This window comes from Sphingopyxis sp. (genome assembly GCF_016793825.1).
Lineage (GTDB): Bacteria > Pseudomonadota > Alphaproteobacteria > Sphingomonadales > Sphingomonadaceae > Sphingopyxis.
The window spans coordinates 113,527-170,487 of the sequence record NZ_JAEULM010000052.1 but is presented as its reverse complement, the minus strand read 5'-3'; the positions used below and the strand labels follow the sequence as shown (position 1 = coordinate 170,487).

Annotated in this window: 51 protein-coding genes and 3 pseudogenes (1 of these 54 only partly in view); 23 read left to right on the top strand and 31 right to left on the bottom strand. The window is 65.3% G+C overall.

The window, feature by feature from the left end:
• The first annotated feature begins 131 nt into the window (after positions 1–131).
• A complete protein-coding gene (tadA, locus tag JNM03_RS18895; protein ID WP_294039050.1) occupies positions 132–587 on the top strand; it encodes a tRNA adenosine(34) deaminase TadA in 456 nt (151 codons plus the stop codon).
• Between the two features lie 10 nt (positions 588–597).
• Here tadA and JNM03_RS18890 read toward each other — a convergent pair whose 3' ends face one another.
• Positions 598–1,305: an NAD-dependent deacylase gene (locus tag JNM03_RS18890; RefSeq protein WP_294039048.1), complete on the bottom strand. Its 708-nt coding sequence runs from the start codon at positions 1,303–1,305 to the stop codon at positions 598–600.
• A 194-nt stretch (positions 1,306–1,499) separates the two neighbouring features.
• Here JNM03_RS18890 and dapB point away from each other — a divergent pair, with 194 nt between their 5' ends.
• From dapB to JNM03_RS18865, 5 genes are all read left to right on the top strand, one after another.
• Positions 1,500–2,225: a 4-hydroxy-tetrahydrodipicolinate reductase gene (dapB, locus tag JNM03_RS18885; protein ID WP_294039046.1), complete on the top strand. Its 726-nt coding sequence runs from the start codon at positions 1,500–1,502 to the stop codon at positions 2,223–2,225.
• A 61-nt stretch (positions 2,226–2,286) separates the two neighbouring features.
• The gene (locus JNM03_RS18880) at positions 2,287–3,465 is read left to right on the top strand and encodes a M48 family metallopeptidase (protein ID WP_294039044.1); all 1,179 of its coding nucleotides are present in this window, start codon (positions 2,287–2,289) and stop codon (positions 3,463–3,465) included.
• Positions 3,462–4,121 carry an endonuclease III gene (gene nth, locus JNM03_RS18875; protein ID WP_294039042.1) on the top strand — a complete coding sequence of 220 codons (660 nt, stop codon included), beginning with the start codon at positions 3,462–3,464 and terminating at the stop codon, positions 4,119–4,121. The genes JNM03_RS18880 and nth overlap by 4 nt, the downstream gene beginning before the upstream one ends.
• Positions 4,122–4,241: 120 nt before the next feature.
• On the top strand, positions 4,242–5,612 hold the full coding sequence (locus tag JNM03_RS18870; RefSeq protein WP_294039040.1) for a M20/M25/M40 family metallo-hydrolase: 1,371 nt from the start codon (positions 4,242–4,244) through the stop codon (positions 5,610–5,612).
• Between the two features lie 73 nt (positions 5,613–5,685).
• Positions 5,686–6,069 (top strand): cupin domain-containing protein, encoded by a 384-nt coding sequence (locus tag JNM03_RS18865; RefSeq protein ID WP_294039038.1) that lies wholly within the window; start codon positions 5,686–5,688, stop codon positions 6,067–6,069.
• Here the strand turns inward: JNM03_RS18865 and JNM03_RS18860 are convergent.
• Positions 6,066–6,662, bottom strand: coding sequence for a TetR family transcriptional regulator C-terminal domain-containing protein (locus JNM03_RS18860; protein WP_294039036.1), 597 nt, complete (start codon positions 6,660–6,662; stop codon positions 6,066–6,068). The genes JNM03_RS18865 and JNM03_RS18860 overlap by 4 nt on opposite strands.
• Positions 6,663–6,695: 33 nt before the next feature.
• Between JNM03_RS18860 and JNM03_RS18855 the strand changes: the two genes are divergently transcribed.
• From JNM03_RS18855 to JNM03_RS18845, 3 genes are all read left to right on the top strand, one after another.
• Entirely contained in the window at positions 6,696–7,859 is a 1,164-nt protein-coding gene (locus tag JNM03_RS18855) for an aromatic ring-hydroxylating dioxygenase subunit alpha (RefSeq protein WP_294039034.1), read from the top strand.
• Positions 7,860–7,965: 106 nt separating this feature from the next.
• Positions 7,966–9,186: an FAD-dependent oxidoreductase gene (locus tag JNM03_RS18850; protein ID WP_294039032.1), complete on the top strand. Its 1,221-nt coding sequence runs from the start codon at positions 7,966–7,968 to the stop codon at positions 9,184–9,186.
• The gene (locus JNM03_RS18845) at positions 9,183–10,787 is read left to right on the top strand and encodes an NAD(P)/FAD-dependent oxidoreductase (protein ID WP_294039030.1); all 1,605 of its coding nucleotides are present in this window, start codon (positions 9,183–9,185) and stop codon (positions 10,785–10,787) included. The genes JNM03_RS18850 and JNM03_RS18845 overlap by 4 nt, the downstream gene beginning before the upstream one ends.
• Here JNM03_RS18845 and JNM03_RS18840 read toward each other — a convergent pair.
• The 6 genes from JNM03_RS18840 to JNM03_RS18815 all read right to left on the bottom strand — a co-directional run bounded on the left by JNM03_RS18840 (position 10,749) and on the right by JNM03_RS18815 (position 22,145).
• On the bottom strand, positions 10,749–12,095 hold the full coding sequence (locus tag JNM03_RS18840) for an APC family permease (protein WP_294039028.1): 1,347 nt from the start codon (positions 12,093–12,095) through the stop codon (positions 10,749–10,751). The genes JNM03_RS18845 and JNM03_RS18840 overlap by 39 nt on opposite strands.
• Before the next feature lie 4 nt (positions 12,096–12,099).
• The gene (locus tag JNM03_RS18835; RefSeq protein ID WP_294039026.1) at positions 12,100–14,610 is read right to left on the bottom strand and encodes a TonB-dependent receptor; all 2,511 of its coding nucleotides are present in this window, start codon (positions 14,608–14,610) and stop codon (positions 12,100–12,102) included.
• A gap of 148 nt (positions 14,611–14,758) precedes the next feature.
• A complete protein-coding gene (locus JNM03_RS18830) occupies positions 14,759–16,354 on the bottom strand; it encodes a tetratricopeptide repeat-containing sulfotransferase family protein (protein ID WP_294039024.1) in 1,596 nt (531 codons plus the stop codon).
• 2 nt (positions 16,355–16,356) lie between these two features.
• A complete protein-coding gene (locus JNM03_RS18825) occupies positions 16,357–17,958 on the bottom strand; it encodes a thioredoxin domain-containing protein (protein ID WP_294039023.1) in 1,602 nt (533 codons plus the stop codon).
• 56 nt (positions 17,959–18,014) lie between these two features.
• Positions 18,015–19,418: a M48 family metalloprotease gene (locus JNM03_RS18820; protein ID WP_294039081.1), complete on the bottom strand. Its 1,404-nt coding sequence runs from the start codon at positions 19,416–19,418 to the stop codon at positions 18,015–18,017.
• A 117-nt stretch (positions 19,419–19,535) separates the two neighbouring features.
• On the bottom strand, positions 19,536–22,145 hold the full coding sequence (locus JNM03_RS18815; RefSeq protein WP_294039021.1) for a ribonuclease E/G: 2,610 nt from the start codon (positions 22,143–22,145) through the stop codon (positions 19,536–19,538).
• On the opposite strand from JNM03_RS18815, the gene JNM03_RS18810 reads away from it, so the two are divergent.
• From JNM03_RS18810 to JNM03_RS18780, 7 genes and pseudogenes are all read left to right on the top strand, one after another.
• Complete coding sequence (locus JNM03_RS18810) at positions 22,132–22,449, top strand: hypothetical protein (protein WP_294039019.1); 318 nt, start codon at positions 22,132–22,134, stop codon at positions 22,447–22,449. The two genes, JNM03_RS18815 and JNM03_RS18810, sit on opposite strands and share 14 nt — an antisense overlap.
• Positions 22,450–22,953: 504 nt before the next feature.
• Positions 22,954–23,757, top strand: a pseudogene (locus tag JNM03_RS18805) (N-acetylmuramoyl-L-alanine amidase); the annotation flags it as partial.
• 45 nt (positions 23,758–23,802) lie between these two features.
• Entirely contained in the window at positions 23,803–25,056 is a 1,254-nt protein-coding gene (locus tag JNM03_RS18800) for a D-arabinono-1,4-lactone oxidase (RefSeq protein ID WP_294039014.1), read from the top strand.
• Positions 25,053–26,198, top strand: a complete 1,146-nt coding sequence (locus JNM03_RS18795; protein ID WP_294039012.1) for a DSD1 family PLP-dependent enzyme — start codon at positions 25,053–25,055, stop codon at positions 26,196–26,198. The genes JNM03_RS18800 and JNM03_RS18795 overlap by 4 nt, the downstream gene beginning before the upstream one ends.
• An 88-nt stretch (positions 26,199–26,286) precedes the next feature.
• A complete protein-coding gene (locus JNM03_RS18790; protein ID WP_294039010.1) occupies positions 26,287–28,803 on the top strand; it encodes a transglycosylase domain-containing protein in 2,517 nt (838 codons plus the stop codon).
• 77 nt (positions 28,804–28,880) lie between these two features.
• Complete coding sequence (gene prfB, locus JNM03_RS18785) at positions 28,881–30,008, top strand: peptide chain release factor 2 (RefSeq protein ID WP_294039008.1); 1,128 nt, start codon at positions 28,881–28,883, stop codon at positions 30,006–30,008.
• On the top strand, positions 30,008–30,730 hold the full coding sequence (locus JNM03_RS18780) for a class I SAM-dependent methyltransferase (protein WP_294039006.1): 723 nt from the start codon (positions 30,008–30,010) through the stop codon (positions 30,728–30,730). The genes prfB and JNM03_RS18780 overlap by 1 nt, the downstream gene beginning before the upstream one ends.
• Here JNM03_RS18780 and JNM03_RS18775 read toward each other — a convergent pair.
• The 8 genes and pseudogenes from JNM03_RS18775 to JNM03_RS18740 form a co-directional block, all read right to left on the bottom strand.
• Positions 30,727–31,092 carry a DsrE family protein gene (locus JNM03_RS18775; protein ID WP_294039080.1) on the bottom strand — a complete coding sequence of 122 codons (366 nt, stop codon included), beginning with the start codon at positions 31,090–31,092 and terminating at the stop codon, positions 30,727–30,729. The two genes, JNM03_RS18780 and JNM03_RS18775, sit on opposite strands and share 4 nt — an antisense overlap.
• Complete coding sequence (locus tag JNM03_RS18770; protein WP_294039005.1) at positions 31,080–31,829, bottom strand: molybdopterin-synthase adenylyltransferase MoeB; 750 nt, start codon at positions 31,827–31,829, stop codon at positions 31,080–31,082. The genes JNM03_RS18775 and JNM03_RS18770 overlap by 13 nt, the downstream gene beginning before the upstream one ends.
• A gap of 99 nt (positions 31,830–31,928) precedes the next feature.
• Positions 31,929–32,390, bottom strand: a pseudogene (dut, locus tag JNM03_RS18765) (dUTP diphosphatase); the annotation flags it as partial.
• Positions 32,353–33,615 carry a bifunctional phosphopantothenoylcysteine decarboxylase/phosphopantothenate--cysteine ligase CoaBC gene (gene coaBC / locus JNM03_RS18760; protein ID WP_294039004.1) on the bottom strand — a complete coding sequence of 421 codons (1,263 nt, stop codon included), beginning with the start codon at positions 33,613–33,615 and terminating at the stop codon, positions 32,353–32,355. The gene coaBC and the pseudogene dut, both read right to left, overlap by 38 nt.
• A gap of 51 nt (positions 33,616–33,666) precedes the next feature.
• Complete coding sequence (locus tag JNM03_RS18755) at positions 33,667–34,785, bottom strand: hypothetical protein (RefSeq protein WP_294039003.1); 1,119 nt, start codon at positions 34,783–34,785, stop codon at positions 33,667–33,669.
• Entirely contained in the window at positions 34,782–35,909 is a 1,128-nt protein-coding gene (locus JNM03_RS18750; protein ID WP_294039001.1) for a glycosyltransferase family 2 protein, read from the bottom strand. Before JNM03_RS18750 ends, JNM03_RS18755 begins: the two co-directional genes overlap by 4 nt.
• Positions 35,910–36,010: 101 nt before the next feature.
• Entirely contained in the window at positions 36,011–37,555 is a 1,545-nt protein-coding gene (gene ubiB / locus JNM03_RS18745) for a 2-polyprenylphenol 6-hydroxylase (protein WP_294038999.1), read from the bottom strand.
• Positions 37,552–38,289, bottom strand: a complete 738-nt coding sequence (locus JNM03_RS18740) for a class I SAM-dependent methyltransferase (protein ID WP_294038998.1) — start codon at positions 38,287–38,289, stop codon at positions 37,552–37,554. Before JNM03_RS18740 ends, ubiB begins: the two co-directional genes overlap by 4 nt.
• A 93-nt stretch (positions 38,290–38,382) precedes the next feature.
• Between JNM03_RS18740 and mutM the strand changes: the two genes are divergently transcribed.
• The 3 genes from mutM (at position 38,383) to dnaA (ending at position 41,512) form a co-directional block, all read left to right on the top strand.
• Positions 38,383–39,195 (top strand): bifunctional DNA-formamidopyrimidine glycosylase/DNA-(apurinic or apyrimidinic site) lyase, encoded by an 813-nt coding sequence (gene mutM, locus JNM03_RS18735; protein WP_294039079.1) that lies wholly within the window; start codon positions 38,383–38,385, stop codon positions 39,193–39,195.
• 188 nt (positions 39,196–39,383) lie between these two features.
• On the top strand, positions 39,384–39,647 hold the full coding sequence (gene rpsT / locus JNM03_RS18730) for a 30S ribosomal protein S20 (protein WP_237839084.1): 264 nt from the start codon (positions 39,384–39,386) through the stop codon (positions 39,645–39,647).
• A gap of 506 nt (positions 39,648–40,153) precedes the next feature.
• Positions 40,154–41,512 carry a chromosomal replication initiator protein DnaA gene (dnaA, locus tag JNM03_RS18725; protein WP_294038996.1) on the top strand — a complete coding sequence of 453 codons (1,359 nt, stop codon included), beginning with the start codon at positions 40,154–40,156 and terminating at the stop codon, positions 41,510–41,512.
• Between the two features lie 375 nt (positions 41,513–41,887).
• On the opposite strand, the gene JNM03_RS18720 is transcribed toward dnaA, so the two are convergent.
• The 4 genes from JNM03_RS18720 to secB form a co-directional block, all read right to left on the bottom strand.
• The gene (locus JNM03_RS18720; protein ID WP_294038995.1) at positions 41,888–42,577 is read right to left on the bottom strand and encodes a DUF4136 domain-containing protein; all 690 of its coding nucleotides are present in this window, start codon (positions 42,575–42,577) and stop codon (positions 41,888–41,890) included.
• A gap of 163 nt (positions 42,578–42,740) precedes the next feature.
• The gene (gene trpS, locus JNM03_RS18715) at positions 42,741–43,739 is read right to left on the bottom strand and encodes a tryptophan--tRNA ligase (RefSeq protein WP_294038994.1); all 999 of its coding nucleotides are present in this window, start codon (positions 43,737–43,739) and stop codon (positions 42,741–42,743) included.
• Positions 43,740–43,796: 57 nt separating this feature from the next.
• Entirely contained in the window at positions 43,797–45,374 is a 1,578-nt protein-coding gene (gene murJ, locus JNM03_RS18710; protein ID WP_294038993.1) for a murein biosynthesis integral membrane protein MurJ, read from the bottom strand.
• A 27-nt stretch (positions 45,375–45,401) separates the two neighbouring features.
• Entirely contained in the window at positions 45,402–45,914 is a 513-nt protein-coding gene (gene secB, locus JNM03_RS18705) for a protein-export chaperone SecB (protein WP_294038992.1), read from the bottom strand.
• A 229-nt stretch (positions 45,915–46,143) separates the two neighbouring features.
• On the opposite strand from secB, the gene JNM03_RS18700 reads away from it, so the two are divergent.
• From JNM03_RS18700 to JNM03_RS18690, 3 genes are read left to right on the top strand one after another with little or no spacing between them, the layout of a single operon-like run.
• Complete coding sequence (locus tag JNM03_RS18700) at positions 46,144–46,815, top strand: Tim44/TimA family putative adaptor protein (RefSeq protein WP_294038990.1); 672 nt, start codon at positions 46,144–46,146, stop codon at positions 46,813–46,815.
• 4 nt (positions 46,816–46,819) lie between these two features.
• Positions 46,820–48,175, top strand: a complete 1,356-nt coding sequence (locus tag JNM03_RS18695) for an MltA domain-containing protein (RefSeq protein WP_294038989.1) — start codon at positions 46,820–46,822, stop codon at positions 48,173–48,175.
• Positions 48,176–48,182: 7 nt separating this feature from the next.
• A complete protein-coding gene (locus JNM03_RS18690) occupies positions 48,183–48,752 on the top strand; it encodes a Smr/MutS family protein (RefSeq protein ID WP_294038987.1) in 570 nt (189 codons plus the stop codon).
• Here JNM03_RS18690 and dapE read toward each other — a convergent pair.
• Positions 48,749–49,882 (bottom strand): succinyl-diaminopimelate desuccinylase, encoded by a 1,134-nt coding sequence (dapE, locus tag JNM03_RS18685; protein WP_294038986.1) that lies wholly within the window; start codon positions 49,880–49,882, stop codon positions 48,749–48,751. The genes JNM03_RS18690 and dapE overlap by 4 nt on opposite strands.
• 107 nt (positions 49,883–49,989) lie before the next feature.
• Between dapE and JNM03_RS18680 the strand changes: the two are divergent.
• Positions 49,990–50,455: pseudogene (locus JNM03_RS18680) on the top strand (cupin domain-containing protein).
• Between the two features lie 23 nt (positions 50,456–50,478).
• Here JNM03_RS18680 and JNM03_RS18675 read toward each other — a convergent pair.
• The 10 genes from JNM03_RS18675 to JNM03_RS18630 form a co-directional block, all read right to left on the bottom strand.
• Complete coding sequence (locus JNM03_RS18675; protein WP_294038984.1) at positions 50,479–51,153, bottom strand: glutathione S-transferase family protein; 675 nt, start codon at positions 51,151–51,153, stop codon at positions 50,479–50,481.
• Positions 51,154–51,195: 42 nt separating this feature from the next.
• The gene (yihA, locus tag JNM03_RS18670; RefSeq protein WP_294038982.1) at positions 51,196–51,840 is read right to left on the bottom strand and encodes a ribosome biogenesis GTP-binding protein YihA/YsxC; all 645 of its coding nucleotides are present in this window, start codon (positions 51,838–51,840) and stop codon (positions 51,196–51,198) included.
• A gap of 99 nt (positions 51,841–51,939) precedes the next feature.
• On the bottom strand, positions 51,940–53,694 hold the full coding sequence (gene yidC, locus JNM03_RS18665; RefSeq protein WP_294038981.1) for a membrane protein insertase YidC: 1,755 nt from the start codon (positions 53,692–53,694) through the stop codon (positions 51,940–51,942).
• Between the two features lie 44 nt (positions 53,695–53,738).
• Positions 53,739–53,951, bottom strand: coding sequence for a membrane protein insertion efficiency factor YidD (gene yidD, locus JNM03_RS18660; protein ID WP_294038980.1), 213 nt, complete (start codon positions 53,949–53,951; stop codon positions 53,739–53,741).
• Positions 53,952–54,062: 111 nt separating this feature from the next.
• A complete protein-coding gene (gene rnpA / locus JNM03_RS18655; RefSeq protein WP_294038979.1) occupies positions 54,063–54,401 on the bottom strand; it encodes a ribonuclease P protein component in 339 nt (112 codons plus the stop codon).
• A 41-nt stretch (positions 54,402–54,442) separates the two neighbouring features.
• On the bottom strand, positions 54,443–54,577 hold the full coding sequence (rpmH, locus tag JNM03_RS18650; protein WP_054586364.1) for a 50S ribosomal protein L34: 135 nt from the start codon (positions 54,575–54,577) through the stop codon (positions 54,443–54,445).
• 101 nt (positions 54,578–54,678) lie between these two features.
• Positions 54,679–54,990, bottom strand: coding sequence for a PGPGW domain-containing protein (locus JNM03_RS18645; protein WP_294038976.1), 312 nt, complete (start codon positions 54,988–54,990; stop codon positions 54,679–54,681).
• A 69-nt stretch (positions 54,991–55,059) separates the two neighbouring features.
• Positions 55,060–55,842 (bottom strand): alpha/beta hydrolase, encoded by a 783-nt coding sequence (locus JNM03_RS18640; protein ID WP_294038975.1) that lies wholly within the window; start codon positions 55,840–55,842, stop codon positions 55,060–55,062.
• 204 nt (positions 55,843–56,046) lie between these two features.
• Positions 56,047–56,511 (bottom strand): SRPBCC domain-containing protein, encoded by a 465-nt coding sequence (locus tag JNM03_RS18635; RefSeq protein WP_294038973.1) that lies wholly within the window; start codon positions 56,509–56,511, stop codon positions 56,047–56,049.
• Positions 56,512–56,541: 30 nt separating this feature from the next.
• Positions 56,542–56,961: the 3' portion of a glutathione S-transferase family protein gene (locus JNM03_RS18630; RefSeq protein ID WP_294038971.1), read on the bottom strand. It continues 234 nt past the right edge of the window; only the last 420 of its 654 coding nucleotides appear in the window; its start codon lies beyond the right edge, outside the window — the gene reads right to left on this strand; its stop codon occupies positions 56,542–56,544.

Genomic DNA, 56,961 nt, shown 5'->3' with positions numbered 1-56,961 from the left:
CGTCTTCTTCCTTACAAAATCTGGGCGGCGTGCCGGTTGGGCCAAAAGGCACCGAATGGACCGGATGGGCCGGGAAAGGCGCGCGCTTATCGGCTTGCCGGAGATTCGTCAAGGGACTAGCGGGAAAAGCGATGCCGCAATTTCCCCTTCCCGACGCGATGCGCCGCGCGCTCGACCTCGCAAAAGCTGCGGCGGACGCGGGTGAGGTGCCCGTCGGTGCGGTCGTCGTCAAGAATGGCGCGATCATCGCCGAAGGTCACAACCGTCCGCGTGAATCGCACGATCCGACCGCACATGCCGAAATCGTCGCGATTCGCGCCGCCGCCACTGCGCTGGGCAACGACCGGCTCGATGGCTGCGACCTGTATGTGACGCTGGAGCCCTGCGCGATGTGTGCCGGTGCAATCGCCCATGCCCGAATCGCACGGCTCTATTATGGCGCCGACGATCCGAAGGGTGGCGCCGTGGTTCATGGCCCGCGTGTCTTTGCGCAGCCGACGATCCACCATCGTCCCGAGGTTTACGACGGGATCGGCGCCGGCGAAGCAGCGGCGTTGCTGCGGGATTTCTTCGCGGCGCGGCGGTAGGGTCCTGACCCTAGGCCTGATCCAGCATCGCATCGACCCACGCCGGCACCAGTCTGGTCGCCGGACCATGCCGCGCTTCGTCGAACCAGTAACTCCCCTGGCTCGGTTCCATGTTCAGTTCGATTGTCCGTGCGCCCGCCGCGCGGGCTTCCCGGACGAAGCCGGCTGCTGGATAGACCGCGCCCGAGGTCCCGATCGACACGAACAGGTCGGCGCTGCCGAGGGCGTCGTAGATTTCGTCCATCCGGTACGGCATCTCGCCAAACCAGACGATGTCGGGGCGGAGCGATCCCGGCGCGCCGCAACCTGGACAGGCGGGGCGATCGAGCAGGGGGCCGATCCACGGCATCCGCATGTCGCAGACCGTGCACCAGGCGTTCAGATGCTCCCCATGCATATGGATCAGCCGCTTCGCCCCCGCGCGCTCGTGCAGATCATCGACATTCTGCGTCACGATCAGGAGCCCGCCCGACCATTCGGCGTCGAGTTTCGCCAGCGCACGGTGCGCGGCGTTCGGCTCTTTCGTCTGAATGGCCTCGCGCCGCATGTCGTAGAAGCGCAGGACAAGGTCCGGATCGCGCGCGAAGGCTTCCGGTGTCGCCACATCCTCGACACGGTGTTGCTCCCACAGGCCCCCGGCATCGCGAAAGGTGTCGATGCCGCTTTCCGCCGAGACGCCGGCACCGGTCAGGATCACGATGTTCTGAATGTCGCGCATGCCCCCTTCTATGAGGCCGTATCGATGGCTTCACCATCTTTTCGTGATCCCCGCGAAGACCGGACGCCCGCTGCTGCGTTCATAAGCGAGGCCGCGATCCCGGCGTTCGCCGGGATGACGAGATGATAACCGGCGCATCTCGACTTCGCGCAACCCGAGGGGCTAAGGGGGGGATGGACAGGGGACAGCGAGTCATGACCAGCATCGGCATTATCGGCAGCGAAGGGCGGATGGGCGTCGCGCTCGCCGCCGCGATTTCGGAAGCCGGACAGCGCAGTTGCGGCGTCGACAAGGGCGGCAATGTGGTTCGGCTCGCGTCCGATGCCGATGTTCTCGTCGATTTCTCGTCGCCCGCCGCGCTCGAGGCGACGCTCGACGCTTGCGTGGCAGCGAAGACCCCCATCGTCGTCGGCACCACCGGGCTGGAAGAGCGCCACCATTACCTGATCGACGATGCCGCGAAGGACATCGCGGTGCTCCAGACCGGCAATACGTCGCTGGGGGTCACGCTGCTTGCGTATCTGGTGCGCGAGGCCGCCGCGCGACTCGACGCCGAATGGGATATCGAGATTCTGGAAATGCACCATGGGCGCAAGGTCGATGCGCCGAGCGGGACCGCGCTGCTGCTCGGTCAGGCGGCCGCCGAGGGGCGCGGGATCGATCTTGCGAAATGCTCCGAGCGCGGGCGCGACGGCGTCACCGGCGCCCGCGGCCATGGCAGGATCGGTTTCGCAAGCTTGCGCGGCGGAACCGTCGCCGGCGACCATGACGTCATTTTTGCCGGCCCCGAAGAAATGCTCACGCTCGCGCACCGCGCCGAAAACCGGATGATCTTTGCGCGCGGCGCGGTGCGCGCGGCGCTGTGGCTGATCCACCAGAAGCCGGGCCGCTATACGATGCCGCAGGTCCTGGGGCTCTGAACCCCGCTTGCACTGGAACTCTCCCTGTGTATCATAAATATAATACAGCAGGAGGATGGCCATGAGTTTCGATCCCGCCGCCGCGACCAGGGCCTATATCGACGGCCTTGGCCCCGAAGCGCTTGCAAAGGCGGCGTCCTATACCGTTGGAAGCGAATGGTTGAGCTTGTGGGGCGTCGTCGTCGCCGCGCTCGTGACGCTGCTCTTTGTCCGGTTGCGGATACTCGACCGGCTCGACGCGAAGCTTGCGAAGCGTGGCTGGGCGGTCAGGACCTTTCTGCTCTGCGCCGCGTTCATGTTGCTGTCGGCGCTCGTGACGCTGCCGTGGGACCTCTACACCGGCTGGTGGCGCGAAACCGCCTATGGCCGTACCAGCCAGCCGCTCGGCGACTATCTGGGGCAGGGGGCGATCGGGATCGCGATCGGGGTGCTGTTCGGTGCGCTGTTTTTCCTCGGCATCTATGCGCTGATCCGGCGCGCGGGAAAGCGCTGGTGGATCTGGTCGGGAGGCCTCGCCGCGCTGGCGATTTCGGTAATGTTGCTCGTATCGCCGATCCTGATCGAACCGCTGTTCAACGATTACAAGCCGGTGCCCGAAGGCCCGGTCCGCGCGGCGCTGGTCGTGCAGGCGAAGGAGGCCGGGATCGAACCGGACCGCATCTTCCTGTATGATGGGTCGCGCCAGTCGAACAATTTCACCGCCAATGTTTCGGGGATCGGTCATTCGGCCCGGATCGCCATCTCCGACGTCGCATTGAAGGGCGCCTCGCTCGACGAGGTCAAGGCGGTAACCGGGCACGAGATCGGCCATTATGTCCTGGGCCATGTCTGGATCATCGTGATCGTCTTCTCGCTGCTCGCGATCCTGCTCTTCTTTCTGGCCGACCGCCTCTTCGGATGGATTGCCCGGATGTTTGGCAGCGACGCCGCAGTTGGCGATCCGCGCGGCTTTCCGGTGATGATGTTCCTCCTGTCGCTGTTCGCATTCCTGGCGTCGCCGGTGCAGAATACCCTCTCGCGGATCGACGAAAGCGCCGCCGACGCCTATTCGCTCAAGACCGTGAACCTGCCCGATGCGCTTGCAAGCGCGCTGGTCAAGACCGCCGAATACCGCAATCCCCGCCCGAACGCGGTCGAGGAATTCTTTTTCTATTCGCATCCCTCGGTCGAACGGCGGGTCCGTGCGGCGATGGAGTGGAAGGCGGCGCATCCGGCTGCGGGGCCATCCGCGTCCGAATGAAGAAGGCCGACATCTTCGAATTCTATCGCCGGCTGGCCGAGCTCAATCCGAGTCCCGAGACCGAGCTGGAATATGGGAACGTCTATCAACTGCTCGTCGCGGTCGTGTTGTCGGCGCAGGCGACCGACGTTGGCGTGAACAAGGCGACGCGAAAGCTGTTTCAGGATGTGAAGGCGCCGCAGGCGATGGTCGACCTCGGCGAAGACGGTCTCAAGCAGCATATCAAGACGATCGGTCTGTTCAACGCCAAGGCGAAGAATGTCATCGCCCTTTCCGAAATCCTCGTTCGCGATCATGGCGGTGAGGTGCCGGCCGACCGCGATACGCTGGTCGAATTGCCGGGCGTCGGGCGCAAGACCGCCAATGTCGTGATGAACTGCGCCTTCGGGGCGGAGACGTTCGCGGTCGACACCCACATCTTTCGCGTCGGCAATCGCACGGGGCTGGCGCCGGGAAAGACGCCGCTGGCGGTCGAAAAGAAGCTCGACAAGGATACCCCGCAGCCGTTTCGCGTCGGCGCGCATCACTGGCTGATCCTCCACGGTCGTTATATCTGCAAGGCACGCACGCCCGAATGCTGGCGTTGTCCGGTCGATGACCTGTGCCGGTACAAGCCCAAGACCCCGGCACCGAAGGTGACGAAGCGCGCGGCATGATATTTGGCCCGCCAGACGCTTGCCGAGGGCGTGTTCTTCCTCCAGCATGGAGATGAGGGACGGGGCGCCGCTGGCGGCCCGCCCGGACGATATGAGAATCTGAAAAAAGGGGTCGATGATATGCGTTTCGCCGCCGCTCTTCTTGCTTCCGCCGCCCTGCTGGCGGCCGCGCCCGTCCACGCCAAACCCGCGGATGCCGACGCGGCGAAGCAGATATTGAAGGACAGCGTCGCCATTCCGACCGTCGCGGGCCGCGGCAAGGTTCCCGAACTGGCCGCCTATTACGCGAAGGTGCTGAAAGCGGCGGGCTTTGCCGATTCGGACATCGACATCACCCCTATCGGCGAGACCGCGACGTTCGCGGCGACGCTCCGGGGAACGACCAGGCAAAAGCCCATCGTCCTGCTGGGTCATATGGACGTCGTCGAGGCCGATCCGAAGGACTGGACCCGCGATCCCTTCGTACCGGTCGAAGAGAATGGCTATATATTCGGCCGTGGGTCGGTGGATAACAAGTTCGACGTCGCGATGATGGTCGCGACCATGGCCCAGCTCAAGAAGGACGGCTTCAAGCCGAAGCGCTCGATCATCCTGTTGCTTTCGGGCGACGAGGAAACCGCGATGGTGACGACGCGCGCGCTCGCCGCCAAGTATAAGGACGCCGAATTCGCGCTCAACGGTGACGGCGGCGGCGGGCTGGTCGGCGAGGACGGCAAGGACAAATATTATGGACTGCAGGCGGGCGAGAAGACCTATGCCGACTATGTGCTCGAAGTCACCAATCCCGGTGGGCACAGCTCGCGCCCCGGCCCGGTCAACGCGATCGTCGAACTGTCCGAAGCGCTCGCCAAGGTCGGCGCCTATCGTTTCGCGCCGCAGCAGAACGAACTGACCAAGGTCGGCATGCCGATCGTCGCCGATCAGGTCGGGGGGGACATTGGCGCGGCGCTGAAGGCTTTTGCCGCCAACCCTTCGGACGCCAAGGCGATCGCCACGATCCGTGCCGACCCCGAATATGTCGGACAGATCGGCACGACCTGCGTTCCGACGCTGGTCAAGGGCGGCCACGCCGAAAATGCGCTGCCCCAGCGGGCGACCGCGAACATCAACTGCCGCATCTTCCCCGGCGTCGGCATCGAGACGGTGCGCGCCGAGCTGGAGAAGGCGATCGGCGACCCCGCGATCAAGGTGAACACCGATCCCGACGCGACCGCCAGCGACGCCTCGCCATTGCGCGCCGACGTCGTGGCGGCGGTGACGAAGGCGGTGCACGCCCGCGCGCCCGGCCTGCCGATCATCCCCTCGATGAGCGCGGGCGCAACCGACAGCCTTCACTTTCGCGCCGTCGGCGTGCCGAGTTACGGTGTGGCGGGGCTGTTTCTGAAAGCGAGCGACGACTATTCGCACGGCCTCAACGAACGTGCGCCGGTGGCTGCGATCGCGCCCGCGCTCGCGCATTGGGACAGCCTGCTGCGCGATCTGTCGAAATAGCGACGACCGCCCACACACATCGGCCTTTTGAGAATCGTTCGCATTTGATAGGCAGGCTTCGGGAGAGCCAGCCATGTCGATCATTCTGCGCCGTGCCGCCGTCCATATCCTGACGTTCCTGACGCGCGTCGGCCGAACGCTGACGGGCCGCAAGGGCCTGCCGGCGCAGCCGCTGTTTCGCAGCTTTGGCCTCTATCGCGGCATCTATATCGGCGGGATCGCGATGAAAGAGAGTACGGGCTGGGAGATGCATCCCGACGGCGACGAGGTGCTGACGCTGATCTCCGGCCAGTTCGACGTCATACTGGACGAGGTCGGGGCGGAGCGGACGATCTCGTTGACGCCGGGAATGGGAGCATTGGTCCCGCGCGGCGTTTGGCACCGGATGATCATCCATGTTCCGGGCGAACTGCTGTTCCTGACCCCCGGAGACACGACCGAACACCGGCCGCTTTAGCCGGGGAGCAAGGCCGCGAGCGCGCGCTCGAGCATCTCTGCCGCAGCCTCGGCACCGAAGCTCGCGGCGTCGAGCGACAGTTCGAGCCAAAGCCCGTCGACCATCGCCGTCAGCATGATCGCCAGTCGGTCCGCGTCGGGCGCGTGACATGCGATCAGCAACTCGCGAAGGCGCGCGCGATAACCCGCGTAGCTTTCGGCGTGGATGGCCGCCATCCGCGCATCGCTCCGCGCGAGCGCCCAGAACGCCGTCCACGCGCCGAGCAGTTCGGGGTCGGTGACCGGCGGGCGGAAGCTTGCGGTCAGATAGGCCTGCAACCGGCCGCGTGGATGGTCGTCCGCCGCCGCAACCGCGCCCATGAAAATCGCGTCCATCCGGTCGCTCGTCGCCTGATAGGTCGCGGCGACCAGGTCGTCGATGCCGTCGAAGTAATGGCGCAGCAACCCCGGCGAAACGCCAGCTTTTGCGCAGATGGCGCGGACATTCGTTCCGGCGAGACCATGTTCGGCGAGCACCGCGGCCGTTGCCTCGATCAGGTCGGCGCGGCGGGCGTCGGCGCTTTCGCGCGTAAAGGCTTGGCGAACGGCGGGCATGTTGTTATACATATGTACAACAAGGAACGAGCCATGGCAACTGCACCCCTGCACACACCGACGACAGACCCCCTCGACGGCTGGTCGCTTCCGGCCTGGACCTATAGCGATCCGGACTTTTACGCCGCTGAAATGGAACGCATTTTCCGGCCGAGCTGGCAGGTCGTCTGCCACGACAGCGACATCCCCGACGTCGGCGACTGGCACAGCATCGATTATTGCGGCGAGAGCGTGATTCTGGTGCGCGGCGTGGATCGAGTCGTCCGGGCTTTCACCAACGTCTGCCGTCATCGCGGTTCACGGCTCGTCGATGGCGCGGTCGGCTGTGCAAAGAAACTTGTGTGTCCGTACCATGCGTGGACCTACGAACTCGACGGCCGGCTGACCGGCGTGCCCGATTCGGCAAGCTATCCGACGCTCGACAAGGGCAAGGCCGGGCTGGTTCCGGTCGATCTCGAACAATGGCGCGGTTTCTGGTTCGTGCGCCTGGATGATGACGGCGGTCCGTCGGTCGCCGCGATGATGGCGCCCTATGAGGCGATGATCGCGCCCTATCGTTTCGAGGAGTTTGGTGCGCTTGGCCGCGTCACGCTGCGCCCGCGCGAGGTCAACTGGAAGAATGTCGGCGACAATTATTCGGATGGCCTTCACATCCCCGTCGCCCACCCCGGCCTGACGCGCCTGTTCGGCAAAAGCTATGGTGTCGAGGCCGAGACCCAAGTCGATCGCATGTGGGGCGACCTGATCGACCGGCCGTCGGTGAACTGGTCCGAGCGCATGTACCAGCGGCTGCTACCCCCCGTGCCGTACCTGCCGGAGGCCAACCAGCGCCACTGGCTCTATTTCAAGCTGTGGCCGAACGTCGCGTTCGACATCTATCCCGATCAGGTCGATTTCATGCAGTGGCTGCCGACCGGCCCGACGACCTGCCTGATCCGCGAAATCTCATATGTGCAGCCCGATGCGCGCCGCGAGATGAAAGCGGCGCGCTATCTCAACTGGCGCATCAACCGGCAGGTCAACGCCGAGGATACCGAACTGATCACGCGCGTCCAGCAGGGCATGCAGTCGAAGAGCTTTTCAATGGGACCGCTCAGCGACAAGGAAGTGTGCCTCAAGCATTTCTGTGCACGGATGCGCGACATCATTCCCGAAGCGCGGCTGGAGCGAGCTCCCCCGCCGGGGTGGAGCCGGTAAAGTCCTCCTCCCGCTTGCGGGAGGGGCTAGGGGAGGGCTTTTTCCCTCCGGTCGATTGTAGCGGGACAGGCCCTCCCCCGGCCCCTCCCGCAAGCGGGAGGGGAGAATGAAGAGCGACCTTCCGGTCATCATCGTCGGCGGCGGGCCTGCCGGCATGGTCGCGGGCCTGCTCTTCGCGCGGGCCGGCGTGCACGTGACGGTGCTCGAAAAGCACGCCGACTTTCTCCGCGATTTCCGCGGCGACACGGTGCATCCTTCGACGCTCGAACTGTTCAACGAGATCGGGCTGCTGGGCGATCTGCTGAAGGAACCGCACGCCGCCATCGACACGATGACGCTCAATCTGATGGGCGAACGGTTCACGATCGCAACGATGAAGCATCTGCCCGTCGCGGCGCGCTTCGTCGCGATGATGCCGCAATGGGATCTGCTCGATTTCATTGCGGGACAGGGCAAGCGCTACCCGACTTTCGATCTGCGCATGTCGACCGAGGCGACCGGGCTGACCCATGACGATGCGGGCCGCGTCAGCGGTGTGATGCTGGCAAATGGGGAGACACTGTCGGCGCGGCTGGTCATCGCCGCCGACGGTCGGCGTTCGGTGCTGCGCGACGCGGGCGAATTGCCGCTCGAAGACCTTGGCGCGCCGATGGACGTGCTGTGGTTCCGCGTTCCGGTACCGGCAGGCACGGACATGTCGGACGTCGCGCTCGGCACGATCGACAAGGGTGGAATGGTCGTTGTGATTCCGCGCGGCGATTATTGGCAATGCGCACAGATCATCGAAAAGGGCGGCTTCGCGCCGATCGAGGCGCGGGGTATCGGCGCATTCCGCGAGCGGATCGTCGCCATCGTCCCGGGCCTCGCCGCCGGGATCGACGCGATCGCCAGCCTCGACGATGTCAAACTGCTCTCTGTTGCGCTCGACCGGCTGACGCGCTGGTCGCGCCCCGGCCTGCTGGCGATCGGCGACGCTGCGCACGCGATGTCGCCCGTCGGCGGTGTGGGCATCAATCTGGCGGTGCAGGATGCGGTCGCCGCCGCGAATATCCTCGCGGCGCCGCTCGCCGGCGGCGCCGATCCCGATCCGCTGCTTGCCAGGGTTCAGGACCGCCGCTGGACGCCGACGACGCGCATGCAGGCGATCCAGCGTTTTGCGCACCAGCGCGTCATCGAACCCGTGTTGCGCGGCGAAATCACCCGCGTGCCCCTGGCGGTGCGCCTGCTCGATACCATCCCCTTGCTGCGCCGCATTCCGGGACGAATTCTTGGTCTCGGTTTCGGCCGCCAGCATGTTCAATCCCCCCTTGCGAAAGAATTTTCATGACCAAAGCCTATGATGCACTGATTATCGGTGCCGGCCACAACGGCCTCGTCTGCGCCTTCTATCTTGCCAGGGCCGGGCTTAAGGTCCGCATGGTCGAGGCGCGCGATGTCGTCGGCGGTGCCGCGGTGACCGAGGAGTTCGCACCGGGTTTCCGCAATTCGGTCGCGAGCTACACCGTCAGCTTGCTTCAGCCCAAGGTGATCGCCGACATGAAGCTCGCGGATCATGGCTATCGCGTGATCGAGCGGCCGATCAGCAATTTCCTGCCGCAGGAGGATGGCGGCTATCTGAAGCTGGGTGGCGGGCTCGAGCGCACGCAGGCCGAGTTTCGCAAATTTTCGAACCGCGACGCCGAGGCGCTGCCGGCCTATTATGACGCGCTCGAGAATGTCGCCGAACTGCTGCGCGATCTTGCGCTGCGCGTTCCGCCGAATGTTGGCGAAGGCCTCCGCACGCTGATCGACGGCGCGCGCCAGGGGCGGCGCTTTGCGGGTCTCAGCCTCGAACAGCAGCGCGACGTCCTCGACCTGTTCACCAAGTCGGCGCGGACGATGCTCGATAGCTGGTTCGAAAGCGAGGCGGTGAAGGCCGCCTTCGGTTTCGACGCGGTGGTCGGAAATTACGCCAGCCCCGACACGCCGGGCAGCGCCTATGTCCTGCTCCATCATGTCTTCGGCGAGGTCAATGGCAAGAAAGGCGCCTGGGGCCATAGCGTCGGCGGCATGGGCAAGATCACCGAAATCATGGCCAAGGTCTGCCGCGATATGGGGGTCGAGATCAGTCTCGAAAGCCCGGTCGACAAGGTTCTGGTCGATGGCGGCAGGGCGGTCGGCGTCAAGCTTGTCGGCGGCGAGGAAATCGCCGCGGCGCGGGTCGTCGCCAACGTCGGTCCGAAATTGCTCTACGAACGGATGATGGACCCGTCGGATCTGCCGGCGGGATTCGAACGACGCATCAAGGGTTTCAAGGCCGGCAGCGGCACGTTCCGCATGAATGTGGCGCTCAGCGAATTGCCGAAGTTCACCTGCCTTCCAGAACCCGGCGAACATCACCAGTCGGGGATCATCCTGGCGCCGACGCTGGATTACATGGACCGGGCTTTCCTCGACGCCAAGCAACATGGCTGGTCGAAGGCGCCGATCGTCGAGATGCTGATCCCGTCGACCGTCGACGACAGCCTCGCGCCCGAGGGTTGTCATGTCGCCAGCCTCTTTTGCCAGCAATTCGCCCCCGTGCTGCCCGATGGCCGCGATTGGGACGACGAGGAAGAAGCCGCCGCCGACTGCATTCTCGACACGGTCGAAAAGCATGCGCCCGGCTTTCGCGCGAGCATTGTCGGCCAGACGCGCCTTTCGCCCAAGGGGCTCGAACGCAAGTTCGGCCTTGTCGGCGGCGACATCATGCATGGGAATATGAGCCTCGACCAGCTTTGGGCGGCGCGGCCGGTCCTGGGCAACGGCGGGTATCGCGGGTCGGTCAGGGGCCTTTATATCTGCGGTGCGGGAACGCATCCCGGCGGCGGCGTCACCGGCGCCCCGGGCCATAATGCGGCGGAGGTGATCCTACGCGACCGGGGCTTCTTCGCGCCCAGATGGCGTTGATCGTCGCATCAGAAGATAGATCGGCAAGCCGGCGGCGGTCATCGCGAGGCTCCACAGGCTGGCCTCGAGCCCTGCGCCATAGAAGGCCCAGGCGCTGTAGAGGAAGCCGATGATCGTCGCTGCGGCGAAACCCGCGGATATCTTGATCGTGCCCTGTCGTTCGAGAACCAGCGCCGACGCCGCGCCGACGATGTACAGAATGATTGCGGTCGAGGTCGTCACCTTGACCATGAAGGCGAACAGGTCGGCGAGCCCGCGCGAGTAATTGGCATAGACGATCACGCTCGCAAGCCCGCTCGATACGATCTGGGTGATCCACGGCGAGGCGAACCTGTTGTCGCGTGCGAAAGCCTGCGGCAACAGGCGTCGGTGGGCGAGGTCGCGCGGAATGTCCCCCTGAAGCAGCACAAAACCGTTGAGCGCGCCGAGCGCCGCGATCGCGGCAAACAGCGCGACCACCTGGCCGGCCCCGGGACTGACGAGCCGCGAGAAGAAGGTTGCGTAAGCGGCGTTCGATTCGTGCAGTGCATCGACCGGGACCATCAGGGTCACGGTCGTACAGGACAGAAGATAGAGCAGGCCGACCGCCGCCGCGGCGATGACCGTCGCGCGCGGGATCGTCGTTTCAGGATCCTTGACGCGGTCGCTGACGACGCAGGCGCTTTCGAAGCCGAGCAGCGCGAACAGGGTGAGCGTTGCCGCCGCGCTGACGCCGGACAGGCTGAGCGGTTCGGTCCCCGCCATCGTCGGCGGCGGCGCGGAGCCGGTCCCGAGCGCCCAGATGCCGACCAGTACCGCGCCGATGACCGGGATCAGCTTGAGCCCGAGCGTGACGAGTTGCGCGCCGCCCGCGCGGCGTACCCCGAACAGATTGACGAGCGTGAAGAACCAGATGAAGCCGATCGCGATCCAGGCGGGAGCGGCGCCCGCTTCGCCAAGCCATGGCAGCAGGATGGACATGTTGCTGATCGCCGCGACCGCGAGCGTCGCGACCACGGTCCAGCAGCTTATCCAGTAACTCCACGCGACGATGAAGCCGGTGCCCGGACCGAAGGCGGCGGCGCCATAGGTGAAGGCGGCGCAGCCTTCGGGCAACCTTTTGGCGAGTCGAGCGAAAACGACGGCCAGGCACAGGGTGCCGGCGATCGACACCAGCCAGCCGACGACCGCATTCCACCCGAGCGGGGCAAGGTCGCGCGGGAGCAGGAACACCCCCGATCCGATCATGTTGCCCATGCCGAGCGCGATGCACATCAAAAGGCCGAGCTTTTGGCCCGGCCTTTCATTGCTGCTCTTGATAGTGCTCACCCGGTCAGAACTTGGCGCCGAGCCGCGCTCCGATAGTCTGGGGCGTGTTGACCAATATCTGCACGCGGTCATTGCACTGCCCGCAGTTCGAGAAACGCGAGAGTTCGGCGCGTTCGTCGAAGGCGTTCTGCAGGAAGAGTTCGAAGCTGTAATTGTTCCAGTCGAACCCGAGCGCGAAATCGACCGTCGTCGATCCCTTGATCCGTCCAAGGTCGTCCGCGACATCGACACGGATGTCGGGGGTTGCCGAACTGCGGTGTGCGATCACCGATTGCAGATGCATCTCGCCGGGGCCAAGGGGGAACTGGTACCGTACCGTCGCATTGCCGTTGAATTTGGGCGTCACCGGCAGTCGCGTGCCCTTGTCCGCTGCAATCGAATTGTCCGGATCGGCGGTGCATTGATACGTCGGATCGTCGATCGCGCAGAGATTGTTCCGGGTCTTGGCATCGGTATAGGACGCCGCCGCCGAAATCGTCAGCCCGTCGGTCGGACGAATGTTGACGTCCGCTTCGATCCCCTTGATCCGTGCGTTCGGGCCGTTGTGGATCTCGGTAAAGCTGTTGAGGCCGAGGAACGAGAACTGGAAGCGCTTCCAGTCCTGCATATAGATCGCCGCGTTGAGCCGGACCATGCCGTCGGCCAGCGTCGTCTTGATCCCCAATTCATAGTTGGTGAGGAAGTCGGCGGCATAAGGCGCGATCGTCGCGCGCCGGTTGATGCCGCCCGGACGGAAACCGCGCGACCAGGTTGCGTAGGTCAGGACGTCCTCGCTGGGCTTCCAGGTCAGGTTCAGGCGATGCGTGAAGCCCGTGTCCTTGGTCCGTTTCGGGACCAGTTTGCCACCAACGAAATCGGCGAGGTTGGTGCAGGGACCGCCGGGCACCGCAGCCGGGAGCAGCGTGCCGCCCGGATTGTTCCGGAACAGCTCGCCGGTGGTCGTATAGCATCCCGCGACCCCGGTCTGCGAGCTGCCGGCGCCGTTGAAGGGCGCATTGGGCGGGTCGCCGGCGGGATTGCGGCCGAAACCGAAGAAACCGACCAGGCTGTTGTCATATTTATAATAGCGGCCGCCGCCGGTCAGCGTCACGGTCGGCGTGATGTCGAAGCTTGCTTCGCCGAACGCCGCATAATCCTTGTCGATGCGCTTTTGCTCGGTCAGCCACAGCGTGCCGGGGTGGCCGTTGACCGACAGGGCATCGGCGAGACCGGGAATTTGGTAATCCTGATGGATCTGGTTGCTCTGGCGCTGGTAGAAGAGCCCGGCAACGACGCGAAAGCGTTCGTCCTGCGGCGATGCGATCCGCAGTTCCTGGCTCATCTTGCGGAAATGGTCGGTGCCGATGATGAACTGGCGCGGATCGATCGTGTTGCCCGCATTGTCCTGAAGGTAGAAATAATTCGCGAGGCCACCCTGCGCCTCGTAAATCTGGTCGTAAGCCTCTGCATAATCGGTATAATCGTTGATCTGATAGGCTTTGCGGTCGAGATAGGCGCCCGCATAGGTCAGATCGAAATTGCCGATCTTGCCCTCGACCGTCAGCGCGGCCTGGATGAACTTGTCGGTGCGCATGTCCGGATAGAAGCGCTGGGTCTGGAGATCGCCGACCTTCGGATCCTGCGCGAAGGTGCCATGGCTTTTCTGCTTCTGGTACAGCACGGTCGGCGTGACCGTCCAATTGTCGTCGAGATCGACTTTCAGCGCGGCGCGGCCGCCATAGATTTCGGCATCGTTGAAATTCTTTTTGACGAAGCCGGCATTGTTGACCGAGACGCCATTCCGAATGCAGCCGTCGATATCGTCGTTCTCGTCGCGCGTGGGGGTGCCGCAGAAAGTCCGCGTCCCAGGCACATTGTCGATGTAGCCCGCATCCTTCTGATACCAGCCGACGAAGCGCGCCGCCGCCATGTCGCTGATCGGCGTGTTGATCATGCCTTCCAGCCGACCGCCCATGCCGCCATGCTTGACGCTGTTGAGCTCGCCATCGATGCGGCCTTCGAACCCGGCGGTGCTCGGCTTGTTGGTGATGATGCGGATCGTGCCGGCCTGCGACGAGGCGCCGTACAGCGTGCCTTGCGGCCCCGCGAGCGATTCGATGCGCGCGATGTCGTAGACATGGACGTCGAGGGTGCCGCCGATGGTGGTGACCGGTTGCTCGTCGAGATAGACGCCGACGCTGGGCAGCGACCCCGAATGGTTGCCATCGCCGCCGCTCGCGACGCCGCGCATATAGACGGTGGTAACGCCGGGCTGGCTCGACTGGAACGAGACGCTGGGAAGAAGTTTCGAGAAATCCTGGAAATTCGCGACATTCAGCTGATCGAGCTTGCGGGTCCCGAGCGCCTGGATGCTGATCGGAACATCCTGAAGATTTTCCTCGCGCTTTTGCGCGGTGACGACGATTTCGTCATCCCTTGCGTTCGCGGCTTCCTGGGCCAGCGCGGCTCCCGAAGTCAGGACCGTCGAAGAAAGCGAAGCGAGAAGCAGCGCTCGGCGTGAAAATCGGACCCGCATGAAGACCCCCCTTTATCATCTGTCGCCGTCGTCGCGGCGCTGTGAACAAGGTGTGGCACGTTTCGGGCCTTCGTCAATCGGGACCCGCGCGATCAGCGGCTCTCCGCCGCAGTTTCGCGGCAAGTATGACAAAATTGCAACATTCGGATCAGGGGCGCGCGGGATATTGCGTCAGGGCGGGGCCCAAAGCCTCGACGAGCGGTTGCAACCAGGGCTCCATCGCGCGCCATTGGCCCACGCCATCGCGATTGATCGGCCGGCGCACCTGTTCGGAACTGGCGGTACGGACTGCACGGTCGTTGGCGTGAAAATCGAGGCAGGCCTGTTCGAACGGCAGGCCAAGATACGCGAGCATGGCCCGGATCTCGGTCTCCAGGTCCTCGATCACCCGTTCGTGGAAGACGCGGTGAACATGGCCCGGCAGGACGGTGTCGAAATGATCCATCAGATCGACATAATCAGCGTAATAGCGCCCCATGTCGGAGAGGCTGTAGCTGAACGCCTGCCCGCGCGCGAAATGCTGTTTGAAGTTGGAGAAGCAGCAATCCATCGGATGGCGCCGCGCGTCGATGATGCGCGCCTGCGGCAGGATCAGGCGGATAAACCCGACGTGCAGCCAGTTGTTGGGCAACTTGTCGATGTAGAAGGGCTTGTCGCTTTTGCGCTGGACCTGCGTGTCGCGCAGATATTGCTCGCCAAGTTCGCGCACTTCGGCGGCAGAAAGGCTGGCGATGCCGCCCTTGGACCGCACTTTTGCGTATAGCTTGGGAATGTCGGGCAATTCCATCGTGCCTTCAATCAGCGAATGGCTCGACAGGATCTGCTCGATCAGCGTCGATCCCGCGCGCGGCATTCCGACGATGAATATGGGATCGGGAACATGGGCGCCATGGCCGGCGCGCGTCGCGAAAAAATCGGGCGTGTAGAGCGACCGGGCGTGATCGACCGCCGCGCGCGTCTGGTCCGCGTCATAGTCGAGCAGCGCCTTTCGCAGCGCATTGCCCCGATCATAATGCGAAAAGGCGGTTTCGGCCTGCCGCCGGTCCTCGTGCGCCTTGCCGAGCGCGAAATGCAGGTGGAAGCGATCTTCGGCCGAGATATCGCTGCGGTCGATCGCCGCCTGCATCGCCGACAGGTCGTCGTCGGCGAATTGCAGCGTTTTCAGGTTCGCCAGACTCCACCACACTTCGCCGAGCGCGGGGTTGAGGTCGAGCGCCTTGCGGTAGGCGGCGACGGCATCGGCCTGGCGGCCGACGGTTTTCAGCATATGACCATAGGACATCCAGATTTTCGGCTGCTTGCCAAAGCTCTGGAGCACCTGTTCGTACAGTTCGAGCGCTTCGTCGAATTCGCCGACCCTGCCCAGCGCCGCAGCTTTCAGATTGGCATTGGTCAGGTTGCCGGGGTCGGCCTGTTGCAGCTTGTCCAGCTCGTCTATGGCTTCGCCCGACCGGCCCTGACGATGCAGAACGGTCGCGAGGTTGGATCGCGCCGCGAGGAAGTCGGGCGCGAGGTCCAGTGCGCGGCGAAGCAGCGCCTCGGCATCGCGATAGCGTTCGATCCGCGCCGCCAGCTCGGCGAGCATGCGGATCGCGGCCACGTCGAACGGATCGCGCTTCAGATGCGCTTTCAGTACGGGCTCGGCGTCGTGCAGTCGCCCCTCGAACAGGGCGAGTGCGGCCGCCATCAGTTCGGGGTTCCGAAGTCCCCTCTGGACCGCCGCCTGGGCCGGGTCGAGCCCCATCCTCAGCTTTTCTTCCGCGCCTTGGCAATCGCCTGACGCAGCGCGTCGTACCCCACCTGCCCCTGGAACAGCTGGTCGCCCACGACCCAGGTCGGGGTCGCATTCAATTGCAGTTCGGTCGCGAGCGCAAGGTTCGAGTCGACCTCTCGCTGGAACAGGGCTTCGTTCGCGGTCGCATCGGCGCTGCCGTCGGTGACGACGCCCGCGCGTTCGGCCGCTGCGGCGATCGCCGAGGGGTCGAGCGAACTCGCCGCGAACATCGCGTGATGGAAGGCATCATATTTGCCTTGCCGCGCGGCAGCGAGCGCCATCATTGCGGCGTCGCGGCTTTGCGGCGAAATGATCGGCAATTCGCGGAACACGACCTTGAGGCGCTTGTCTTCGCGGATCAGCCGATCGACGTCGGGCACGCTGGCGCGGCAGAAACCGCAGGCGTAGTCGGTGAAGACGACCAATGTCACATCGCCGTCGGCGTTGCCTGCCCACGCGCCGGCGTAGGGCTTTTCGAGCGCGGGTCGCACGCGATCGACGGCCTTTGCCATTTCCTTGTTCCGCTGCGCCTCGAAGGCTTCGGGAATGATTTCAGGATGCGCGCGGATATAGTCGGCGACAATCGTCTCCACCTCGCCCTTGCTCATGCCGCCACCAAAGCGGCCGCCAAGCCAGAAGGCCGTGCCGAGCAGCAGGACGACGCCGAGCGCGATCGCCCAGAGCGGTGCGGGCAGGACGCCCGACGAGGCAGGCGCTCGCGGCGCGCTCGCGGGGCGATGCGGCATGCGGTCGTCGTCGGCGGGACCCGAAACCGAGGGGGGTGGCGTTGCGCTTGCGGCCTTGGCCTTCGCAGGTTTGGCGGCCGGGGTCGGGGCGAGAGCCGCAGTGGCGGGTGGTTCGCTCGCGAACAGCGGCAGGTCGGGTGTCGCGGTGCCGGGGTCGGCGTTGCCGACCGCCGCCTCTTCGCGCGCCAGTAGCTGATCGAGCCCCGAAGGCGGAGGCGCCAGGTCCTGACGCGCCGCGGGGCGCAGCTTGGTCGCGGCCTCGCCGATGCTGTCGCGAATGCTTTCGGTGCCGGCCCTTGCCGCATGGCCGATGCCGGCGCGCGTCTTGCCGGCAACCTCGCCAAGCCCGCGGCCCGCGTCGCTTGACAGTTTCGAGACCTTGTCGCCAAGCGCCATCTTGTCCCACGCCTCGCCCGTCGCCCGGGTGGCGGCGCGTCCTGCCTTGGCCGATTCCCGGCCGACGGCGTGCGCGGCGCGGGCGGTCAGGGCGCCGGTCTTGCGCGCGACGCTACGGGCGCGGCGCGGAATTTCCATCGCTTCGATGCGCGCGGGGATATCGGCGCGTTCGCCGACATCGATCGTCCAGTCGGCAAAGACTTCGGCTCCCGCCCGTAGTCGATCCAGAAGGCTGACTGCTCCCGCCCTGATGACCTCTGGCTTGACGAGCGGTTCGCGCGGCCTGTCCGCCGCCTTGTACCGCGCGAGATCGATGCCGACCGGCGGTTCTTCCTGCGGCTTTGCCAGCCCCTCGTCGCGCGCCGGCGCGCGGGGCGCTCCGGCCGCATCGCGTAACCACGGCTGGTAATAATCGTCTTTCTTGTCTGTCACTTATCGCCCTTGCCCATCGCTTGCGAGCGATGCGTCCCTTGCTTCATCAGGTGAATCTAGCGCCGTTTGCGCTCGCGTTCCACCTCGGCGCGCGCCACCAGCGCGATATCCTGGGCCCGTATCCAGTCGGGCGTTCCCTCCGGAAGACCTTGCATCGCCGTTTCGGCATTACGCAGCGCGAGACCCGACTGTCCACCCTCAAGGCTGTAACGTTCGGCTGAGGCGAGCGCGGCGCGCGCCTGATCGCCCTTGTTCGCATAGACGATGCCGAGTTGGTACCAGGCGAATGGATTCTCGTTGTCGAGCGCGACCGCGGTCTTCAGGACCTTTTCGGCTTCGACGAAATTGGCCTGATCCTCGGTCGCGATCAGCGCATGGCCGAGCGTCGCGGCAATCAACGGCTGCGACCGCGATTTGGCGACCGCCTCGCGCAGCGGCGGAATCGCTTCCGCCGGCCGCCCCGATTCGAGCAGCACCTGACCTTCGAGTTCCAGGAAATAGGGATCGTGGGGATCGGATTTGAGCAGTTCCTGGACTTCGCCGAGCGCCTTTTCGGGATAGGCGCTCTTATGCCAGGCGTAGGCGCGGGCGTAGCGTGCCGGGATGCTCGTGTCGCTTTCGGGATATTTGCGCAGGGTGCGCGCCGGGTCGGCGATATAGCCCGACAATTTGGCCTTGATGCGCTGGAAGCGCGCCTCGATCGCCGGGTCGGCCGGCTTGTCCCACGCGGGATCGATCACATAGACTTCACGGAGCGACTGGATGCGATCGCCCGACATCGGGTGCGTGCGGCCATAAGCCTGATCGTCGTCCTGTTTGACGCCATAGCGAAATTCGAGATTCTGGAGCTTCTTGAAGAAGGCCAGGCTGCCGCGTCCGCTGATTCCGGCTTTCGACAGATACTGGGCGCCCGCCGCGTCGGCCGTCGATTCCTGGACGCGGCTGAAGGCGAGATATTTGCCGAGCGCGGCCTGCTGGCCCGCCATCAGGATTCCCATGCCGGCGTCGCCGCCGCCCGCCGCGATCGCAGCGGCGCCGAGCAACAGGCTGAGCAGCGAAATGCCGGTTGCCGCCTTCATGCCTTCGCTGGCGCGAATGGCATGGCCGCCCATGACATGGCCAAGCTCGTGCGCGAGGACGCCCTGCACCTCTTCGGCGCTGTCGGCGGCCTCGATCAGGCCGCTGAACACATAGATATCCTGACTGCCAGCGACAAATGCATTGATGCTGCGGTCGCCGAGCAAGTGGACGCGCACCTGTCCCGGCTGAAGCCCCGCCGCAACGAGCAGCGGATCCATCATGTCCTGAAACAGCGCCTCGGTTTCGGCGTCGCGCAGGATCGATTGCGCCATCGCCGGCTGCGCCGTTATCGCGATCATGGCGACGAGGGGCAGCAGGATGCGGATAACCGCACGAAATCCGCGCGTCGGGGACGCGCTTTGCGGCGCGAAAGCTGTCATCGCCACCTGTCTTGCGCCGCGCGCCTGAACCTCGAGTGAAGCCATGGGAGGCTTATTGGGGTTCGTTGCGCGCGGACGCAAGGTCAGGATGTCGTTTCTGCGGTCAGCGGCAGTCGTTCAATTGCCGAAAGTTCGCTGCCACCAGCCGCGACGCGGTTCGCCGTCGGGGCCTTCGCCACTCTCTTCGCCATCGGCCGCAACCGTTTCGCGGTCGCTTGTCGTCGCGGCTTCGGGCGCGGCTTCGACGGCAGCGGCCTTCTTTGCCCGGCTCGCGCGCTTTTTGGGCGCGGGCTTGGCGGCTTCAGGCTCGGCTGCCGGTGCAGCCTCCACGACGGGCGCCTCGACGGCTTCCGTTTCCGCCGTTTCGGTTACAACGGCTGCCTTGGGCTTGCGCGGCGCGCGTTTGCGCTTTGGCTTTTCCTCGGCAACAGGCGCTTCTGCGTCTGCCGCGACGGGTTCCTCAACGGGTTCCGCCACCGGCGCGACGTCTTCCGCCACGGTTTCGACCTCTTCGGGCTTCTTGCGGCCCCGGCCGCCGCGACGCCGTCGCGGCTTTTCGTCGGTGGCTTCGGTTTCGGCGGCAACCGGTGCAAGAGCATCGACATCCGCGTCGTCGCCCGCCTCATCCTGAGCGGTCTCGCCTTCCTCGCCGCCCGGGGCTTCGCTGTCGGCGATTTCATTGCCTTCATCGTCGCGGCGACCGCGGCGGCCGCGACGACGACGGCGGCGGCGCTTGCGGCCTTCGCCATCTTCGCCGTCCGGACGGTCCTGACGTTCGCGGTGCGCGGGCCGTTCCTCGACCGCGTCTTCTTCGCTTTCTTCCTCGTCCTCTTCGACGAAATCCTCTTCCTCATCCTCGATCTCGACGATCGGGGCGAAGCTCCGGCGCGCTACCGGCGGCGGGCCGCCGACCTCGATCGCCATCCGCGCACCTTCGGTCTCACCATCGGGGAGGATTTCGACGTCTACGCCATAGAGTTCCTCGATCTCGCGGAGTTCGCGACGCTTTTCGTTGAGGAGGTAGAAGGTCGCTTCCTGGCTGGCGCGCAGGATGATCTTGCTGCCCTTGCCGCGCGCGGCTTCCTCTTCGATCAGGCGCAGGGCGCTGAGCCCCGCAGAACTGGCGGTGCGGACGAGGCCGGTGCCTTCGCAATGCGGGCAGGGGCGCGTCGAAGCTTCGAGCACGCCGGTGCGCAGGCGCTGGCGGCTCATCTCCATCAGGCCGAAGCCCGAGATGCGGCCGACCTGGATGCGCGCGCGGTCGTTCTTCAGCGCGTCCTTCATGGCGCGTTCGACCTTGCGGACGTTCGAGCCATGATCCATGTCGATGAAGTCGATCACGACCAGCCCGGCCATGTCGCGCAGGCGGAGCTGGCGGGCGATTTCATGCGCGGCTTCAAGGTTGGTGCTGAGCGCGGTCTGTTCGATATTATGCTCGCGCGTCGAACGGCCCGAGTTGATGTCGATCGACACCAAAGCCTCGGTCGGGTTGATCACCAGATAGCCGCCCGATTTCAGCTGGACGACGGGATTGAGCATCCCGGCAAGCTGATCCTCGACGCCGTAACGCTGATAGAGCGAGACCGGGTCGGCATATTGCTTCACCCGCCGCGCATGGCTGGGCATCAGCAGCTTCATGAACTGTTTCGCGGCCTTGTAGCCCTCGTCGCCCTCGACGAGCACTTCCTCGATATCCTTGTGATAGATGTCGCGGATCGCGCGTTTCACCAGATCGCTGTCCGAATGGACCAGCGCCGGCGCGCTTGATTCAAGCGTCTTTTGGCGAATCTCGTCCCACAGGCGCGCGAGATAGTCGAAGTCGCGTTTGATCTCGACCTTGGTGCGGCTCATCCCCGCGGTGCGGACGATGCAGCCCATCGTCGGCGGCAGCGCGAGTTCGTCGATCATCGCCTTCAGCTTGCGGCGATCGGCGCCGTTCGAAATCTTGCGGCTGATTCCGCCGCCGTGCATCGTATTCGGCATCAGCACGCAATAGCGGCCGGCGAGCGACAGATAGGTGGTCAGCGCGGCGCCCTTGTTGCCGCGCTCTTCCTTCACGACCTGCACCAGCATCACCTGACGGCGGCGGATGACGTCCTGAATCTTGTAGCGACGACGCAGCGACATGCGGTTTTCACCGTCTTCGTCATCGTTCCGGCGGTTGCGGCCACCCTTGCGGCCGCCCCGGCCACCCTTGTTGCCGCGACGCCGGCGGTCGCCGCGACCGTCCTTCGCCTCTTCGCCGCCTTCGTCGTCGCCCTCTTCGCTGTCGCCGCCATTGTCTTCGGCGTCGTCCCGTTCTTCGTCGTCGCTTTCCTCGCCGACGGTTTCGGGCGGACGCGGCGCGTCGCCATTGTCGTCGTCATGATATTCGACGTCGGCGACATCGCCCTCAAGCTCGTCGAGATCGTCTTCGGCGCGCTGCGCCGCGGCGGCCGCATGCTCGGCCTCCTCGCGAAGCAGGGCGTCGCGATCTTCCTTCGGAATCTGGTAGTAATCGGGATGGATTTCGCTGAACGCCAGGAAGCCGTGGCGGTTGCCGCCATATTCGACGAACGCCGCCTGCAGCGACGGTTCGACGCGGGTTACCTTGGCCAGATAGATATTGCCCTTGAGCTGCTTGTGCTCGGCGGACTCGAAATCAAACTCCTCGATGCGGTTTCCCTTGGTGACGGCGACCCGGGTCTCTTCCCGGTGCCGCGCGTCGATCAACATGCGCGTGGTCATTATTATTACTCCAGGCGCGCCGCGGCGCGCCAAACAAAAAGGCCGCGCCCGTCCCGACGGGATGGCTGCGGTCGATAAGGCTCAAAGAAAAGATGACGTTATTGCCGCGCGTGGCCTGCGTCCGGTCCTGGACGCGCATGCGGTCCCCCGCCGCGACGAATGCAGAGGCGAAAGCGCCTGCGTCGCGATCAGAAGAGGGCATGGCAAGCCTCATACGGCATCAACCTGTTTCAGGGTGATCGGAAAGGGCCGGCGACATTTCCTGGAAACGCCGCGTGGCCGCCCGATCATCCGGGTGGGCTGACGGCAGTGCGTCTTTCCCCGCATGTCCGGCACCGGGGCGGCCTTGATCCGCGATTCGCGGGATCAGGCCTTTCCCCTCAAAAGGCCGGACGATACCGGTTAGGACACCGTCAGTGTGGGGGTGCTAGCATCGGCATGACCCGACGGCAACCTCCGCCACCTAACAAAGATGGGAAGCGCGCACATTGTTGCAAGGTGGTCCGGCGAGATTCCGTGTGCGCACAAACATGTGGAATTGCCCGTTAACCTTGCCGGTTGACCGCGACTTGACGCGCCGTGGCTAACGCGGGGTTCAGTCTTCCGAGCGGCCGGAGTGTTCATGCTTTCGAATAAGCGCTGGACCATCGCTCGGCTGCCACGGCATAATCGGACCATGAGCCCGCTTTTCGTCCTGCTTGCGTTGACGTTCAATCCCGCGCCGGCGGTGGGGCATATCCCCAGGGCCGACATGGGGCCGCCCGCCGTGGGGCCGCGTACAGAGCTGCAGCCGTCGGCACGGTTCCGCGCGAAACCGCCCGGAAAGCGCTACAGCGTCACTGTCCCGATCGGCAGGCCGAAGCCCGCGCTGCCGCTCCCCGCGATCGAGGGGCCTGCCAATCCTCGACTGCCGCTTGTCGTGATCGACGCTGGGCATGGCGGGCATGACCCGGGCGCGCTGTCACCGCATAGCGGCAAGCGCGAGAAGGATATCACGCTCGCGCTCGCCAGAGCGATCCGCGACGACCTGGTCGCGTCGGGCCGCGTGCGCGTCGCGCTGACCCGCTCCGACGACCGTTTTCTGGTGCTTGAGGAGCGGTACGGCATCGCCCGGCGGTTGAAGGCCGACCTGTTCATTTCGATCCACGCCGATGCGGCGGAGAATGAAACCGCGAGCGGCGCGTCGGTCTATACCCTGTCCGAAGTCGCATCCGACCGCGAGGCGGCGCGGCTCGCGGCGCGCGAGAACAAGGCGAACATCATCAATGGCGTGGACCTTGGCGCGCATAGCAGCGACGTCTCGTCGATCCTGCTCGACCTGACGCAGCGCGAGACGATGAATGTCGCATCGGATTTCGCGCGCTTGCTTCAGCGCGAAGCGGCGGACGACGTCAAATTTCGTACCACCGCGCATCGCTTTGCCTCGTTCGTGGTGCTGAAAGCGCCCGACACGCCTTCGATCCTGTTCGAAACGGGCTTTATCTCCAACAAGGACGATGCGGAGTTTCTGGCATCGGCCGCGGGGCAGCGGAAGGTCGCGCGCGGGGTGCGAAACGCCGTGCAGGTCCATTTCGCGCGCCGGATCGCATCGGTAGCGCCTAAATCGCCTTGACCATCGACCGGTCGCCGGACAGCGTGCCGACGACGGGAGACAGGGATGGCGTGGAGCAACTGGTCGGGGAGCGTCACCGCCCCCGCCGACATCACGAGGCCGACGGGCGAGGACGAACTGGCCGCGCTGGTGCGCGGGGCGGCGAAGGTGCGCGCGACAGGGGCGGGGCACAGCTTCATGCCGCTCTGTCAGTCCGACGACCTGATTCTGGGTCTCGACCGGCTTGCGGGCGAGATGACGATCGCCGCCGATCGCCAGACCGCGCACATTCCGGCCGGTTGGAGCATCAAAAGACTGACCGCGGCGTTGTGGGACGAAGGGCTCGCGCTGGCCAACCAGGGCGATGTGAATCCGCAGTCGCTGGCCGGCGCGATGGCGACGGGCACCCACGGCACGGGTACGGACCTTGGGTCGCTGGCGACAATGGCGCGCGGATTTCGCCTGATCGGCGCTGATGGCGAAGCACGCTGGTGCAATGCCGAAGCCGAGCCCGAGCTTTATCAGGCGCAGCGGCTATCGCTTGGAATGTTCGGTATCGCGACCGAGATCGAGGTCGCCGTCGTTCCCGCATTTCATCTTGCCGAACGCATTGAAAAGCGCCGCTGGGACGAGGTGCGCGAAAGCTATGACGAGCTGGCCGGGGCGCATCGGCACATCGAATTCTGGTTCTTTCCGCACGCCGACCATGTGATCCTGAAGACGCTGGAACCCTGTGACCCGTGCGATCCGCCGCAATCGACCGCCGACATGGAAGAAACCGCCTTTCGCCGCGTCCTCGATGTCGCGGCGAGGCTGCCCTTTCTGACGCCCTGGTTGCAGCGCGGCATGATGAGGACAGGTTTCGAGGGGCATCGCCGTGGCCCCGCACATGCGATCTTTCCTTCGGATCGGACGATCCGCTTCGAGGAAATGGAATATGAAATGCCACGCGCTGTAGGGCTGGAGGCGCTTTCGGAGGTGGTCGGCTGGATCCGCAGGAAGCGGCTGCCCGTGACCTTTCCGTTCGAATATCGGACCGTCGCCGCCGACGATATCTGGATGAGTCCGATGAACGCCGGGCCTGTCGCCGCGATTTCGATGCACCAATATGCGAAAATGCCGTGGGCCGCGCATTTTTCGGCGGCGGAAGCGATCTTCCGCGCACACGGCGGCCGCCCGCACTGGGCAAAGCGCCACACGCTGACCCGCGACGATGTCGATGCGCTCTATCCGATGGCCGAACGATATCGCACCGTACGCCGCGCTGCGGACCCGCACGGCAAATTCCTCAACCCCCATCTGGAGGCCCTGTTTTCATGAGCGACGACCTGAGCCTGCATGCGCATCTGGTCGGTCGGCAGGGATCGCGCGCCGACCTCAATACGCCGGTGCTGGTGCTCGACCTCGGCGCGCTTGACCGCAATATCGCGGCAATGGCGGCATTGGCCGCGCGACATGATGTCGGTCTGCGTCCGCATGCCAAGACGCACAAGAGCGTCGATATCGGCAGACGCCAGATCGCGGCCGGTGCCAGTGGCTTGTGCTGCGCCAAGATCGGCGAAGCCGAGGCGCTTGCCGACGGCGGCATCGCAGGCATCCTCATCACCTCGCCCGTCGCCGCGCCGCAGGCGATCCAGCGGCTGGCGGCGCTCGCGAAGCGCGCCGAAGGGTTGATGGCGGTCGTCGATCATCCGGCGGTCGCCGAGCGGATCGATGCGGCGCTGGCAGCGGCGGGAGCGGTGCTGGATGTCATCATCGACATCGATCCCGGGATCGCCAGAACCGGCGTGGCATCGTCGGACGCTGCGGTCGAACTGGCCCGCAAAATCGCCGCGCTGCCTCGATTGACGCTGCGCGGCGTCCAATATTATTGCGGATCGCAGCAGCATATTGCCGACTTTGCCGAACGGCGTACGGCGATTGTCGAGCGCAGCGACCATTTGAAGAGTGTGATCGCCGCGCTGACCGGAGCGGGGTTCGCGCCCGAGATCATTACCGGATCGGGTACCGGCACGCACAGGATCGACCTGGAGCTTGGGCTGTTCACCGAACTGCAGGCGGGCAGCTATGTCTTCATGGACAAGCAATATCTCGACTGCGACCTGACCGGTGCGGGCGATGTGCCGTTCGAAACCGCGCTGGGGGTCGATACGCGCGTCGTCAGCGCCAATCATTCCGGGCTCGTCACCATCGACGCCGGCTTCAAGTCGCTCTCGACCGACGGCGGTGCCGCGGTGGTGCGGCGCGGAGCGCCCGAGACGGCTTTCTTTGCCTTCATGGGCGACGAGCATTCGGCGCTGATCGCGCCGGAGATCGGCCGGCAACTTGGGCCTGGCGACCCCGTGACGCTGACCGTGCCGCACTGCGACCCCACGGTGAATCTCTATGATCATTATCATGTCGTCGAAGGCGACACGTTGGTGGCAATCTGGCCGGTCAGCGCGCGGGGCCGGGCGCGATAGTCCCGCTGCGGCGAGAAGAAGGGGAGATGTGCGGTCAGCCGCAACCATGCTTCCCTTTCCGCCGCGCAGGCTTTAGAGGCTTGCCCATATGGCCTCCGACACCGTGTCCCATCTTCGCCTGCGCCTGCGCCGCGACAGCAATGCCGTCATCGCCTGGTTTCGCGAGATGTGGACGCGGCGGTGGTTCCGCCGGCTGAGCTATCTTGCCGGTGCCGGGCTGCTTGGTCTTGTCCTTCTGTGGATCGTTTTCGCGCGCAACCTGCCGTCGGTCGACCAACTGCGCGATTACGAGCCGCCGCTTCCGACCATGGTTCGCGACGCCGAGGGCAGGCCTGTCCACAGCTATGCGCGCGAACGGCGGGTGCAACTGGAATATAGCGAATATCCGCAGTTGCTTGTCCGCGCCTATCTTGCGGCGGAGGATCGGACCTTCTTCGAACATGGCGGGATCGACTATCCCGGCATCGTCAGCGCGATTATCACCAATCTGACGAACAGCGGGCGGCCGATCGGCGCTTCGACGATCACGCAGCAGGTCGCGAAGAACCTGCTGCTGACCAACGAGGTCAGTTACACGCGCAAGATTCGCGAAGCGATTCTTGCCAAGCGTATCGAGGCGGCGCTGAGCAAGGAGCAGATTCTCGAGCTGTACCTCAACGAGATTCCGCTCGGCCGTCGCAGCTTTGGCGTGCAGGCGGCGGCGCGCGCCTATTTCGACAAGGATGTCGATCAGCTTGCGCTGCACGAAATGGCCTTCCTCGCGATCCTGCCCAAGGCGCCCGAAACCTATGGCCGCGCGCGCAACGCCGCCAAGGCCATGGGGCGCCGCAATTTCGTGCTATCGGAAATGTTCCGCAACGGCTGGATAACGGCCGCGCAGCGCGACGCCGCGCAGGCGATGCCGCTTGGCCTCACCAACAGCGGCAACACCGCCGTCGCGCAGGCCGGCGGCTATTATATGGAAGAGGTGCGGCGGCAACTGATCGGCCAGTTCGGCGAAAGCCCGGAAGATGGTCCGCTGTCGGTCTATGGTGGCGGGCTTTGGGTCCGTACGGCCTACGACCCGACGATGCAGGCGGCGGCGACCACAGCGCTGCGCAAGGGTCTTCAGCGCTATGACGCGGGCAAGGGCTGGTCGGGGCCGATCGCGCGGATCGATGTCGACGACCAGTGGCAGAGCCGCCTCGCGTCGAGCTTCATCGGCATCGACTATGACAATTGGCGGGTCGCCGCCGTGCTGTCGAAAAGCCCCGCCGAGGCGCGAATCGGCTTTGCCAGCGGCGAAACCGGCCGCCTTCCCGCGGGCGCCGCGGCGCTGGGCTATCGCAAGACCGGCGGTAGTGCCTTTTCGGCGATGCGCCCCGGCGACCTGATCGCGGTCAAGGCGACCGCGCCGGGTCTCTATACGCTGAAGAACATCCCCGAGGTGTCAGGCGGTATGGTCGTCGAAAGCCCGCATTCGGGTCGCATCTATGCGATGCAGGGCGGCTTCGATGTCAAATTGTCGCCGTTCAACCGTGCGACGCAGGCCGAACGCCAGCCGGGATCGACGATCAAGCCCTTCGTGTATGCGACCGCGCTCGACAACGGCATGACCCCTGCGACGATGATCGTCGACGGGCCCTTTTGCGTTTATCAGGGTGCGCGCTTCGGCAACAAATGCTTCCGCAACTTCGGCGGGTCGGGCGGGTCTGGCGAGCATACGATGCGCTGGGGCCTCGAGCAGTCGCGCAACCTGATGACGGTGCGCACCGCCAGCCAGATCGGCATGGAACCGATTGTCGAGACGATCCAGACGATGGGGATCGGCAAGCACGAACCCTATCTGTCGACCGCGCTTGGCGCCGGATCGACGACGGTCGAGAAGATGACCAACGCCTTTTCGATGCTCGCCAATCACGGCCGCGAGTTGAAACCGCGGCTGATCGATTATGCACAGGATCGCCGCGGCAAGGTTATTTTCCCAAAGAACTGGAAGCCGTGCAACGGCTGCAACATGCGGGATTGGGACGGCAAGCCGATGCCGCGCTTTACGCCTACCGGCAAGCAGTTGATGGATCCGATGACCGCCTATCAGGTGGTTCACATGCTCGAAGGCGTGGTGCAGCGCGGCACGGCGGTACGCCTCCGCGATCTTGGCGTGCCGTTGTTCGGCAAGACCGGGACGACCACCGGCCCGAATGACGTCTGGTTCGTCGGCGGATCGCCCGACGTCGTGGCCGGCGTCTATATCGGTTTCGACAAGCCGCGCAGTCTGGGCGGCTATGCCCAGGGCGGCAGCTTCGCGGCGCCGATATTCAAGGATTTCTTCCTCGCCGCGTTGACCGACGCGCCGCCGGTGCCCTTCACGGCGCCCAAGGGTATCCGCATGGTCCGCATCGACCGCCAGTCGGGTCGCCGCGTTTATGGAAGCTGGCCGGGCACCGATCCCAAGGCGGCGATCATCTGGGAGGCTTTCAAGCCCGAAAGCGAACCGCGCCGGACGATCCGCGAAGAAGAAATCAAGCCGATCAAGACGCCGAAGGCCGCGACCGGTCCCGCCAAGAAGGGCGCGACGGGGCGTAGCGACAGCGACTTCCTGGACGACCGCGGCGGCATCATCTGACGCCGACAATCTGATGCTTGTCACCGGCGCGCCAGTCTTTATGGCCGGTGGCCAATCGAATTTCAGGAGCTAAGACCATGCGCGCCGAAGCGCAGGATCATGTCGATACCATCAACGCCGCGCTGGCGCTCTTGCGCCGGTTCCTCGACTGGGACCGCGCGGTGCGCCGCCTCGACGAACTCAATGCGAAGGTCGAGGACCCGACGCTGTGGGAAAACCCCAGGGCGGCGCAGGATGTCATGCGCGAACGCCGCCGGCTCGACGAGGCCATCACCGCGACGCGGGCGATCGAAAAGGAATGCGCCGACACGGTGGAATTGATCGAGCTTGCCGAAATGGAAGGCGACGACGCGCTGGCCGATGAAGCGGTCGCTTCGCTCGGGCTGCTCGCGACGCGGGCCGAGGAGGACAAGATCAAGGCCTTGCTGGCGGGCGAGGCCGATGCCAACGATGCCTATGTCGAAGTCCATGCGGGCGCCGGCGGCACCGAAAGCCAGGACTGGGCGGAAATGCTGCAGCGCATGTACAGCCGCTGGGCCGAAAAGCGCGGGTTCAAGGTCGAGCTGGTCGAATATCAGGCGGGCGAGCAGGCGGGCATCAAATCGGCGACCATGCTCGTCAAGGGCGAGAATGCCTATGGCTATGCCAAGACCGAAAGCGGCGTGCACCGCCTCGTCCGCATCTCGCCCTATGACAGCTCGGCGCGCCGTCACACGAGCTTCTCGTCGGTGTGGGTATATCCCGTGATCGACGACAATATCGACATCGAAATCAACGAGGGCGACCTCAAGATCGACACCTATCGCGCGTCGGGCGCCGGCGGCCAGCACGTCAACACGACCGATTCGGCCGTCCGCATCACCCACATCCCCACCGGCATCGTCGTTGCGAGCCAGAACGACCGGTCGCAGCACAAGAACCGCGCGACCGCGATGGGAATGCTGAAGGCGCGGATGTACGAGGCCGAGCTGCAGAAACGCGAGGCCGCGGCCTCGGGCGAATATCAGGCGAAGACCGAGATAGGTTGGGGGCACCAGATCCGCTCCTATGTCCTGCAACCGTATCAGCTGGTGAAGGACCTGCGTACGGGGGTCACCTCGACGGCGCCGGGGGACGTCCTCGATGGCGCGCTCGATCCCTTCATGGCGGCCGCGCTGTCGCAGAAGGTGACGGGCGAGAAGGTCGATGTGGAGGACATCGACTGATGAAGATCCCGGCCGTTCTCGCCGCGCTGGCCCTCGTGCCGCTGCTCGGCGGTTGCGACGGTCCGTGGAACGAGAACAGCGACCGCATCGAATCCGCGCGGGAGTTTCCGCCGGCCGACCGGCCCGTTGCGCCGATCACCTCGACCAAATGGTCGACCGAGGAAGCCCGCGATCGCGTCAACGAAGCCGATGACGTGATGGATTCGGCCGATGTCCGGCCGGGCATGACAGTCGCCGACATCGGCGCGGGCGACGGCTATTACACTGTTCGGCTTGCGCCGCGGGTCGGCGCGACCGGGCGCGTGCTTGCACAGGACATCCAGCCCGAGGTGATCGAGCGCCTTGCCGACCGCGTCGCGCGCGAACGGCTCGACAATGTTTCGCTGAAGCTTGGCGCGGTCGATGATCCGCGGTTGCCCGCCGACAGTTTCGACCGCGTCTTCATGGTCCACATGTATCACGAGATCGGCGAGCCCTACGCCTTCCTCTGGCGGTTGCGACCGGCGCTGCGCGCGGGCGGGCAGGTGATCGTCGTCGATGGTGACCGTCCGATCGCACAGCATGGCACGCCCTTCCGCCTGCTCGTCTGCGAGTTCGAAGCGGTGGGCTACAAGCTCGTCTCCTACGACGACAAGGCGCACGCCGGCGGCTACCTCGCGCGCTTCGTGCCCGAGGGGAAACGCCCCGCGCCCGACGCGATCACGGTCTGCAAGAATCCCTAATAGGTGACGAGTTGATCGCCGGGTTCGGCATCGGTCAGGAAACTGACGAGCCCGCCCGCGCGGACCTGTGGCACCAGGTCGCTGGCCACCATGTGGGCGAGCGCCATGCCCGACTGGCAGACGGTCAGCCGCACCCCCATCGCCATCGCCTCGGCGATCAGCGACACGAGGTCGGGCTGCCCCGCCGCGCGTCGAGCGGCATCGCCGTCGAAGGATACCGGAATGCGCAGCAGCGCCGCGGCTTCGCCCTGCAGAAAGAGGCGCGCCGGGCGGCCGAGCGCGGCGGCGGCGGCGGCGGTTTCGAGCGCGGCATAGAAGCGCTGGCCATCGGCCGATGCGACGATGATGTTCAGCCCCGGCATATCGGACACTCCGGATCCTTGGCGACCGCGACCTCGCGCCAGCGGCGGTCGAGCATGTCGACGATCGCAAGCTTGCCCGATAGCGGTCGGCCCCAACCGGCGAGCGCGCGGACCGCCTCCAGCGCCGCCATCGTGCCGATCATCCCGGCGAGCGCGCCCATCACGCCCTGCTCGGCGCAGTTGATGCCGGGGCGATCGGGGTCGTCGCCGACGAGGCAGGCGTAGCAGGGGGCGTCGGCGCGCCAGCCCTCATAGAGCGCGACCTGCCCCTCGAACGCCCCGATCGCGGCCGAGAGAAGCGGGATATGAAGCGCGACCGCGGCGCGATTGACCGCGAGCCGGGTTTCGAAATTGTCGCAGCCGTCGAGGATCAGGCTGGCGGTCGCGAGCAGCGTTTCGGCGTTGTTCGCATCGAGGCGTTCGGCGACCGCGATCGCCTCGACATGCGGGTTGATCCGGCGCGTGGCGTCGGCCGCGACCTTGGCCTTGAACGACCCGATGTCGACATCGGTGAAGAGCGGCTGGCGCTGCAGGTTGGAGAGTTCGACGACATCATGGTCGATGATCGTCAGCCTGCCGACGCCCGCCGCCGCAAGGTAGGCGATCGCCGGGCAGCCGATGCCACCGGCGCCGACGATGACGATGTGGGCGGCCTTCAGCCTCGCCTGTCCCGCACCGCCGAACGCGGGCAGGATGATCTGGCGTGCATAACGGTCGAGTTCGGCGTCGCTGAGCAACGCCTACTCGCCCGATCGCCGCGTCTTGATGCCCGACAGCGAGCCTACGTTTTCGGGGATATTATCATCCTCGATCGCCTCGTCGCCGCCGCTTGCTACGCCGGTCGAACCGAAACCGCCGGTCCCGCGCTCGGTTTCATCCAGCGTCTCGACCTCGGCAAAGGCCGCGCGCTGGACGGGAGAGGGGACGAGCTGGGCGATGCGGTCGCCGCGCTTGATGTCGAAGCTTTCGTCGCCGAGGTTGGCGAGGATCACCTTCACCTCGCCGCGATAGTCGCTGTCGATCGTCCCCGGCGTGTTGAGACAGGTAATGCCATGCTTGAGCGCGAGGCCGGAGCGCGGGCGCACCTGTACTTCGTATCCGGGCGGAATCGCGATTGCGAACCCGGTGGCGACCGCGTGGCGCGCGCCGGGACGCAGCGTCAGCGTTTCGGCGGCGACGATGTCCATCCCCGCTGCTCCCGCGCTGGCATAAGCCGGCAAGGGCAAGCCGCCGCCGTTCGGCAGGCGCTGAATGGCGATCTCAATCTCTTTCAAGAGGGGCGCGGGTTTCGAGTTCATGGGCGATCTTTTCCATCAATTTGCGGGCGACCGCATCCTTCGGCAGGCGGTCCCAGCTATCTACGCCCGCTTTGCTAACGATATGTAGCCGGTTCGTCTCCCCCCCCATCGGGTCGGCGGAAACATCATTGGCGACGATCCAGTCGCATCCCTTGCGCGCGAGCTTGGCCTCGGCATGCGCGATGACGTCGTTGGTTTCGGCGGCGAAGCCGATCAGCAGCGGCGGGCGCTGGGCGCTCTTTGCGACGCTTGCAAGAATATCGGGGTTCTCGGCGAGCGCGAGCGGGGGGACGGCCCCGCTGCCGTCCTTCTTGATCTTTTGCGACGCAGTGTCGGCCGCGCGCCAGTCGGCGACCGCAGCGACCATGATCGCGGCATCGACAGGCAGGCCCTGTTCGACTTCGACGGCCATCTCACGCGCGGTCTCGACGTCGATGCGGATCACGCCTGGCGGGGTCGGCAGCGGCACCGGGCCCGCGACCAGCAGCACCTCGGCGCCGGCTTCGGCGGCGGCTGCTGCAATCGCAAAGCCCTGCTTCCCGCTTGACCGGTTGGCGATGTAGCGCACCGGATCGATCGGCTCGTGCGTCGGCCCGGCGGTGATCAGGATACGGCGGCCGAACAGCGGCCGATGGTCTGCCGGTGCGAAGTCGGGCTGTCCGGTAAGCGGCGCCGGCGCCGGCGCATGGGCCAGCGCGTCGTCGATCGCCGCCTTGATCGCCGCCGGTTCGGGCAGGCGGCCCGGCCCATATTCGCCGCACGCCATTTCGCCCTCGTCCGGTTCCATCACCGTGACGCCGTCACCGCGCAGGGTCGCGACATTGCGGCGAGTGGCCGGATGCAGCCACATGCGCACATTCATCGCCGGCGCGGCGAGGACCGGCTTGTCGGTCGCGAGCAACAGCGTGGTTGCCAGATCGTCGGCGATGCCGGCCGCCATCCTCGCCAGCAGGTCGGCGGTTGCAGGCGCGACGACGACCAGGTCGGCTTCGCGGCTGAGCTGGATATGACCCATTTCGACCTCGTCCTTCAGATCGAAAAGATTTGTATATACTTTATTCTCCGACAGCGCGGCGAGCGTCAGCGGGGTCACGAACTGTTCGGCGGCGCGGGTCAGGACGCAGCGCACGACCATGCCCGATTTCCGGAGCAGCCGGACAAGCTCGATCGCCTTGTAAGCTGCGATGCCGCCACCGATGATCAGCAATATGCGCGGAGCGGCCATGCGGGTCCATTCTGTCCACGGAACCGGACGCCCGATTCCCTCGCCTGCTAGTTATGCCGAGCGCGGCGCCGGTTCAAGCGACGCCGGACGGCGCAGCGCGTCGATCAGCGCCGCGAGCGCGGCGGGCGCGAAGACCAGCCCGATGAAGAGCGTCGGGACGACAAGCATCCCCCAATAATCATTGTCGGGGCGCGCAAAGAGCATGAAGGCAGCAGCGTAGCCGAGCTGGACGGCAAGGCCGAGCGTGCCGAGGCGCGATCGCCAGGCCAGCCAGCCGAGCAATGCGAGCGGGGTCAGGATCGCGGCGACCCATTGCGGCGCGCCGAAGCGCAACGCCGATGTGTTGTGGATGAAGCCGATATAATTGTTCCAGCCGTTCATGCCGAGCCATCCCGCGCCGCCGATATCATCGGGCCGCACAACCTCGGCGACCGCCGCGGCGTGGAGGGCCAGGCCGCCGGCGAATACCACGCCGATGCCGACCCACGCGGCCGCGACCTTCCAGTTGCGGTCGATCAGCGCGACGAGGCCGAGCAGCATCGCGACGGGCAGCACCGTTTCGCGGATCGTCAAGGCAAGAGCGACGGCGGCCATGGCACCCCATGGCTTTTCGGGACGATAGAGGGCAAGCGCGATGGCGATCAACACACCGGCGAGCACTTCGTGGATCAGGACCCACTGGCCCGACATGACCTGCCCGAGGTTGATCGCCATCAGCAGGACGCCAAAGCGGGCGTAGGCCGGCAGGCCGGGTTCGCCGACAAGACGGCGGCGCCACAGGACCAGCGCGACGAGGCCGAGGATGCTGGCAATGACGGTGCCCGCCGGCAGGCCGATCTTGCTCAGGGCGACTTCGAGGGTGGGAAGACGCACCACGATAAAGGGGCGGAGCGGATAGCCGTAGATGCGATGCTCTTCGGCCACGGTCCGGTAGTAGGGTGCCCCGGCTTCCATCTTGCGCAGCACCTTGAGGTAAAGCGCGTGGTCGCCGATCATGCCCGCTTCCTTTGCGAGCAGCGGCGACCGCATGTCGAGGTCGCGGGGCGCGTGCCGTTCGGCCGTGCCGAGGACGATCAGTGTCGCCAGCAGCGCGAGGAGCAGGAGCGCGACGGCGCGACGCAGCCCGACGAGCCGGTTCCATCCGGCGGCGGGGGCCGCGCTACCGGTCATTTGCGCCAGGTGAGGGCGGACGACATGGCGAAGTTCCAGATCGCGCCGACAAGGACGCCGGCCACTCCGGCCACCCACCAGCGTTCGTCATGCCCCGCCATCCAGGTCCCGATGCCGATATTGGCGACCGCACCGAGCGCCGAAATCGCATAGAAGCTCGCGAGGCCGCCGAGGATGCGCCAGCCCTTCAACATGCGATCGGCATAGGTGAAGCTGTTGTTGAGGAAGAAGTTGAACGCGATCGCGACGACCACCGCGCCCGTCTGTGCGGTCAGGAAGCTGTCGCCGAACCCGAGCAGGGTTCGCAGGACCGCGAGATGGACGAACACGCCGAGGCCGCCGACCATCAGGAATTTGAGCAGGCGGACGGGAATGAACCGGCCGATCGTCTTGTCGGCGATCAGTTCGGCATATTCGGCGATCACGCGCGCACCGATCTTGCTTTCTCCCGCTTCGCGGCTGCGGAAGGTGTAGGGGACCTCCGCGACCTTCAGCGCGGTCGGACTCGATGCTAGGATATCCAGCAGGATCTTGAAGCCGATCGCCGACAGGCGCGGCAAAGCCCGCTCAAAGGCGTCGCGGCGGATCGCGAAAAAGCCGCTCATCGGATCGCTGACATTGGTTCCGAGCGCGATCTGCCCGGCGCGGGTGGCAAGCCGGCTCATGCGCACGCGCCCCTGATCCCAGTCGCCGGTGCCGCCGCCCGCGACATAGCGCGTGCCGACGGCGATGTCGGCGTCGCCGCTTTCGATCGCGGCGATCAAGCGCGGCAAGGCGTCCTCGCTATGCTGGAGGTCACCGTCCATCACCGCGATCACCGGTGCGGCGGTTGCCAATATGCCTTCGATCACCGCCGACGAAAGGCCGCGGCGACCCACCCGCTGGACGATGCGGACGTGGCGCGATGTGCGGCCGATCCGGCGCACGAGATCGCTGGTGCCGTCGGGCGAATTGTCGTCGACGAACACGACTTCCCAGCCGCGCCCGGCGAGCACGATCGACAGTTTCTCGACCAGTTTTTCGACATTCGCCGATTCGTTGAGCGTCGGCACCACGACCGCGACCTCGAGAGGAAGCGTATCGACCGTTGTTATGGGGTCGGCGAGAAAGACGTCGTGGCGCATGAAACCTCGATATTTGCCGGATCCGGGGTCCGGGGTTGGTCGAGGTTCAGCGGTAGGGAATTAGGGTAAATATCCGGTAACCAGATGCGCCCCGGCGTCGGTCAGCCGAACCATTGCAGCAGCCCGGCACCCGCGGCTGCGCCGACCAGCGCCATCAGCGCATAGCGCCACCACCGGCGCTTTTCGCCCGTGTCCCACATCAGCGGAATTTCGGGCAGCGGCGGGGCAGGCGGGGCTGCGCCCTTCTTCGGCAGTTGCGCGTCGAGGCGGCGGATGATGTCGGGGATCAGCGCCAGCGTCTTGCCCTGTTCGCGCAGGCCGTCGGCAAGCGCGGCTTCGGGGCCAAGTTCGTCCCGAATCCATTCGCGTACGAAGGGGCCGGAGACATCCCACATGTTGATCTTTGCGTTCAGCATCGTCGCGACGCCTTCGACCATCACCATCGTCTTTTGCAGCAGCAGCAGATGCGGCTGCGTCTGCATGTCGAAATCGCGGGTAATGGCGAACAGGCCGTCGAGCATCTGGCCGACGCTGAGTTCGCTGACCGGCTTGCCGCGCATGGGTTCGCCCACGGCGCGGAGCGCCGTCGCGAATTCCTCGACGCTGTGATAGTCCGGTACGTACTGCGCCTCGAAATGAATTTCCGCGACGCGGCGATAGTTGCCGGTGGTCAGTCCATAGAGGATCTCGGCGAGCCAGTAGCGTGCCTGCCGGTTGATCCGCCCCATGATCCCGAAATCGACCGCGGCGATCGTCCCGTCGGCCTTCACGAACAGATTGCCCTGATGCATGTCGGCGTGAAAGAATCCCTCGGCGATCGCCTGTCGCAGGAAGGCGTTGACGAGGTTCGCCGACAAAATTTGCATGTCGTGGCCCGCCGCAACCAGCGCGTCGCGATGCGAGATCTTGATGCCGTCGATCCAATCCAGCGTCATCACGCGGCTGGCGGTACGGTCCCAGTCGATCGCCGGCACTTCATAGGTCGGCACGCCGACCATCGCGTCGCGAAGTTCGGACGCCGAGGCGGCTTCGCGGCGCAGGTCGAGCTCGCGCAGCGTCCAGCGCCGGAAATTGGCGATGACCTCACGCGGACGCAGCCGCGTCGCTTCGCCGCCGAAGGCCTCCAGATGCGCGGCCGCCCATTCATAGGTATCGATGTCGCGCGCGAACTGCTTGTCGATGCCGGGGCGGCGGACCTTGACCGCGACCTGGCGCCCGTCGGTCGTTATCGCGCGATGGACTTGCGCGATCGAGGCCGAACCGACGGGTTCGGGATCGAATTCGGCATAGAGGTTTTCGAGCGGGGTTTCGAAGGTCGCCTCGATCTCCTGCCGGATCCGGTCGAACGGCACCGGCGCCAGCGCGTCCTGCAAGGTCAGCAGGTTCCGCGCGGCCTCTTCGCCTACCAGATCGGGGCGCGTGGCGAGCGTCTGGCCCAGCTTGACCGCGGCGGGCCCGATCGCCTGAAAGGCGGCGGCATAATCGGGAACCTTCGGCTGGATCGTGCCCAATCGGGCGATGCGGCAGAGCCGCCTGACCCCCGGGGGGGTCTGCGGCGCCGTTTCGATGCCGCGTAGCGCCCCGTGGCGCGCGAGGATGCGGCCCCATTTCAGCAGGCGGGCAATATGGGTGACGGGTCGGGTCAAGCTTTCCACCCGCTGTGGATCGCGACCAGACCGCCCAGAATCGGTTCGACCTTCACCGCGCTGAAACCGGCGTCGCGGATCATCTGTGCGAATTTCGGCATCGGCGGGAAGCGGCGAATCGATTCGATGAGATAGCGATAGCTGTCCTCGTCGTCGGCGATCAGTTTGCCGAGCTTCGGGACGAGATGATGCGAGTAGGCATCATAGGCCTGCGCGAAGCCCGGCCATTCGTTGGTCGAGAATTCGAGGCAAAAAAAGCGCCCGCCATAACGCAGCACGCGGTGCGCTTCCTTCAGGGCGGCCGGAATGTCGGTGACGTTGCGGATGCCGAAAGCGATCGTATAGGCGTCGAAGAACTGGTCGGGGAAGGACAGTCTCTCGGCATTCTGCTCGGACCAGACAAGGCTGTCGATCCCGCGCTCGGCCGCGCGCTCCACGCCAACGCCCAGCATGTCGGGATTGATGTCGGCGACGGTGATGCTCGCGCCGCTTTTTTCCATCCGAAAGGCGATGTCGCCCGTGCCACCCGCCATGTCGAGGATCGCTTCGCCCGCGCGGGGTTTCACGCGGCGCACGAAACGATCTTTCCACAGCCGGTGCATCCCGCCCGACATCGCGTCGTTCATGATGTCGTATTTGCGCGCGACGCGGCTGAACACTTCGCCGACCATCGCGGTCTTCGCGGTCGCGGGAACCTGTTCATAGCCGAAGCTGACGGTATCGGGGGTGGCCATGGAGTGCGCGCCTTTGCGGGGAGAAGGTCTGTTGCGTCGGCCTTTAGCCGGGCCTTGTCGCGCAGGCAAATGGCGCGTAGCCGCATTGGCGATATGCCCGAGCTTCCCGAAGTCGAAACCACCGTTCGCGGTCTCATGCCCTTCCTCGAGGGGCAGCGGCTCGTGACCGTTTCCACCTTTCGTCCCGATCTGCGCCGGGCCTTCCCGGTAGACCTCGCCCAGCGGCTGACCGGCGCGACGGTCACCCGCCTCTCGCGCCGCGCGAAATATGGCATCGTCTCGACCGATCGCGACGACCATATGATCTTTCACCTCGGCATGTCCGGGCGCTGGCGGACCGAGGGCGGCGAGGCGGGCAAGCACGACCATCTGCTGCTCGAAACCGGGGCCGGGCATCGGCTTTTCCTGCACGATCCGCGGCGCTTTGGTTCGGTCGATCTGGTGAGCGGCGATCCGCTGACGCGCTTTCCCGCGTTCGTGACGCTGGGTCCCGAACCCTTGTCGGCGGATTTCGATGCGGCTCGTCTCGTGAAGGCGCTTGCCGGACGGCGCGCGCCGATCAAGGCGATGCTGCTCGACCAGACGGTCGTCGCGGGGCTTGGCAACATCTATGTGTGCGAAGCGCTCAACATGGCGAGGATTTCGCCGCTGAAGCCAGCGGCCGATGTGTCGAGGGCGAAACTCGCGGTACTGGTTCCCGCCATCAAGGCTGTGTTGACCGCCGCGATCGCTGCGGGGGGATCGACGCTGCGCGATTTCCTGAGCCCCGAGGGCGATCTTGGCTATTTCGCAAAGGAGTGGCGCGTCTATGGCCGCGAGGGTGAACGGTGCGAATGCGGCGGCACGATCGTGCGCGTCGTGCAGAGCGGCCGTTCGACCTTCTTTTGCCCGAAATGCCAGCGTTGAAGCGGCGTTATGGCCCAATAGGCATTGACCGGACGGCCCTTGGTGGCTATGGGCGCACCCTTCGAGCAGGGTCCGGTTGTCCGGAACCGGCCGCATCCGGACATTGATTCGCTGCTTTGGGCGCGATTCGGCTGCTCCGCTGCGGCTGTGCTCCGACCATTGTGACCGTTTGAGAAACTGAGGAATTTATGGCCAATACGCCGCAGGCAAAGAAGCGCATCCGCCGGAACCAGGCGCGTGCCACCGTGAACAAGAATCGCGTTTCGCGCATCCGCACGCTCGTCAAGAAGGTCGAAGCCGCCGTGGCTTCGGGCGACAAGGACGCCGCAGCGACCGCGTTGAAGGCCGCCCAGCCCGAAATGGCGCGCGGTGTTGCCAAGGGCGTGCTGCACAAGAACACGGTCGCTCGCAAATATGCGCGCCTGACCAAGAGCGTGAACGCGATCGCCTGATTCGCGATTGTCCCGAAAGGGTACAAAAAAGGACTCGCCGGCATCGGGCCGGCGGGTCCTTTTTTGTATGTCCTATTGTGACGTGGCGATGGCAATAGTGTTGCAGCGCGGTAAGTGACGGATTTACTGCGATTCGCTGATGTCTTATTTTAGATTTTATCTAAAATACTGAAAAATATAGCAAAAATTGCTATTTGACGCGATTCCGACCCCCTGTGCGAGTCAAGATTTTTATTTCAGTATTTTTACATGCGCCGGTCTTGATCGACTCGCATGGCCTTGCCTAGACAGGGGCGTCGTCAGCCTTCGCTGGCGGCCACCACATCGACATGATTCGCGCCCTTTCGGACCGAGTGTCCGGGACAGGACGCTCGTGCCTTGGCGCGGGCTGCGACGGATCGGCGTGTGGCTGGCCGCACGAAGACTTGGGCGTTGGGGACATCTGGGGGCGACGCGGCGTGACACAAGGCGGGGATCGGTATGGCAAGGACGCAAGGGTTGGAGTCGTGAGCGGTGATGCCGCCATGCTCTGGCCGCGCGTGGCCGAAGGATTGCGCCGCGATCTGGGCGCCCGCACGTTCGACCATTGGCTGAAGCCGGTCGGTTTTGCCGATTATTGCGCCTTGTCCGGTGTCGTGACGCTGGAAACGCAGAGCCGTTTTTCGGCGAACTGGATAAACGAACGCTTCGGCGACCGGCTGGAGCTGGCTTGGCGCCAGCACTTGCCGGGCGTGCGCGGCGTCACCGTACGCGGCGGCGCGGCGGCCAGCGACCGCGCCACCGCTCTTTCGGCCCAGCCGCTTCCCGCGTTCGAACCGCCACAGCCGGCCGCCAACCCGGCGCTGCTCGGGTTCGACCCGCGCTTGTCGTTCGATCGCTTCGTGGTCGCCCGCTCGAACATTCTGGCCGCCAACGCGGCGCGCCGCATGGCGATGATCGAGACTCCGCAGTTCAATCCGCTCTATCTCTGTTCGGGAACCGGCCAGGGCAAGACGCACCTGCTTCAGGCGATCGCGCAGGATTTCGCAGCGTTGCACCCCACGGCCAACATCATCCTGATGTCGGCGGAGAAGTTCATGCTGGAATTCGTCGGCGCGATGCGCGGCGGCGACATGATGGCGTTCAAGGCGCGGCTGCGGGCGGCCGACCTGCTGCTGCTCGACGATCTGCAGTTCGTGATCGGCAAGAATTCGACGCAAGAAGAGCTCCTTCACACGATCGACGACCTGATGACGGCCGGCAAGCGCCTCGTCGTCACCGCCGACCGCCCGCCGGCGATGCTCGACGGGGTCGAGGCCCGGCTGCTGTCGCGCCTGTCGGGCGGCCTGGTCGCCGACATCGAAGCGCCCGAGGACGATCTTCGCGAACGCATCATCCGTCAGCGGCTGGCCGCGATGCCGATGGTCGATGTGCCCGACGCGGTCGTCGCTTATCTGGTCAAGCATTTCACGCGCAACATCCGCGAGCTCGAAGGCGCGCTCAACAAACTGCTGGCCTATGCTGCGCTGACGGGGACGACGATCGATCTTGCGCTGGCCGAAGATCGGCTCGCCGAAAATGTCCGCAGCGCCCGCCCGCGCATCACGATCGACGAGATCCAGCGCGCCGTTTGCGCCCACTATCGTCTCGACAAGGCGGAGATGGCGTCGAAGAGGCGCGTCCGCGCGGTCGCCCGCCCCCGGCAGGTCGCCATGTATCTTGCGAAAGAGCTGACGCCGCGTTCCTACCCTGAAATCGGCCGCCGCTTTGGCGGGCGCGATCATTCGACGGTGATCCACGCGGTCCGCACGGTCGAAGCGTTGCGCGTTACCGACAGCGAGCTCGATGCGGAGATCGCGGCGATCCGGCGCAGCCTCAACAACTGATCGCCGGTCACTCCGGCCCGTTGGCAGCCTGGGGTGGGAAGCAGGCCCTCCTTCATCGTCGTCATCCCGGACGTGATGCGGATCCGCTCCTGCAGCGCTTCGCACTGCTACCTCCCCATGCCTGCGGCACCGGGAGGAATTTATGTCGGCTTCCGCTTGTTTCCAGACCCTTGTCCTTGCGAGCTTTACCCGGGAGCCATTCTCCTGCTGCCGGATGGCGCCCGAATCCCGTCGAACGAACCACGCGCCTCGTTCAAGGGTAACGCTGCGACTTGGGGGGCAATCGGCCGGGGAACCGGGGCTTGCCTTGCGCCACACGTAAAAGGCCCGCCTTCCTTTCGGAGGGCGGGCCCTGTTCGTGTCGTATGGGTCGGCTCAGCCCCTTTCGGGGGGCGCCACGGTGATACGGACCCGTTCGCCCGAATTGCCGGGGAAGCCGGTGAACATCGCCTCGACGAGGTTCGGGACGATCGCCTGGAGGTTGTTGTCGCGCGATTGCGCCTCGGCATGCCCCTCGAACAGGCGCGAGCCGTCGGCGGCGCGATTGATCTGCAGGTTCAGCCCGCTGGTGTAGACGGTGTAGCTGCTGACGTCGTTATATCCCCAGCTCGGGCCGAAGCCGCCCCACAGGAAGGGGTCGCGATAGCCGTAGATGTAGCGGCGTCCGCTGCGACCGGTGACGACGACCGGGCGGTAGAAGCCGCGGCCATAATAGCCGCCGTACCAGGGATCGCCGAAGCCGGGGCTCGACACCACACGTTCGCGGCCCTTGTCGACGCCATAATCCATGCGCACGACCAGATCGGGCCGTTCGCCAGCGGACGCAGGCCGATAGCCGTAGCGGGTCAGTTCGCCGGAAACGAGATTGGCATATTGGCCGAACTCGATCCCGCCCTGAAGCGCGGGATTGGCCGCTTCGATCGCGAAGCTCTGGCCCTGCGGCGCGGGAAGCTGCGTCTGGAAGCGTGCGACATCGGCGCGGAAAGGGGTCGCGCAGCCCGCCAGCGCGAGCGTCGCGCCGGCCATGGCAGCCAAACCCAGCCGTTTGAGGATCGTCTTGCTCATATTCATGCTCCGTGATTCGGATCGGCACGCACCGCCGTTTATAACATGACTACGCCGAAGCGACTTAACCTTGGTTGAACCCGCTTCGTCGTACCGCGGTTCCATCGTCCCGATATGGGAAGGCGTTGCCGCGAAACAAGAATTCTTGCGCCGAGCGGAAGGCTTAGCGGCAGAGCCCCAGCGCCGAATAGGCGGCGTCCAGCGTCGGCCGGGCAAGGGCTGCGGCGCGAGCGGCCCCGGCCTCCAGCGCGGCGTCGATCGCCGCGGGATCGGCCTTTAGCTGGTTGAGCCGCGTGGCGATGGGACGCAGCGTTTCGACGAGCAACTCGCCGAGCGCGGGTTTGAAGGACCCAAAGCCTTGCCCCGCAAAGCGGGAGAGCACATCGTGGATGCTTTCGTCCGCCATGGCAGCGTAGATCGATACCAGGTTTTTCGCCTCCGGCCGATCTTGGAGCCCCGCCACTTCGGATGGCAGCGGCTCGGCATCCGTCCTCGCCTTGCGAATCTTCGCCATGATCGTGTCGGGAGCATCGACCAGGTTGATACGGCTCATGTCGCTGGGGTCCGACTTCGACATCTTGGCGTTGCCGTCGCGCAGGCTCATGATCCGCGCGGCGGTCGGGGGGATTGTCGGATCAGGCAGCGTGAAGGTTTCGGTCCCCGTATCGAGGTTGAACTTGGTCGCGATGTCGCGCGCGAGTTCCAGATGTTGCTTCTGGTCGTCGCCGACGGGCACATGCGTCGTCTGATAAAGCAGCACGTCGGCCGCCTGCAGCACCGGATAGGCGTAAAGGCCGACACTCGCGCCCTCGCGGTTCTTTCCCGATTTCTCCTTGAACTGCGTCATGCGGTTGAGCCAGCCGATCCGCGCGGTGCAGAACAGCAACCAGGCCAGTTCGGCATGTGCAGGCACGCGCGCCTGATTGAACAGGATCGCCTTTTCGGGGTCGATCCCCGCGGCCATCAGGGCCGCCGCCATTTCGCGCGTGTTCGCGGTCAGTTCGGCCGGGTCGTTGTGAACGGTGATCGCATGCAGGTCGGCCAGAAAATAGAGCTTCTCGCCCGGCATGTCGTCCTGCATCCGTACCCAGTTGCGGATCGCGCCCAGATAATTGCCGAGGTGCAAATTCCCGGTGGGCTGGATGCCCGATAGCGTCCGCATGTCTTACTCCCGAATTGGGTCTGGTGGATGATGGCGGGTCCGATCGACAATCGCCGATCAGGTCCGCGTGCGCCGCCGCGTCAGCATGGCGAGGAGATCCTTGTCAAGCGCGCCCACGACGAACGCCATGACGAAAAAGGCTGTGCCGCCCGCTGCGCACAGGACAAGAAGGGACCATATACGCTCGAACGCGCTGCCGCCATAATAGGGCTCCATCAGCGGCATCATGTACCAGAGCAGTGCCGCCATGGCCGCGACGGCGATGAGTTGGCGGCCGATCTTGCCCGCAAGTGCGGCGGTGAAATGGAACCAGCCGCGCCGATGGAGCACGGTGTAGAGCAGCAGGCAATTGAAGGAGGCCGAGACCGCCGTTGCGCCCGCGAGGCCGACGATACCGTAACGCTCGACCACATACAGGTTGATCGCGACATTGACGGTCAGCGAGGCGAGGGCCGTCCACACCGGCGTTTTCGTATCCTCCCGCGCGAAAAAGCCGGGGTTCAGGATTTTCACGATGACATAGGCCGGAAGACCGGCGATCAGCGCTACGACGATCTGCGCCATGATCAACCCGTCGGCTTCGGTGAACTTCCCGCCGACGAAGAAGGCCGTGACGAAGGCCGGGGCGCAAATTCCGAGCGCAACGGCGGCGGGCAGCGTCAAAAGCGTCGCGATCTCGAAAGCGTTCGCCTGCAACCGCTGCGCTTCGGAATCGTCGCCGCTGTGGATATGGCGCGAAAGCATCGGCAGGATCGCGGTGCCGAGCGCGATGCCGACGATGCCGAGCGGGAGCTGGTTCAGCCGGTCGGCGAGCTTCAGAAGCGTCAGCGATCCCTGCGGCAGCGAGGTTGCGAAGAAGGTGTCGACGAACTGGCTGACCTGATAGATGCCGGCACCGAACGTCGCGGGCAGGATCAGCATGCCGAGCCGTTTGACCTCCGGGGTGAAGCGCGGCAGCCGCCAGTGGAGTTTGAGGCCGGCGCGGCGGACTGCCCACCACATATAGGCAAGCTGGACGACGCCCGCGACGCTGACCGCGATCGCGAGAGGCTCGGCGACGATCCGGTCGTCGCCGCCAGGGCCGCGAAGATGCCGGCCGGTCAGGATTCCGCCGATCAGCACGATATTGAGCAGGACGGGCGCGAAAGCGCCGGGTGCAAAGCGCGAGCGCGCGTTCAGCAACCCCGACAACATCGCGACGAGGCTGACGAGCGCGAGATAGGGAAAGGTGACGCGGCTCAGGAACACGGCGAAATCGAACTTGCCCGGAACTTCCTGAAAGTCGCGCGCGAGAATCCAGACGATGCCGGGCATCGCGATCATCATGACGGCCGAGAAGGCAAGCAGCACCCAGAGGAAGACCGACAGCACGTCGTCGGCAAATTTCGCCGCGGCGTCTTCCCCGCCTTCGCCATGCAGCGCGCGGCTGTACATGGGGATGAAGGCGACCGAAAAGGCGCCCTCGGCGAACAGGCGGCGGAAGGTGTTGGGGAGCGTGAAGGCGAGCTGGAACGCATCGGCGGCCAGCCCGGCGCCAAGTACGCGGGCGAGCAACATGTCGCGAACGAAACCGAAAACGCGGCTGACCATCGTCAGGCCGCCGATCGTTCCAACGCTTTTGACGAGGCTGCTCAATCCCCCGGCCTGCCCCCGAAGCGGGGTTTACGCCTGACCGACCGCGACTTCGCCGGCCTGTTCGGCCTGCATCGCCTGCGCCTGCTGCATGAACAGGCCGTGGAAATCGATCGGTTCGAGCAGCAGCGGCGGGAAGCCGCCATCGCGCACCACGTCGGCCACCACGCGGCGTGCGAAGGGGAAGAGGATGCGCGGCGCTTCGGCCAGGAAGAAAGGCTGGAGCTGATCGTCGGGGACGTTGCGCACACCGAACAGGCCGGCATATTTGATATCGACGATAAAGCCGGTGCCTTCGTCCGATTTCGACGAGATGTCGATCTTCAGGGTCACTTCGTACAGGCCCTCGCCGACATTGTCGGCGCCGATGTTGAACTGGACATCGATATGCGGGGCCGACTGCCACTGATAGACGGCGGGAGCGTTCGGATTTTCGAACGACAGGTCCTTCACATATTGCGAGATCAGACCGATCGCGGGACCGGTGTCTTCGCCGTTCGGCAGCGCGGCGGTGTTGATGTCGGTGCTGGTCTCGTCGGCCATGATGTCTGCTTTCACTGGAATCGGATGGAAGTTCCGCCGTACGGCGGAGCGTTGCGGGCGCGCTTAGCAGCGGCGAACCGCCAGCACAATGGCCGGTGCCTCCCGAACGGCGCGGGGGCGGGAATCGTTGACCTGCCGCCCCGCTGCGGTCATGGTGGTTTGAATCATGACCGCCTATACCCTATGTTAGGGTTGACGTTTCATCATTGCCCGCAATGGATATCTGCCTGTGACCGCTTTTTCGATCGTCCTGCTCGCCATGATTGCCGCGTTCCTCGGCATGCGGCTCTATTCGGTGCTCGGCAAACGGACCGGGCACGAGCAAGAGCCTGTTTTGCCGCGCCGCGACGACCGCCCGGCGGTCTCGGCACCGGCACGCCTTGACGATGCGGAGACGGGGTCAGGATCGCCGTCCGCCTTGCCCGGCGGTGCGGGACTTGTTTATGAACCCGCCGCCGAAGCGGGATTGCGCCAATTGCTTGCGGCGGATCGCCATTTCGATGCCGGTCGCTTCATGGAAGGCGCCGAGGCCGCCTATCGCATGATTCTGGAGGCTTTCTGGTCGGGCGACCGCGAGACGCTGCGCGATCTTTGCGACGACGATAGCTATGAAGGCTTCGTCGCGGCGATCGACGACCGCGCGGCGCGGGGCGAAAAGTTGGAAAATCGCCTGATCGGTATCGATTCGGCCAAGATCACGGCCGTCGAAATCGGTCGCGGCGAAGCGCGGATCACCGTGCGCTATCGGGCCGATATCAGTGCGATCACCCGCGATGCCGACGGCAAGCTGATCGCCGGATCGATGAGCGATGCGGCGCAGACCGACGATCACTGGACCTTCCGCCGCCAGCTTGGCAGCAGCGATCCCAACTGGCTGCTCGACGAAGTCGAAGCCGCCTGATCCCATGATTCGCGGGGGCGAAAGGCACCGGGCGCGCCGGAGACGGTGCGCGCGTGGTTTCGGGTTTGCGCTTCTTGCCATTGTTCCACTGCTTTCGGCCTGTTCCTCGGTCATCCCCGAGGCCGGCGGGCCACGACCAGGCGCCGGCGGACCCGTCACCGCGCCGACGACGCCTCGTCCGACCGATGCACCGAGGCCCTACACGCCGCGCCCGTCGGAAACGGGATCGGTGGCGGCCAGACCCGTTCCGGCAACCCCGAATCCGCCACTCGCGGCGCCTGTCGTTCCCGCGACCGCGACCACCGCGATCGAAGCAGGCGTCATTGCGGGTCCCGAATTCAACGAGCTTGGCGTGTCGGCCGAAAAAGCGACCGCGGCGCTCAGGGCGTTCCGCCTCAGTTGTCCGTCGCTGCTCCGCCGTACCGACGCCAGCGGGCTTACCCAGAACGCCGAGTGGACCGAAAGCTGCGGCGCGGCGAAGGACTGGACCGACCGCGATGCCACCAATTTCTTCAGCCGCTATTTCGGCACCGTGCAAATTGGGGCCGGCACCGCGTTCGTAACCGGCTATTACGAGCCGGAGATCGCGGCTTCGCGCGACAAGCGGCCGGGCTATGACGTTCCCGTATATCGCCGGCCGGCGGATCTGGTCGATGTCGACCTCGGCGTCTTTTCCGGTGACCTGAAGGGCAAGAAGATTCGCGGCCGCGTCGATGGCAGCAATTTCGTGCCCTATTATGACCGGGCGGCGATCGAGCGCGGGACGCTGGCCGGCCGCGGGCTCGAAATCGCCTGGGCAGCCGACGCCGCCGAATTCTTTTTCCTGCAGGTGCAGGGATCGGGCCGTCTTCGCCTGCCCGACGGCGGGATCATGCGCATCGGTTACGATACGCAGAACGGCCGCGATTATGTCGGCATCGGCAAACTGCTGCTCGACCGCGGCGAACTCAAGTCCGGCCAGGCGTCGATGCAGGGAATCCTCGATTATCTGCGCGCCGATCCTGTCCGCGGTGCGGCGGTGATGAACGAAAATCCAAGCTGGGTCTTCTTTCGCGAGTTGACGGGCCCGGGTCCGCTCGGCGCGCTTGGCGTGCCGGTGACCGGCCGGTCGAGCGTCGCAGCCGACCCCAAATATGTGCCGCTCGGCGCGCCGGTCTTCCTCTCGCTCGACCGCGCCGAACCGAACGGGCTGTGGATCGCGCAGGATACCGGGGGCGCGATCAAGGGCGCGAACCGCTTCGACAGCTTTTGGGGCGCCGGCGACGACGCGCGCGCGATCGCGGGCGGCATGGCGGCGCGGGGGTCGGCGCTGCTCCTGCTGCCGCGCGCCAGCGTCGCGCGGCTCGCGCCGCGCCGCTGATCGTTCGATGGGCCGGCGGCTCGATCCTCAGGAAGCGGCGCTCTGGAAGAAGGTCGCGGCGACCGTCGATCCGCTGGTAAAGCGCCCTGCCGCGCTGGAGCCCCGCGCCTTGCCAACTGTCAAGCCGCCGCTGCCGTCCCCGCCCAGCGCCGCTCCGCCTGCCGCCGCGCCGCGTGCCCGGACACCGCCGCTGCGTCGGACCTGGTCCGGTTCGACGCTGGATGGCCATTGGGACCGGCGTTTGCGCAAGGGCCTTGTGCGTCCGGACATGAGTATCGACCTTCATGGTCACAGCCTCGCGTCGGCGCAGGCCTTGCTCGACGATGCGATCGGGCGCGGCTTGCTGCGCGGCGCCCGCGTCCTGCTGGTCGTCGCGGGACGGGTGCGTCCCGGCGCCGACAGATTGCCGCTGATGCATGGCGATCCGCGTCCGCGCGGGGCGATCCGCGCATCGCTGCCCGACTGGCTATCGGTCTCTCCATACGCCGACCAGATCGTCGCGCTGCGGCCGGCGCACATCAGCCATGGTGGCGGAGGCGCGGTCTATGTGATCCTGCGCCGGTCGCGCGAGGATTAGAGGAAGGCGCGCATCAGGATGCCACGATAGATGGCGGTCAGGGTGCGGAGATCGTCCACCGCGACCGCCTCGTCCAGTTTGTGCATCGTCGCGTTGATCAGCCCGAATTCGACCACGGGGCACAGCGCGTGAAGGAAGCGCGCGTCGGATGTGCCGCCGGTCGTCGACATTTCCGGCATCAGGTCGGTCGCGGCATGGATCGCCTCGGCGACCAGCCCCGACAATTCACCCGGCGGGGTCAGGAAAGCCTCACCTGAAACTCTGCCCAGAACCTTCGCCTGAGGTTCGACGTCGTGCGCAAGCCGTTCGACCATCGCAACCAGGTCGGCGCCGCGATGCCGGTCGTTGAAACGGATCGACAGGCGCGCGCGCGCCGAGGCGGGAATCACATTGGTCGCGCCGTTACCGACGTCAATATCGGTGAATTCGATGTTGGATGGCTGAAACCAGTCGGTCCCCGCATCGAGGCTGACCGCGTCGATCGCGGCCAGGATCTTGACCAGCTTCGGGATCGGATTGTCGGCGAGATGGGGATAGGCGACGTGGCCCTGCGTTCCCGGCACATCGATCCAGATGTTGACCGACCCCCGCCGCCCGATTTTGACCATGTCGCCGAGCCGGTTCACCGAGGTGGGCTCTCCGACGAGGATCATGTCGGGCTTCACGCCGCGGGCGTCCATATGTTCCATCAGGGCACGGGTGCCGAAGATCGCGGGGCCTTCCTCGTCGCCGGTGATGATCAGACTGATCGTGCCGGCATCGGCGGGCGTCGCGGCGGCTGCGGCGACAAAGGAGGCGATCGCTCCCTTCATGTCGACCGCACCGCGCCCGTAGAGCAGGTCGCCGCGGATTTCGGGCGCGAAGGCGTCGCTCGTCCAGCCTACGCCGGGCGGCACGACGTCGAGGTGTCCGGCAAAGCCGAAATGCACAGGGCCTTTGCCCCGGCGCACCGCGAGCAGATTTTCGACCGGGCCGTCGGGTTCGATCCCGTCGATAAAGCGCTCGACCGTAAAGCCGAGCGGTATCAGCGACGCTTCCAGCGCGTCGAAGACGCTGCCGGTGGCGGGAGAGATGCTCGGCACGGCGATCAGCGCTTGGGCGAGGGCGACGGGGTCGACTGGATGCGTCATGAGCCTCCTTTATCCGTTCGTGTCGAGCGAAGTCGAGATACCATTCTGTCGTGCGCATCTCGACTTCGCAGGGTGCGACCGGTAAAAAGGGGGTGGAGAACCGCCCGATGCCCAAGCTCGATCTCGATGCCATTCCGCAGACCAATGTCACCGGCTATCCGGCGCCCTATGATGCGGCGGTGCAGGGGCGCTGGTATCGCCGTCTTGCGCCGCCGACGGGGCTCAGCGACTTCGCGGCAAGCCATGTCGTGCTGAACCGGTGGCTGGTCGTCGCAGCGCCACTGGCACGACGGCGAGGACGAGATGCTGGTCATGATCGCGGGCGAGGCGACGCTGGTCGAGGACGACGGGCGCTGGCCGATGCGCGCCGGCGACATCGCGGTGTGGCCGAAGGGCAGAACCAACGGCCACCATCTTGTCAACGAAACCGATGCCGACTGCGTCTTTGTCGCCCTGGGCGGGGGCAAGGCCCATGACACCGGGGGCGGCTATTCGGACATCGACATGCTGTTTTCGCCCGACGGCTATTTCCACAAGGACGGTACGCCCTATCCGACGAAGCGCCTTCCCTAGGATCCCGACCCTGGTGCCCGGACCTAGCCGCTCTGCGCGGGTCCTTCGAATGCCTCGATGACCCAGTCCTCCGCCTGCGCGCCGCCGATCCATTCCTGCATGTGCGGGTGGCTGATCACGGCCTGACAATAAGGGATCGCGAAGCGGGGAAGCGCGATCGAATAGGTGAGGAAGCGCGTCACCACCGGCGCAAACATCATGTCCGCCGCCGACCAGTCGCCGAACAGAAAATCGCCTTCGCCGCCGAACCGTGCGCGCGCTTCGGCCCAGATCTGGACGATCCGTACCACGTCGGCCTGCACTTCGGGCGCGAGATCGGAGGCAGGGTAGATGCGGCGGATATTCATGCTGTGGTGGCGGCGGAGCGCCGCGAAGCTGGAATGCATTTCGGCGGCCATCGATCGTGCCATCGCCCGCGCGGCCATGTCCTCGGGCCAGTATCCGCGCGTGCCGCCGGTCTTTTCGTTGAGATAATCGATGATCGCGAGGCTGTCCCAGACGACGATGTCGTCGCCGTCCCACAGGATCGGCACCTTGCCGCCCGATGGCGCGAACTCGTCGCCCTCGCGCCGGTTCGACCAGTCCTCGTCATACAGCGGAACCGTGATTTCCTCGAAGGACAGGCCGCTATGCTTGGTCGCAAGCCAGCCGCGCAGGCTCCAGCTCGAATAGGCCTTGTTGCCGATGAACAGTTTCATGTCGTCTCCCTGTCCCCATCCTCGGGGGCAGGGCGGCAAAGGTCAACTCTCGACCGCTTCCAGTACGGCAGTGCGCAGTTCGGCGATCCCCATGCCCTTTTCGCTGCTGGTCACGATCACTTCGGGATGCGCGGCGGGGTGCTTTCGCGCTTCGGCTTCGGTCGCGGCATGCACGTCCGCAAGGGCCGTCGCCTTCACCTTGTCGGCCTTGGTAAGGACAAGGCGATAGCTGACCGCCGCGATATCGAGCATTTCGAGCACGTCGCGATCGACGTCCTTGATGCCGTGGCGGCTGTCGATCAGCACGAGCGTGCGTTTCAGGACCGCGCGTCCGCGAAGATAGTCGTTGATCAGGAAGCGCCACTTCCGGACCACATCCTTTGGCGCCTTGGCAAAGCCATAGCCGGGCATATCGACGAGCCGGAACACCAGCGGGCTGCCGACGTCGAAATAGTTGAGTTCCTGCGTCCGCCCCGGGGTCACCGACGTGCGGGCCAGCCCGTTCCGGTTGGTCAATGCGTTGAGCAGCGACGATTTGCCGACGTTCGACCGGCCCGCGAAGGCGATCTCGGGCACGCTTGGCACCGGGAGATGCTGAAGCGCAGGTGCCGACTTCAGAAAGGCGATCGGGCCGGCAAACAGCCGGCGCGCCCGTTCGGTCAAAATGGGGTCGATTTCGTCGGTCATAAGGCTGCGCCCCTGCAAAGGCCGGGGCCATCTCCTGTGGTTTGAGTCCGGAACGGCCGGCGACGGGGCGGCTTTCGATGACCCCATCGCCGGATGTCATTACTTGGTCGGTGCCGCCTTCAACTGGGGGAACTTGCGATACATGAACTGCTGCTGCGCGATCGACAGGCAGTTGTTGGTGATCCAGTACAGCAGCAGGCCGGCCGCGAACGGCGCCATGATGAACATGAACAGCCACGGCATGATCTTGAACACCTGTTGTTGCACCGGGTCGGTTGCCTGCGGATTGAGGCGGAACTGCAGGAACATGGTGATGCCGAGCAGCAGCGCGAGCGGTCCGAGCGCCAGCAGCGACGGCGGGGTGAAGTTCAGCAGTCCGAACAGGTTCAGGAAGTGCGCCGGATCGGGCGCCGACAGATCCTTGATCCACAGCGCGAACGGCTGGTGCCGCATTTCGATCGTCAGCATCAGCACCTTGTAGAGCGCATAGAAGATCGGGATCTGGATCACGATCGGCAGGCAGCCCGCCAGCGGGTTGATCTTTTCGTCCTTGTAAAGCTTCATCAGCTCCTGCTGCTGGCGCTGCTTGTCGTCCTTGTAGCGTTCCTGCAGTGCCTTCATCTTCGGTTGGACAAGGCGCATCTGTGCCATCGAATGGAACTGCCGCTGTGCGATCGGGAACATCAGCGCGCGGATGATCAGGGTCAGCAGCATGATCGCGACGCCGAAGTTGCCGACCTGTTTGAACAGCCAGTCGAGCAGCTTGAAGATCGGCACCGCGAAAAATTCGAACCAGCCCCAATCGATCGCGTTCGACAGGCGAGGAATGCCGGCCTTTTCCTGATAGGTCGACAGAATGCCGACTTCCTTCGCACCTGCGAAAATGCGGCTGGTTGCGGTGGTCTGTGTGTTCGGGGCAACCTGCTGGCTGGCGCGGGCGAACATCGTGCGGAAGACGTCGCCGGTCATCGCGCTCATTTCGGCCGAGACCTTTTCACCGCTGGCGGGGATGACGGCGGCGAGCCAATATTTGTCGCTGAAGCCAAGCCAGCCGGCCGACGTAAATCGGGCTGTCTTGTCGTCCTTTTTCTCGAGGTCGTCATAGTCCCATTCGAAGTTGGACTTCCCATCGACGAAGCCGGTCGGGCCGACGTGGATCGTGACCGAATCATGATCTTCCGGGTGGGTCGGCTTGCCGAGGCGGTCGATCAGCGCATAGCTGCCGACCGCGACGGGCGCCGTGCCGCGGTTCACGATCGTCTGCTTTGCGGTGATCAGATATTTGTCGTCGATGCTGTATTCGATGCGGAAGGTCTGGCCGCTGTCGTTCGACCAGCTGAGCGTCACGGGCGTGGCGGGAGTCAGGCGGGTCCCCGATGCCGTCCACAGCGTCGTGTCGCCCGGCACCGCGACGCCCTGTGCCGACCAGCCGAGGTTGGCGAGATAGGCGGCCTTGGTCCCGGCGGGCGAAAAGAGGCGGACCGGCGGCGAATCCTTCTTGATCGTCTGCCGGTATTTGGTGAGCGTGATGTCGTCGATGCGCGCGCCGACGAGATTGATCGAACCCTGGATGGTGGGCGTTTCGATCGGGACGCGGGCGGTGGCGGCGAGCGCGGTTTCGACCGGCTGAATCGCGGGTGCGGTCGACGCGGCGGGTGCCGCTGCCGCGCCTGTACCTTGCTGCGTGGGTGCGGGCGGCATGGCGCCGGGCGCTGCGCCGCCCGTTCCCGCGACCGTCGTCGTGACATCGGGCTTTTTGGGGGCCGGGAAGAATTTCTGGGCAACGAAGTTCCAGCCCAGCAATATGGCCGCCGACAGCAAGATTGCCGTGATCCAGTTACGCTTATCGTCCACGCTCGTTGGTCTCTCTTCGTCTCTATTGTCGGGAAATGCGGATGCTACGGCACCGGGTCATGGCCATGCCCACCCCATGGATGGCAGCGCAATAGCCGCTTTGTCGCCATCCAGCCACCCTTGATCGCACCATGGCGTTGCAGCGCCACAATCGCATATTCGCTGCACGAAGGGGCAAAGCGGCAGGTGGGCGGCAATATGCGCGACGGGCCGAGCTGCCAGCCGCGCGCGACCAGGATCAGCAGGCGGGCGATCATCAGGAGAGCCCGGAAAACCGCGCAACTTTACGCGCGATTCGGGTGCTGGAGGCGAACGGAACAGGCTTCATGCCGGAAAACCGTCGTAGCGCGGCATCGCGGGACGGCCGATCATTTCGCGAGCTTCCTCGCCGCGCGCTTCAGCGCCGAATCGAGATGTTCGGCCAGCTCCGCAAAGGCGATGTCGTTGCCTCCCGGTCGGCCGATCATCACATGGTCGGCGCCGGGAATGCCCGATTCGGCCAGCGCAGCGCGCGCAAGTTCGCGAAAGCGGCGCTTCATTCGGTTGCGGGTGACCGAATTGCCGACCTTCTTGCTGACGGTAAAGCCGATAGCCGGAACATCGTCGCCGTCGCCGCGCGGGCGGACGAGCAGGACAAAGCCGGGCATGGGAAAGCGAAGGCCGCGGTTTGCGGCCAGAAATTCGCTACGTTTCGAAAGCGTTCGCATCGGCCCAGACCTTGCGAGGCCCGGTGCAAAAGCGTCAGCGGTCAGGCCGACAGCTTCTTGCGGCCCTGTGCGCGACGGTTGGCCAGAACCTTGCGGCCGCCGACAGTTGCCTTGCGGGCGCGGAAGCCGTGACGGCGCTTGCGCACGAGGCGGCTCGGTTGATAGGTGCGCTTCATCGCGGTTTTCCCTAGATCTCGTCAAATGCTGCAACAGAAAAGGGCCGCCAAGCGTGGGCGGCCACTGTCGGAGGCGCGGATAAGCGGGATTCGGCGCAAAGTCAATCATCATCGAGGATCTCTTCGATCCGGTCGCGGGCGCGGCGGCGCGCAGCACTCACGCGGCGCATGACGCGGTCGGTCCAGTCTCCGTAGCGCGGGTGGCGCCATTTGAACCGGACGTAGCGGCGTTTCGCCCAGGCGCTGTTTTGCAGGCAGAGCATCAGGCCGACCGGGAACAAGACAAGGAAACCGGGGCCGGGCAGCGGGCCGATGAGCACGCCGACGATCATCAGCAACACGCCAAGACAGAAGAGCGCGGTCCGGACCTGCGCGTTCGATCGCAATCGCTGGTATAGGCTGCGCTTTGCCATGCCGTCCGATCTGGGGGCGGCGCAGGCGTGTTACAAGGCTAAATCAGTTTGGGCCAAATCGGCTCGGGTTCAGTTGAGCGTGACGAAGCGTGCCATGTCGTCGCGCGTCAGATAGCGGACATCGTCGAACGGTGTGCTGTTGGTCAGCGCATAGAAGGCGCGCGCCTTGGCATCGTCCATGCCCATTTCGCGGTAGTAGCTGAGATATTCGGCATGGACAGGATCGTTCGCGGGATAGTCGTTCGCTTCGCGGCCGGTTTCGTCGGCCCAGCTATGCACTCCGAACTCGGCATCGGGTGCGGCACGGCGGGTGTTACCGGCGAGCCAGAGCTCGACCGCACCCGACCGTACCGAGCCGCCGCTCGGGACGACGGTTTCCAGACCCGCCCGGCGAATCGCGCGGGCGAGAATCAGGTTCGCTTCCTCGTCGAGGCTGCCGGGGCAGTCGATCATTTCGAGGCGCTTCAAGCTGGGGTAGGCCGCCAGCATCGCGGCGAACTGGCGCGGGGTTGCCGAGGTGACGTCGCCGGCCATGCGGATCGTGCTGTCGTCGACGACCGCGAAGGGACCGAAATGCGCCTTTGCATGGCCGAGCGTCGCGAGCGTCGCCGACGGCGCATAGCGCCGCGTCGCCCCCATATCGGCGTCCTCGGCCAGGCCTTCGTCGTCGAGCAGTGCGGCGTTTTCATCGATGTATCCGGCAGCGTCGTTATCGCCGGCGTCGTCATAGGTCCATGTCACCGTCGTCGTGGTGACGGTCATCGCCTGCTGCGCATGTGCCGGCGCGAACGCCAGCACCGCCGCGAAGGCGGCGACAAGAAGCGTGCGAACAAGGGCAATCGGCGGAACCATGGGTCCGCCTTCGCGCGGGCGCGATGACCAAATGGCAAAGCGGCAGCGTCAGCGGCGCATTAACCGCATTATGGGACGAGTTTTGCTTCCCCAATCGTCATCCCGGCGGAGGCCGGGATCTCAACCCAGATGCCATGACGCGCCGGCGAGATCCCGGCCTTCGCCGGGATGACGGAGGGGGAGCGGGATGACGGGATCGCGTGTTCAGCCCGCCTCGCACAGCGCCTTCAATTGCTCGGCCACCGCGCCCCAGCCCGGGGTGAAACCCATGTCCTCGTGTTGCTTCTGCGCCGCGTCGGTCCAGTGGCGCGCCCAGCCGGTGAAGCGCGTCCCATCGCCTTCGGGCGCGATTTCCCAGCCGCCGATCATGAACGCATCGGCCGCGGCAAGGCGGCCGTCGGCCCCGCGCACCACCGCGTCGGTCGTCACGAATCGCTGGCCGGGCACGACTTCGAGGAAGAGTCCATCGGTCGGCATGGTTTCGCCTTCGGGACCGTGCATCGTCATCGCGCAGCGACCACCGCTCCTGAGGTCGATCTCGTCGAGCGTGACGGTCCACGGCTTGGGGCACCACCATTCGGCCATGCGTTCGGTCATGACCTGCCAGACCTTTTCGGGCGTAGCGTCGATCAGGGTCGTGACCGACAGTTCGCGCGGGGAGTCGCTCATTTTTCTCTCCATCTCATTCCTAGGGAAGGGTCAGTCCCGATCGGGCGCGCCGAGCGGGAAATAGGCGCGGTACGGTCGCGCTTCCTCGACGCAGCGCGATACCGCGGGGTGCGCGAGCAGGCGGGCGCGATAGGCGCGGAGGTTTTCATGCGTGTCGGGGATGCGGTGCACCCAGTCGGCGTAGAAGAGCGACGGCGCCGCCGCGCAATCGGCCATGGTGAAGCCATAGGGGGTCGCCCAGCCGCCGCCCGCAAGTTCCTTGTCGAGCCAGGCGTAGATGGTGTCGAGCTTTGCCTCGGTCTGTTCGACGATGATCGGAAGGTGGTTTTCGGGACCGCGCAGCGCGTCGTTCACCACCTCTTGCATCCGGTTCATCACATGATGGTCGAAGATGCGGTCGAACAGCCGGACCTTCAGCGCGGCGTCGAACGCCTGCGGGATCAGGCGCGG

Coding starts and splice junctions, on each gene's coding strand:
- JNM03_RS18880 (WP_294039044.1), top strand. CDS start 2,287: ATGAGTTTCGATCCCGCCGCCGCGACCAGGGCCTATATCGACGGCCTT.
- JNM03_RS18800 (WP_294039014.1), top strand. CDS start 23,803: ATGGCGTGGAGCAACTGGTCGGGGAGCGTCACCGCCCCCGCCGACATC.
- JNM03_RS18815 (WP_294039021.1), bottom strand. CDS start 22,145: ATGACCACGCGCATGTTGATCGACGCGCGGCACCGGGAAGAGACCCGG.
- JNM03_RS18750 (WP_294039001.1), bottom strand. CDS start 35,909: ATGCGCCACGACGTCTTTCTCGCCGACCCCATAACAACGGTCGATACG.
- tadA (WP_294039050.1), top strand. CDS start 132: ATGCCGCAATTTCCCCTTCCCGACGCGATGCGCCGCGCGCTCGACCTC.
- prfB (WP_294039008.1), top strand. CDS start 28,881: ATGCGCGCCGAAGCGCAGGATCATGTCGATACCATCAACGCCGCGCTG.
- rnpA (WP_294038979.1), bottom strand. CDS start 54,401: ATGCGAACGCTTTCGAAACGTAGCGAATTTCTGGCCGCAAACCGCGGC.
- JNM03_RS18855 (WP_294039034.1), top strand. CDS start 6,696: ATGGCAACTGCACCCCTGCACACACCGACGACAGACCCCCTCGACGGC.
- JNM03_RS18810 (WP_294039019.1), top strand. CDS start 22,132: ATGCGCGTGGTCATTATTATTACTCCAGGCGCGCCGCGGCGCGCCAAA.
- JNM03_RS18790 (WP_294039010.1), top strand. CDS start 26,287: ATGGCCTCCGACACCGTGTCCCATCTTCGCCTGCGCCTGCGCCGCGAC.
- yihA (WP_294038982.1), bottom strand. CDS start 51,840: ATGACCGACGAAATCGACCCCATTTTGACCGAACGGGCGCGCCGGCTG.
- secB (WP_294038992.1), bottom strand. CDS start 45,914: ATGGCCGACGAGACCAGCACCGACATCAACACCGCCGCGCTGCCGAAC.
- JNM03_RS18850 (WP_294039032.1), top strand. CDS start 7,966: ATGAAGAGCGACCTTCCGGTCATCATCGTCGGCGGCGGGCCTGCCGGC.
- JNM03_RS18845 (WP_294039030.1), top strand. CDS start 9,183: ATGACCAAAGCCTATGATGCACTGATTATCGGTGCCGGCCACAACGGC.
- dapB (WP_294039046.1), top strand. CDS start 1,500: ATGACCAGCATCGGCATTATCGGCAGCGAAGGGCGGATGGGCGTCGCG.
- JNM03_RS18675 (WP_294038984.1), bottom strand. CDS start 51,153: ATGAAACTGTTCATCGGCAACAAGGCCTATTCGAGCTGGAGCCTGCGC.
- yidD (WP_294038980.1), bottom strand. CDS start 53,951: ATGATCGCCCGCCTGCTGATCCTGGTCGCGCGCGGCTGGCAGCTCGGC.
- mutM (WP_294039079.1), top strand. CDS start 38,383: ATGCCCGAGCTTCCCGAAGTCGAAACCACCGTTCGCGGTCTCATGCCC.
- JNM03_RS18690 (WP_294038987.1), top strand. CDS start 48,183: ATGGGCCGGCGGCTCGATCCTCAGGAAGCGGCGCTCTGGAAGAAGGTC.
- JNM03_RS18775 (WP_294039080.1), bottom strand. CDS start 31,092: ATGCCGGGGCTGAACATCATCGTCGCATCGGCCGATGGCCAGCGCTTC.
- JNM03_RS18835 (WP_294039026.1), bottom strand. CDS start 14,610: ATGCGGGTCCGATTTTCACGCCGAGCGCTGCTTCTCGCTTCGCTTTCT.
- JNM03_RS18635 (WP_294038973.1), bottom strand. CDS start 56,511: ATGAGCGACTCCCCGCGCGAACTGTCGGTCACGACCCTGATCGACGCT.
- JNM03_RS18640 (WP_294038975.1), bottom strand. CDS start 55,842: ATGGTTCCGCCGATTGCCCTTGTTCGCACGCTTCTTGTCGCCGCCTTC.
- JNM03_RS18645 (WP_294038976.1), bottom strand. CDS start 54,990: ATGGCAAAGCGCAGCCTATACCAGCGATTGCGATCGAACGCGCAGGTC.
- rpsT (WP_237839084.1), top strand. CDS start 39,384: ATGGCCAATACGCCGCAGGCAAAGAAGCGCATCCGCCGGAACCAGGCG.
- JNM03_RS18870 (WP_294039040.1), top strand. CDS start 4,242: ATGCGTTTCGCCGCCGCTCTTCTTGCTTCCGCCGCCCTGCTGGCGGCC.
- JNM03_RS18890 (WP_294039048.1), bottom strand. CDS start 1,305: ATGCGCGACATTCAGAACATCGTGATCCTGACCGGTGCCGGCGTCTCG.
- JNM03_RS18830 (WP_294039024.1), bottom strand. CDS start 16,354: ATGGGGCTCGACCCGGCCCAGGCGGCGGTCCAGAGGGGACTTCGGAAC.
- JNM03_RS18865 (WP_294039038.1), top strand. CDS start 5,686: ATGTCGATCATTCTGCGCCGTGCCGCCGTCCATATCCTGACGTTCCTG.
- JNM03_RS18695 (WP_294038989.1), top strand. CDS start 46,820: ATGATTCGCGGGGGCGAAAGGCACCGGGCGCGCCGGAGACGGTGCGCG.
- JNM03_RS18780 (WP_294039006.1), top strand. CDS start 30,008: ATGAAGATCCCGGCCGTTCTCGCCGCGCTGGCCCTCGTGCCGCTGCTC.
- JNM03_RS18860 (WP_294039036.1), bottom strand. CDS start 6,662: ATGCCCGCCGTTCGCCAAGCCTTTACGCGCGAAAGCGCCGACGCCCGC.
- nth (WP_294039042.1), top strand. CDS start 3,462: ATGAAGAAGGCCGACATCTTCGAATTCTATCGCCGGCTGGCCGAGCTC.
- JNM03_RS18720 (WP_294038995.1), bottom strand. CDS start 42,577: ATGAGCAAGACGATCCTCAAACGGCTGGGTTTGGCTGCCATGGCCGGC.
- rpmH (WP_054586364.1), bottom strand. CDS start 54,577: ATGAAGCGCACCTATCAACCGAGCCGCCTCGTGCGCAAGCGCCGTCAC.
- JNM03_RS18740 (WP_294038998.1), bottom strand. CDS start 38,289: ATGGCCACCCCCGATACCGTCAGCTTCGGCTATGAACAGGTTCCCGCG.
- JNM03_RS18755 (WP_294039003.1), bottom strand. CDS start 34,785: ATGACCGGTAGCGCGGCCCCCGCCGCCGGATGGAACCGGCTCGTCGGG.
- JNM03_RS18820 (WP_294039081.1), bottom strand. CDS start 19,418: ATGACAGCTTTCGCGCCGCAAAGCGCGTCCCCGACGCGCGGATTTCGT.
- trpS (WP_294038994.1), bottom strand. CDS start 43,739: ATGCGGACGCTATCGGGCATCCAGCCCACCGGGAATTTGCACCTCGGC.
- coaBC (WP_294039004.1), bottom strand. CDS start 33,615: ATGGCCGCTCCGCGCATATTGCTGATCATCGGTGGCGGCATCGCAGCT.
- dapE (WP_294038986.1), bottom strand. CDS start 49,882: ATGACGCATCCAGTCGACCCCGTCGCCCTCGCCCAAGCGCTGATCGCC.
- JNM03_RS18795 (WP_294039012.1), top strand. CDS start 25,053: ATGAGCGACGACCTGAGCCTGCATGCGCATCTGGTCGGTCGGCAGGGA.